The organism is Enterobacter sp. K16B, assembly GCF_020216105.1.
Classification (GTDB): Bacteria; Pseudomonadota; Gammaproteobacteria; order Enterobacterales; family Enterobacteriaceae; genus Enterobacter; species Enterobacter sichuanensis.
Genome location: NZ_JAIWJZ010000023.1, coordinates 1 through 44,061 on the forward strand (window position 1 = coordinate 1; position 44,061 = coordinate 44,061).

37 protein-coding genes and 1 pseudogene are annotated in these 44,061 nt (G+C 55.9%); 12 read left to right on the forward strand and 26 right to left on the reverse strand.

All coding sequences use genetic code 11. The annotated features are described in order from the left end of the window. The 12 genes and pseudogenes from recD to rppH all read right to left on the reverse strand — a co-directional run. A pseudogene (gene recD, locus LDK53_RS05575) lies at window positions 1–315 on the reverse strand (exodeoxyribonuclease V subunit alpha); the annotation flags it as partial. Then, a complete protein-coding gene (gene recB, locus LDK53_RS05580) occupies window positions 312–3,854 on the reverse strand; it encodes an exodeoxyribonuclease V subunit beta (RefSeq protein ID WP_225284875.1) in 3,543 nt (1,180 codons plus the stop codon). The gene recB and the pseudogene recD, both read right to left, overlap by 4 nt. Further along, entirely contained in the window at window positions 3,851–6,733 is a 2,883-nt protein-coding gene (ptrA, locus tag LDK53_RS05585) for a pitrilysin (RefSeq protein ID WP_225284880.1), read from the reverse strand. Before ptrA ends, recB begins: the two co-directional genes overlap by 4 nt. Before the next feature lie 139 nt (window positions 6,734–6,872). Further along, a complete protein-coding gene (gene recC, locus LDK53_RS05590) occupies window positions 6,873–10,247 on the reverse strand; it encodes an exodeoxyribonuclease V subunit gamma (protein WP_225284881.1) in 3,375 nt (1,124 codons plus the stop codon). Window positions 10,248–10,259: 12 nt separating this feature from the next. Further along, window positions 10,260–10,583 (reverse strand): prepilin-type N-terminal cleavage/methylation domain-containing protein, encoded by a 324-nt coding sequence (locus LDK53_RS05595; protein ID WP_225284883.1) that lies wholly within the window; start codon window positions 10,581–10,583, stop codon window positions 10,260–10,262. Then, window positions 10,568–10,969 (reverse strand): DUF2509 family protein, encoded by a 402-nt coding sequence (locus LDK53_RS05600; RefSeq protein ID WP_095452444.1) that lies wholly within the window; start codon window positions 10,967–10,969, stop codon window positions 10,568–10,570. Before LDK53_RS05600 ends, LDK53_RS05595 begins: the two co-directional genes overlap by 16 nt. Then, the gene (locus tag LDK53_RS05605; protein ID WP_225284886.1) at window positions 10,966–11,526 is read right to left on the reverse strand and encodes a prepilin peptidase-dependent protein; all 561 of its coding nucleotides are present in this window, start codon (window positions 11,524–11,526) and stop codon (window positions 10,966–10,968) included. The genes LDK53_RS05600 and LDK53_RS05605 overlap by 4 nt, the downstream gene beginning before the upstream one ends. Further along, entirely contained in the window at window positions 11,517–11,981 is a 465-nt protein-coding gene (locus LDK53_RS05610; RefSeq protein ID WP_225284898.1) for a prepilin peptidase-dependent protein, read from the reverse strand. Before LDK53_RS05610 ends, LDK53_RS05605 begins: the two co-directional genes overlap by 10 nt. Before the next feature lie 184 nt (window positions 11,982–12,165). Next, window positions 12,166–12,960 carry a thymidylate synthase gene (thyA, locus tag LDK53_RS05615; protein ID WP_047959396.1) on the reverse strand — a complete coding sequence of 265 codons (795 nt, stop codon included), beginning with the start codon at window positions 12,958–12,960 and terminating at the stop codon, window positions 12,166–12,168. A gap of 6 nt (window positions 12,961–12,966) precedes the next feature. Next, the gene (gene lgt / locus LDK53_RS05620) at window positions 12,967–13,842 is read right to left on the reverse strand and encodes a prolipoprotein diacylglyceryl transferase (protein WP_025760096.1); all 876 of its coding nucleotides are present in this window, start codon (window positions 13,840–13,842) and stop codon (window positions 12,967–12,969) included. A 193-nt stretch (window positions 13,843–14,035) separates the two neighbouring features. Then, window positions 14,036–16,282: a phosphoenolpyruvate--protein phosphotransferase gene (gene ptsP, locus LDK53_RS05625; protein ID WP_045285824.1), complete on the reverse strand. Its 2,247-nt coding sequence runs from the start codon at window positions 16,280–16,282 to the stop codon at window positions 14,036–14,038. Between the two features lie 12 nt (window positions 16,283–16,294). Further along, window positions 16,295–16,825 carry an RNA pyrophosphohydrolase gene (gene rppH / locus LDK53_RS05630; protein WP_013098553.1) on the reverse strand — a complete coding sequence of 177 codons (531 nt, stop codon included), beginning with the start codon at window positions 16,823–16,825 and terminating at the stop codon, window positions 16,295–16,297. 683 nt (window positions 16,826–17,508) lie between these two features. Between rppH and mutH the strand changes: the two genes are divergently transcribed. The 3 genes from mutH (at window position 17,509) to LDK53_RS05645 (ending at window position 19,720) form a co-directional block, all read left to right on the forward strand. After that, entirely contained in the window at window positions 17,509–18,201 is a 693-nt protein-coding gene (gene mutH, locus LDK53_RS05635; protein ID WP_025760098.1) for a DNA mismatch repair endonuclease MutH, read from the forward strand. Window positions 18,202–18,329: 128 nt separating this feature from the next. After that, window positions 18,330–18,548, forward strand: a complete 219-nt coding sequence (locus tag LDK53_RS05640; RefSeq protein WP_008499668.1) for a YgdI/YgdR family lipoprotein — start codon at window positions 18,330–18,332, stop codon at window positions 18,546–18,548. A gap of 131 nt (window positions 18,549–18,679) precedes the next feature. Continuing rightward, window positions 18,680–19,720, forward strand: a complete 1,041-nt coding sequence (locus LDK53_RS05645) for an NADP(H)-dependent aldo-keto reductase (protein WP_094919657.1) — start codon at window positions 18,680–18,682, stop codon at window positions 19,718–19,720. 93 nt (window positions 19,721–19,813) lie between these two features. Here LDK53_RS05645 and lplT read toward each other — a convergent pair whose 3' ends face one another. Both lplT and aas read right to left on the reverse strand, forming a co-directional pair. Next, the gene (gene lplT, locus LDK53_RS05650) at window positions 19,814–21,007 is read right to left on the reverse strand and encodes a lysophospholipid transporter LplT (RefSeq protein ID WP_025757803.1); all 1,194 of its coding nucleotides are present in this window, start codon (window positions 21,005–21,007) and stop codon (window positions 19,814–19,816) included. Continuing rightward, complete coding sequence (gene aas / locus LDK53_RS05655; RefSeq protein WP_225284887.1) at window positions 21,000–23,159, reverse strand: bifunctional acyl-ACP--phospholipid O-acyltransferase/long-chain-fatty-acid--ACP ligase; 2,160 nt, start codon at window positions 23,157–23,159, stop codon at window positions 21,000–21,002. The genes lplT and aas overlap by 8 nt, the downstream gene beginning before the upstream one ends. Window positions 23,160–23,584: 425 nt before the next feature. Here aas and galR point away from each other — a divergent pair, with 425 nt between their 5' ends. Further along, window positions 23,585–24,601 (forward strand): HTH-type transcriptional regulator GalR, encoded by a 1,017-nt coding sequence (gene galR, locus LDK53_RS05660; RefSeq protein WP_025757800.1) that lies wholly within the window; start codon window positions 23,585–23,587, stop codon window positions 24,599–24,601. On the opposite strand, the gene LDK53_RS05665 is transcribed toward galR, so the two are convergent. Further along, entirely contained in the window at window positions 24,562–25,047 is a 486-nt protein-coding gene (locus LDK53_RS05665; RefSeq protein WP_059384967.1) for a GNAT family N-acetyltransferase, read from the reverse strand. The genes galR and LDK53_RS05665 overlap by 40 nt on opposite strands. Window positions 25,048–25,269: 222 nt before the next feature. On the opposite strand from LDK53_RS05665, the gene LDK53_RS05670 reads away from it, so the two are divergent. Continuing rightward, window positions 25,270–26,307: a LacI family DNA-binding transcriptional regulator gene (locus LDK53_RS05670; protein ID WP_025757797.1), complete on the forward strand. Its 1,038-nt coding sequence runs from the start codon at window positions 25,270–25,272 to the stop codon at window positions 26,305–26,307. Here LDK53_RS05670 and lysA read toward each other — a convergent pair. Then, window positions 26,277–27,539: a diaminopimelate decarboxylase gene (lysA, locus tag LDK53_RS05675; protein ID WP_045285829.1), complete on the reverse strand. Its 1,263-nt coding sequence runs from the start codon at window positions 27,537–27,539 to the stop codon at window positions 26,277–26,279. The two genes, LDK53_RS05670 and lysA, sit on opposite strands and share 31 nt — an antisense overlap. A 122-nt stretch (window positions 27,540–27,661) precedes the next feature. Between lysA and LDK53_RS05680 the strand changes: the two genes are divergently transcribed. Beyond that, entirely contained in the window at window positions 27,662–28,588 is a 927-nt protein-coding gene (locus LDK53_RS05680; RefSeq protein ID WP_025757795.1) for a LysR family transcriptional regulator, read from the forward strand. Here the strand turns inward: LDK53_RS05680 and LDK53_RS05685 are convergent. The 7 genes from LDK53_RS05685 to LDK53_RS05715 form a co-directional block, all read right to left on the reverse strand. After that, window positions 28,583–29,275 carry an aspartate/glutamate racemase gene (locus tag LDK53_RS05685; RefSeq protein WP_095441233.1) on the reverse strand — a complete coding sequence of 231 codons (693 nt, stop codon included), beginning with the start codon at window positions 29,273–29,275 and terminating at the stop codon, window positions 28,583–28,585. The two genes, LDK53_RS05680 and LDK53_RS05685, sit on opposite strands and share 6 nt — an antisense overlap. Window positions 29,276–29,365: 90 nt before the next feature. Beyond that, window positions 29,366–30,490, reverse strand: a complete 1,125-nt coding sequence (gene wzz(fepE), locus LDK53_RS05690; RefSeq protein ID WP_025757793.1) for an LPS O-antigen length regulator Wzz(fepE) — start codon at window positions 30,488–30,490, stop codon at window positions 29,366–29,368. 210 nt (window positions 30,491–30,700) lie between these two features. After that, on the reverse strand, window positions 30,701–32,116 hold the full coding sequence (locus LDK53_RS05695; protein WP_025757791.1) for a sugar porter family MFS transporter: 1,416 nt from the start codon (window positions 32,114–32,116) through the stop codon (window positions 30,701–30,703). A 310-nt stretch (window positions 32,117–32,426) separates the two neighbouring features. Then, the gene (gene kduD / locus LDK53_RS05700; RefSeq protein ID WP_095452434.1) at window positions 32,427–33,188 is read right to left on the reverse strand and encodes a 2-dehydro-3-deoxy-D-gluconate 5-dehydrogenase KduD; all 762 of its coding nucleotides are present in this window, start codon (window positions 33,186–33,188) and stop codon (window positions 32,427–32,429) included. A 63-nt stretch (window positions 33,189–33,251) separates the two neighbouring features. Beyond that, window positions 33,252–34,088, reverse strand: a complete 837-nt coding sequence (gene kduI / locus LDK53_RS05705) for a 5-dehydro-4-deoxy-D-glucuronate isomerase (RefSeq protein WP_225284889.1) — start codon at window positions 34,086–34,088, stop codon at window positions 33,252–33,254. Between the two features lie 237 nt (window positions 34,089–34,325). Continuing rightward, the gene (locus tag LDK53_RS05710) at window positions 34,326–35,504 is read right to left on the reverse strand and encodes an acetyl-CoA C-acetyltransferase (protein ID WP_025757788.1); all 1,179 of its coding nucleotides are present in this window, start codon (window positions 35,502–35,504) and stop codon (window positions 34,326–34,328) included. Between the two features lie 93 nt (window positions 35,505–35,597). Then, window positions 35,598–36,464 carry a LysR family transcriptional regulator gene (locus LDK53_RS05715; protein WP_225284891.1) on the reverse strand — a complete coding sequence of 289 codons (867 nt, stop codon included), beginning with the start codon at window positions 36,462–36,464 and terminating at the stop codon, window positions 35,598–35,600. Between the two features lie 105 nt (window positions 36,465–36,569). On the opposite strand from LDK53_RS05715, the gene LDK53_RS05720 reads away from it, so the two are divergent. After that, on the forward strand, window positions 36,570–37,031 hold the full coding sequence (locus LDK53_RS05720) for a multidrug/biocide efflux PACE transporter (RefSeq protein ID WP_047959408.1): 462 nt from the start codon (window positions 36,570–36,572) through the stop codon (window positions 37,029–37,031). Window positions 37,032–37,150: 119 nt separating this feature from the next. Beyond that, complete coding sequence (locus LDK53_RS05725) at window positions 37,151–38,380, forward strand: amino acid permease (protein WP_025757784.1); 1,230 nt, start codon at window positions 37,151–37,153, stop codon at window positions 38,378–38,380. A gap of 55 nt (window positions 38,381–38,435) precedes the next feature. On the opposite strand, the gene LDK53_RS05730 is transcribed toward LDK53_RS05725, so the two are convergent. After that, on the reverse strand, window positions 38,436–38,888 hold the full coding sequence (locus tag LDK53_RS05730; RefSeq protein ID WP_021242030.1) for an Lrp/AsnC family transcriptional regulator: 453 nt from the start codon (window positions 38,886–38,888) through the stop codon (window positions 38,436–38,438). Window positions 38,889–39,004: 116 nt separating this feature from the next. Between LDK53_RS05730 and LDK53_RS05735 the strand changes: the two genes are divergently transcribed. Continuing rightward, window positions 39,005–39,616, forward strand: a complete 612-nt coding sequence (locus LDK53_RS05735; RefSeq protein ID WP_225284892.1) for a LysE family translocator — start codon at window positions 39,005–39,007, stop codon at window positions 39,614–39,616. Window positions 39,617–39,785: 169 nt separating this feature from the next. On the opposite strand, the gene LDK53_RS05740 is transcribed toward LDK53_RS05735, so the two are convergent. Further along, complete coding sequence (locus LDK53_RS05740; RefSeq protein WP_008499687.1) at window positions 39,786–40,058, reverse strand: GNAT family N-acetyltransferase; 273 nt, start codon at window positions 40,056–40,058, stop codon at window positions 39,786–39,788. A gap of 10 nt (window positions 40,059–40,068) precedes the next feature. Continuing rightward, the gene (gene yjdI / locus LDK53_RS05745) at window positions 40,069–40,299 is read right to left on the reverse strand and encodes a 4Fe-4S mono-cluster protein YjdI (protein ID WP_014071635.1); all 231 of its coding nucleotides are present in this window, start codon (window positions 40,297–40,299) and stop codon (window positions 40,069–40,071) included. Between the two features lie 176 nt (window positions 40,300–40,475). Here yjdI and LDK53_RS05750 point away from each other — a divergent pair, with 176 nt between their 5' ends. The 3 genes from LDK53_RS05750 (at window position 40,476) to LDK53_RS05760 (ending at window position 44,052) form a co-directional block, all read left to right on the forward strand. Beyond that, the gene (locus LDK53_RS05750) at window positions 40,476–42,116 is read left to right on the forward strand and encodes a sensor histidine kinase (protein WP_225284894.1); all 1,641 of its coding nucleotides are present in this window, start codon (window positions 40,476–40,478) and stop codon (window positions 42,114–42,116) included. After that, a complete protein-coding gene (locus LDK53_RS05755) occupies window positions 42,100–42,795 on the forward strand; it encodes a response regulator (RefSeq protein ID WP_225284896.1) in 696 nt (231 codons plus the stop codon). Before LDK53_RS05750 ends, LDK53_RS05755 begins: the two co-directional genes overlap by 17 nt. A gap of 168 nt (window positions 42,796–42,963) precedes the next feature. Then, the gene (locus LDK53_RS05760) at window positions 42,964–44,052 is read left to right on the forward strand and encodes an ABC transporter substrate-binding protein (RefSeq protein ID WP_045285838.1); all 1,089 of its coding nucleotides are present in this window, start codon (window positions 42,964–42,966) and stop codon (window positions 44,050–44,052) included. The last annotated feature ends 9 nt before the right edge of the window (window positions 44,053–44,061 follow it).

Genomic DNA, 44,061 nt, shown 5'->3' on the forward strand with positions numbered 1-44,061 from the left:
ACGCTCGCCGGTGAGGATCATCGGCGTACCGGTATCGGTTCCGCTCACGGCAGGCGAACTGAGTAATATCGCTTCCCAGTCCACGGTGTCACCCAGCAGAGCGAAACAGGCCTGTAAAGCCGGGGGCATTTTCTCGTCTACCACCAGACGCGACAGCGGCAGACAGACGTGCCCTTCCCCCGCGTCTTTGCTCAGAATGGCGGCGGCGAGCATTACGGCAGGCTCTTCGCCCGCCACCATCATGGCAAACTGCACATCAAGGTGGCGCAGTAATCGTTGTTCAACCGCGTCCAGCAGTAGCGCCTGCATTGTCATGCCACCTCCTCCGTGCCTGCAGCAAACAGGTTATCCATTTTTTCAATCAGTTCCGCAGCCGGACGCGTGCTAAAGACACCGGAACGCGGGTCGTTAGGATCCACGCCACGCAGGAAAAGGTAAATCACGCCGCCAAAATGGTCTTCGTAGCGATAATCGGCAATGCGATGGCGCAGATAACGATGCAGCGCCAGGGTATAAAGCTGGTACTGCAGATCGTAGCGATGCATTTGCATGGCCGACGCCATCGCCTGTTGGGTATAGGCTTCGCTGTTTTCACCCAGCCAGTTCGACTTGTAATCCAGCAGGTAATAGCGCCCCTGATGGCGGAAAACCAGGTCGATAAAACCTTTTAACATCCCCTGCACCTGGCGGAAGTTCAGCGACGGACATCCGGCGGAAAGCGGATCGTACTCGCGGATCAGCCCATCGAGCGCTTCGGCCCTGAGCGGGCCAGCGATGGGGAGATAAAACTCCATCTCGACCTGCTTATCTCTGGCAGTCAGCTGGCTGAGCGAGACCCCCTGCGCGGTGAGCGGCGCGTGTAAAACCGCGTGGATCCAGTCACGCAGAACCGGCTTCCATTGTGCGTCGTAGCCGCCGCTCTGTAACATCTTCAGCACCCACTCTTCGGAAACCGGCTGTGTGAAATCGAGCTCTTCAAACAGGCTGTGCAAAAACGTGCCTGGAGAGGCGCCACGCGGGAACTGGTGCGGCGTAAGCACCGGCTCAACGGGTACACTTCCGGTCCCCGCTGCATCCACGTCCAGTTTTGGCATCAGATCCAGCGCAACACTCTGTCCGTGCTGCTGTAAACCGGAGTAGCTGGTGACGCGCCAGTCGTCAGCAATCGGGCGTACCACCTGGCGGGCATGCAGATCTGACTCACGCGGCTCCGGCATTTGCCAGCGGTCATTATCCGGTTGCGCCGGAATATGCAGGGCAACATGCTCCCCGCAAAGTGATTCGAGACACTGCCGTAACCCCGCAGCGTCTTTGGGCTCGCCATGCTGAATTAAGCGCCCCAGCGCGCTCAGGTGAAAATCGCTCTCCCCGGTCTTTTCACCGCGACGACGGAACAGAGGGGCAACGCCCAGACTGCAGTGCCAGACCGAACGGGTCAGTGCCACGTACAGCAGGCGTAAATCTTCCGCAAGACGTTCGGCTTCTGCCAGCTCAACGCTGGACTCCGCGTTGCTGAGATCGAGCACCGCCTCGAACGACTCGCGATCGTGATAAAAGGCCTGATCCTGCACACGGTAATTGGCGATAAACGGCAGCCAGACCAGCGGATACTCAAGCCCTTTCGATTTGTGAATGGTGACGATCTGCACCAGGTGTTTATCACTCTCAAGACGCATCTGCTGGCTGGACGAATTGCTGTTCGGGTCGGCAATCTGCTGTGCCAGCCAGCGCACCAGAGCATGCTCGCTCTCCAGCTGCGTGCCCGCCTCCTGCAGGAGTTCGCTGATATGTAAAATATCGGTCAACCGGCGCTCGCCGCCCGCGGTTGCCAGCATATTCTCCGCAATGTGACGCTGTGCCATCAGCTCACGCACCATGGCCATCACGCCGCGCTTCTGCCATTTCTCCCGGTAGCGAACAAACTCTTCCACCACCGCATCCCATGCGGACTCGTCATTGTTGAGCGCATCGATATCACGGGCATTCAGCCCGAGCATCGCACTGGCTAATGCGCTGCGCAGCGTGCTTTCCCGCTCCGGGGCCAGCACGGCCTGCAGCAGCCATAGCATCTCCTGCGCTTCCAGCGTTTCAAAGACGCTGTCACGGTTTGAGAGGTAGACGGACGGAATACTCAGCAGGGTCAGGGCATCCCGAATAAGCGCGGCCTCCTGACGGCTCCGCACCAGCACCGTGATATCCGATGCCTTTACGGGGAGTGCATCCTGGCCTTTCCAGAGCATCGCCTCGCCGCGAGCCCCCGCACTGAGCCAGTCACGGATCTGCGCGGCACAGTGCTGGGCCATGGCGTTTTGATAGTCGGCGACGCCACACCCTTCACCGTCCAGCAGCCAGAAGCGCATGGCAGGCTGCGTCTCGCCGTTGAACTCAAAGCGCAACGAGGCATTTTTCTCGGCAAATTTTACCGGCTGGAACGGGATCTCCCGGAACATAAACGCCGTATCCATGCGGCTGAACAGCGCATTCACGCTTTCCACCATCCCAGGAGACGAACGCCAGTTGGTATCCAGGGTGTAGTGCGCCTCAACTTCGCTGCGGGCCTTCATGTAGGTGAAAATGTCCGCACCGCGGAAGGCGTAGATAGCCTGTTTAGGATCGCCGATTAACAACAGCGCGGTGCCGGGCTGCTGGCGCCAGATACGGCGGAATATGCGGTATTGTTGAGGGTCGGTATCCTGAAATTCGTCAATCATCGCCACCGGGAAACGGGTGCGGATCGCGGCGGCAAGCGCTTCGCCATTCTCACTGCACAAGGCCGCATCGAGGCGGCTCAGCATATCGTCAAATCCCAGTTCCCCCCGGCGGCGTTTCTCACGGGCGACGGCTTCGCGAATTTCCGTCATGGCGCGGGTGATCATCAGATCGTTGAGCGTCAAGGGTTCAGACAGCAGGGTTTCAATCGCCACAAACAGGGGATGTTCAGGCACAATACCGTCGGGTTTGGTGCGCTCAACGAGGAAACGCCGGGAGAATTTCTCCAGCGCGTCCGGGAGCTGGTAGCCCCGCGTCTCTTCCTGCGCCCAGGCGTTGATCTTGTCGATCCATTTCCCCTGGTTGCCACGGTTGAATTTGCGTCGGTCGATCCCGGAGTTTTCGATAATGGCGTCAATCTCGCCGACTGACTCAATCCATTTTTGCTTAATGTCGACAATTCGCGCGATGATTTTTTCATGGCGTGACGCCAGGGTTTCATCCGCCGGCGGCGGAGATTTGATCACCGGCGCTTCCCCCTGAAGATAGCGATCGATCGCGCGCAGCAGCGCCTCAGGGCCCTTCCACAACGCATGTACCGCTTCGGCGATATCGCGCTGTAGCGGGTAGCAGTGGCGACGCCAGAAGTCCGCGCAGGCCTGATAGCGAAGCACGGTTTCATCTTCAATGAGCTGTTGTTCAAACAGCATGCCGGATTCAAACGCATTCAGGCTCAGCATCCGCTGGCAAAAACCGTGAATGGTAAAGACGGAGGCTTCATCCATCTGCCGTTCGGCCAGTAGCAGCCACTCTGCGGCCTGTTGCCTGTCGGCAATCTCTTCCAGAAGACTGGCATAAAGGGGGTTATCCGTGCTCTGACGCAGGCAGGCAATGCGCAGCTCGTGGATATTGGCGCGAATACGGCCACGCAGCTCGGCGGTGGCGGCTTCGGTGAAGGTCACTACCAGCAGCTCTTCCACGCTCAGCGGGCGGGGAAAAGCGGCGTTGCCGCCGAGCCCTAACAGCAGACGCAAATAGAGCGCGGCGATGGTGAAGGTTTTTCCCGTTCCCGCTGAGGCTTCAATCAATCGTTCACCCTGAAGAGGTAAACGTAAGGGATTAAGGGGCTCAGCGGTGTCGGTCATTCTTTCTTACTCCAGGGCATAGATTGCTGCAGCGCGCTGACGCTCTTCCAGACTTTCCAGCCTTGCGGGTTCACGTACTCCGTTTTCCCGTTCTGGCTACCGGAAACCTGAGACAGGATGGTCATTCCCTGCGGTTTAATCACCGCCTGATGGAAGAAATCGGCAACCTTTTGCGGCGTCAGCTGTTTTATCTCGGCCACTACTTTATCACGCGAATCAAATTTCAGATTACCGCGATCAAAATCTTTGCTCAGCTGTGAGGCTTCTTCACCCAACGTCTGCGGCGGCTGCATCACCTGCGCAATGACGGCCTGCTGGATCTGCGCGAACTCTTCCGGCTTCATGGCGCGCAGTTTTGCTTCCACCTGCGGGAAGAAAGCCTGGTAACGCTGCCAGAGATATGCTGGCTGCTTATCGCTGCTCTGCAGCAGGAAACCCAGCCCCCACTGGCGGCCTACGTTCATGGAGAAGGCAAACACCGCGTAGCCGAGCTGCTCTTCCGTGCGTAACTGGGTATAGAACCACGGCTGAATAATTTGGCCCAGCACGGCACTCTGCGCTGAACTGGCGAATTCATCATAACCCGTTGGCACAAATACCGCGGCCAGCGCGGAATCCGTGCTGTTCCCCGCCTTTTCAAAGATTACATTCTGCTTTTTCTCAACCAGCACGTCCTGGTTGCGGCACCACTCATCGCCTTTAGAGCCGAGCTGAGTGCGAACATTCTGCGCCAGGGTTTTGGCCTGTTCTTCGCTCATATTGCCGACAATCAGGAACTCCGGGCGCGTGTTGGTTTTCAGCGCGTCACGGTAAGCCAGCACGTCTTTTAAGGTGATCGAAGGCAACAGCGCGCGGCGATCCTCCCGCTGGAAATAAGGAACCTGCGATAACATTTGCGCTGGCATAAGCGCCAGATCGTAAGCTTTGCCCTTCTCCGCAGAATCCATCATCTGCGCATACCACGATTTGGCCTGCTCAAATTGTTCTTCCGTAGGCGTATAGCTGAAATAGCCCTCCAGCAGCGCCTGGAACAGCTGCGGCAAGCGCTGGGTATAGCCGTTTGCATTGAGCATCAAACCGTTGTTGGCGTTGGTGGAGAAGCTGATGCCGCCCACGGCCGCCTGGTTACTCAGCTGGTCAAGTGCAATACCGGCAAGATAGTCATTGAGCGCGAACATCACCTGATTTTTGGCGCTGTTCATCGCCTTCGGGTTACGCAGCACCACGCTGACGTCGGCCTTTGGCTCGCTTGCAAAATAGCGGCTTGGGCTATACACCACGCGAAGCGTCGGCTCATCAATGATAAGTGCCGGATGCGGATAGTCCTTCTCGGTTTTGATCAACGAGAAATCATCCGGGATATAGGGGTTCAGTTCCGGCAGTTTTAACGCGATCTCTCCCGCCTTCTTTTGCCAGTCGGCAAAGGTCTGGGCGCTGATTTTATCCACCTGATAAGGGGCATCGACAAAGTAAGCCGTTTTGTTATGCGGCTCATCCGGGCTGATGTACCAGATGCGGGCATTCTCCGGGGTCATCATCGCCAGACGGGCTTTGACCGCCTCAGGGTTGTACTGGTCGGCAATGTTCACCGCGTCGAGGGTGTGTTCCACCGGCACGCGGATCATGGTATCGGCCAGCCACTCCACATAATCCATGTCGCGGGTTATCGATGGATAACGGAAATCAAGATCCAGCACGTGCGCCAGTTCATCAAAGTAGCGCTTGTCGACGCCTTTTTCACGCAGCAGAGAGAGGTAGCTGAAGATTGCAGCCACCACTTCATCGCGGTGTGCCTGACCTTTGTCGGTCAGGGTTGCGGATATCGCCAGCACGCCGCTGTTCCCGTTTACCACCGGATCGGAGTCGGCGCGGATACCTTCCGCCAGCCCCTGTTTCTGCAGCCAGTCAGACAGCGTATCCGGGCTACGGTTACCGATGAGATAGGTCACCAGCTCGTCGGTTTTACTGCGAAACTGTGCCGTGTTGTTATCAATGCGAAATTCAACGCGTAACACTTTGCGCGGCAGCGCAGGCACGTAGTGGATCACGATGCCTTTTTGCGCGTCCGTGACCACCGGTACATCTATTTGCGGCCGGTCGATATTTTTATTCGGCACCCGACCAAACGTTTTGGCCGCCATGCCCGCCAGCTCTGGCAACGGTTTATTGCTGTAGATAACCGCTTTCATCAGATTGGCGGAGTAGTATTTATCGCGAAACGCGTGCAGCGCATCCAGAACCGGGCTGTTCGGTTTGTCGCTCAAGGTCTCCAGGTTACCGCCGGAGAAACGAGACCCCGGATGCGCAGGGTTGATGGTTTCGGCGCTCACCTGGGCCATGCGCATACCGTCTCGCGTGCGGGCCAGAGTCAGTTCGGCATTCACCGCATTGCGTTCACGATCGGCGTATTTTTTATCCAGCAACGGGGCGGCGATGGCATCAGCAAGGCGATCGACCGCGCCTTCCAGCGCATCGTTCTCGACTTCGAGATAGAAGGCCGTGCGGTACGGGGCGGTACTGGCATTATGGCTGCCGCCATGCATTTTCAGAAATTCGGACAGGCTATCTGGCTGCGGGTATTTTTTTGACCCCATCAGCGTCATATGTTCCAGATAGTGTGCAAGCCCGGGATGGGATTCAGGATCTTCCAGCGACCCAACCGGCACCACCAGTGCCGAGAGGGATTTTACCGCCTGCGGGTCGGAAACCAGCAGCACGGTCATGCCGTTATCAAGGCGGATAGCCTGATACTGCCGGGTATCTTTTTCACTCTTACGGATAGTTTCCTGAACGGGTTGCCAACCGGAGTCTGCCTGAGTGACAGGTGCCCAAAGGGCGACAAACAAAACCAACGCTTTAAACAAGGTGCTGCCAGGCATTACGACCTCTTTATCACGGCTACATCATTAACAAACTGCGTGCTGGACACGCCAACATCTCTTTCTTTGGGTACATCAGTCCGTGATAAGAAGTGCATCATAAATGAACACCCCTGACTGCGCAATTTTTATACAGCACTCAGGACTGATTAAATCTGAACAACGGTAACAAATAGCGTTGCGCTTCTTCCTTGATCGCCTCAAAGTACTCGGGTTCAAGCGCGCGCCATAAGCGCTGATACCAGACATCTTCTCCTTCGCCCCGCACCATCATGTTTCCTTCGTAGGCCTGCATAAATTTACTGCGCGCCTTCTGCAGTGACGCCTCATCCGTTAACATCGCATCATTCTGCGCGTCATAACAGGCTTTTATCCAGGCCCCGCCACTTTCCGGCAGGAGCAGGAGCGGTTTGTTCATTCCCTGACGGTAGCCCTCAATGTACAAAGACAGGTATTGTAAGGCCTGCTCCGCCTCCATCGGCGGGAAGCGCCATTCGCCCTCTTTGCGCACAAAAATGCGGCTTTCGCCTTGATGGCCACCCGCACTGTAGACAAGATGTTCCAGCCAGAGTTGCAATCCCTGCGAAACGCTCAGCATTGAGGGCCGCCAGCGCAGCAGACCATCTGGCTGAACCTGGGTTAACCAGCCCGTAAGCTGCACACCATTACAATTGAGATCGATTTCAATACTCTTCCCGGGCTGTCGACACGCTCTGACGCGCTCTGCCAGAGCAGTCATCTCCTGACACTGTGCCTCCCAGACGATCTCCCCGAACGCACCATAAGGCAGTTGCCCTGCCGCACGGTAGCGGCGGTAAAGTTTGTCCGCATCTTCCTCTTCAACCAGCGCATTCAGCAGTTGCAGGTTTAACTGATAGCGCTCCAGCCCTTCCAGGGTAAAGGGTTCTGCATCAGGAATTTCGCTCTCTTCAGAGCGGAAGTTGACCTGTAATCGTTGCTGGAAGAAAGCGCGTACCGGATGCGCCCAAAACCGCTGAAGCTGTTCGACGGTCAGGGTATCAATCGGTAGCGGGTCAAGTTCCTGAATGAAATCGGTATGCGCGCTCCCCTCTTTTTTGGCCGCCGGCAGCCACTCCTGGGCATAGCTCTGGCGCTCGCTGGCAACGTAATTCACCGGATCAAACGGCATGCGGCTGTGGTGACAGGTGATATGCGCTTTCACCCGCTGCTCGCTCTCATCACAGTTGCGCTCTTCATCCCCCGGCAGGTAGTGGCTCTGGCCGATATAATCCACCAGCTCCTGCACCAGAACCGAAGGGAAACGCTCGCTGTTGTCCTGAATGGAACGGCCGATATAGCTGATATAGAGCTTACTCTGGGCGGAAATGAGTGCTTCCAGGAAGAGATAGCGGTCATCATCACGGCGGCTACGGTCGCCCCGTTTTGGGTCTGCGCTCATCAAATCGAACCCCAGCGGCGCCAGCGCGCGCGGATAGACGCCGTCATTCATGCCAAGCAGGCAAACCACTTTAAACGGGATAGAACGCATTGGCATCAGGGTACAGATATTGATCGGACCCGCCAGGAAACGCTGACTAATTCGCTCCTGATCAAGCCGCTGCGTCAACTCATCCCGCAGTAGCGACAACGGAATCGCCTCGTGATAGTGGGAATTTACCCCCTCGTCGACGATAGCCTGCCACTGCGTTTCAATGAGGGCCATCGCCGCTTCGGTATCGCTGTCTGGCAGGAAGAAATCATTGAGCAGTGCCCGGCAAACCGGGAGCCACTCTTCAAGCGGGCGCGGCTGCATCAGTGCGTGTCGCCAGCGGTTAAGCTGCATCAGTAGTGACGCCAAATGTCCCACCAGTTCCGCAATCAAGCCGCTGGACTCATCGTAAGGCAGAACCTCGTTCCACTCGCCCTGGCTGCTTTCCATGGCGTAGCCCAACAGCATACGCGTCAGGCCAAATCGCCACGTGTGCTGCCCGGTTGGGGGAAGTTCAAACTCCTGGACGTTATCATCGTCAATCCCCCAGCGCACGCCAGACTCGTTAACCCACTGGCGAAGGTAACGTAACCCCTCTTCATTGATGTTGAAGCGTGCAGCCAGCACGGGCACATCCAGTAAGGCCAGGACATCTTCGGAGATAAACCGACTATCCGGCAGCGACAGCAACGTGATAAATGCCTGTAACGCCGGATGAGATTGACGGGCGCGACGGTCCGAGATGGCGTAAGGCAGGTACCGCTCGCCCGTCGCACTGCCAAACACGGCCTGAATGAAGGGACTGTAGCTGTCGATATCCGCCACCATCACCACGATATCGCGCGGCGTCAGCTCGGGATCCGCCTGCAGCATCGCCAGCAGTTGGTCGTGAAGCACTTCGACTTCACGCTGCGGGCTATGACAAACGTGGATCGTCATGCTGCGATCGTCAGGATCCAGCTTTCGTTTCCTGTCGCTGCGTTCAAACTCGTCCGCCGTCACGCCCATAACGGCGCGGTTTTCCAGATCCAGAATATCTGACTGAATATGATGCAGCAGGCTGTCCGGAGAGATTTCAACGAAGGCATCCACATCGCCTTCGCCTGATGACGTGATGTCGGAGAGCATATGGATGTAATCACGCCCCAGCTTCCCCCAGGAGGCAAGAAGCGGATTGGGCAGGTTCTGAATACCGTGTTCATCGAAAAGCTGCGCGGCGGAGGCACTGTCCTTAAACAGGGGGACGGTACGCTCTTCAAAAAGGCGTCGCCTCTGGCGGCTCACCAGTCGAGAAAGCCAGCGACCATCCTGAATATCGCCCCAGTACTGGCGACAGGGGTTAGTAAAGAGAATATGAATGTCGATATGTTTGCCCAGCGCATTTAGCGCCTGCAGGTAAACCGGTGGCAACGCCGAAATACCGCAGATAAACACACGGGAAGGCAGTCGCGGCGGTCGTTCATTGCTGTTTTGCAGAACAGAGATAAACCGCTGATAGAGGTTGGCACGGTGCCACTTAGGCTGGCCAAGTTTCTCCGTATGTTCCACCAGCGCTTTCCACAAGGGAGCCTGCCAGACCTGCGCCTCCGGCAACCCCTCTACCAGCTCACCCGCTTCCCAGCGGGCCAGCCACTCCGGACGGTAGACCAGATACTGGTCATAAAGGTCGGCGGTGCGCGACGCCAGCTGGAACAGCTTGCGTTTATCGGTATCGTCATTGAGGTAGTGGCGCAGCATGGCAAATTCATCGTGCTGCAGCATTTCTGGCAGCAGCGCCATCAGTTTCCAGCTCATGCCTTGCTTGTTGAAGGCGCTTTGCTCCGGAATGTCCGGCAATACGCGGACAAACATCTCCCAGATAAAACTCGCGGGCAGCGGGAAATCAATATTGGCGGCAATGCCAAACTTACGCGAAAGCGACATTTGCAGCCACTGTGCCATACCGGTGCTCTGCACCAGCACCATTTCAGGCTCAAAAGGATCGTCAAGCCGCTCGCGCTCAACGATAAATTCCATCAGTGCTTCCAGCACATCCAGACGATTTGAGTGGTAGACCCTTAACATAGACGCTCCCGACTACTGGCTAACCGGGCAATGCAGACGCGTTAACTCACCGCGCCGCCCCAGAGGAGAAATTAGTGTAACCGTGATGCTGACACATCCGGCGAGCGTTGTCTGCCCCCGACTGGCCTGCCAGCCTGCGGGGAGACTCTTTGGTGAGAGCTGTGTCTGATTCCAGGCATGGTGCCAAAGCTGGCGATACTGGTTAAACACGACAAACCGCGCCGCCAGCGCCCGATGATAACCCGCCAGTGCCGTCACGATCATCACCAGCAACATCATCGCCAACAGAACCTCCACCATGCTAAACGCTCTTTCTCTGTTCACGGCAGCTGACATAACGCACTCTCCTGTAGGGGACAAAAATCACTCCAGCCATGCGGCGAAAAGTGAATTTTACCGTCGATAACTTCCCCTGCACGCCAGAGCAGCAGGTCATTGCCGCCGGCAATCAGTAGCACATGCGCCTCACCCAGCGGACGCAAACACACCTGCGAGGAGAATACCTTTTTGCACTGAACCTGTGGCGCTGATGACCAACGCTGAACGCGTCCCCACTCAAGCGCGGACTGCACAGACGCCTGTTGCTGGAGCGACCGGCTCTCACCCGCGACGAGCGCACTAAAGGTCACGAGCTGCTGGTTAAGGCCGGTAAGGATCAGAGTACCGAGCACCAGCAACAGCAGTACCAGAGCCAGCGAAGAGATTCCGCGTTGTCGCCTCACAGGTTGTACCCCGTGACCGTATACAGCGCCTGCCAGGGTTCCCCCTGCTCGCCCTGACGAAGAGCAGCCAGTTCAATATTCAGCTCTGGCGCAAAACCGGCGCGATCGGCTTTACTCACCTTAAAGTGCGTGATCGCCAGACTTTCCGGGTCCGTGAGCTTTTCCCATCCCTTTCCTTCGCACGACGTTGCCCCACGCAGGGTTTCCAGCGCCCCCGATTCCAGGCGAAAACCGGTGCTGTCGTTTTCTGATGCTGTGCTATCCCATTTGCCGTTACTGTTGGCATCCCACCGCACAATGACACAGCTCCCTTGCCTGCCGATTAACAGCCCTTGTCCCTGACAGTTTCCCGCGCAGTATCCCGCACGCTGAAGCTGTTTGCCGAGCGCAAACAGGTGCTGCCAGACCTCTTCCTCCCGCTCTCGCTGCCCGGATTGCAGTAGTACCGCCCGCTGCAGGCCGGGTAAGAAACGCGATGCGCTTATCAGCAAAAGGCTGCTTACCGCCGTGGCAATCAGCACTTCAGTCAGTGAAAAACCGCGCTGCCTCATCGACATAGACTTCCCTCTGAGACCTTACACATCCTGATGCGCCCTCCATTTGAGACAATGATCAGCCATTCTCCAGCCTGGCTTTGAACGCGTATCCGCCCTGCCCACGCTGTATTCCGTAATCCATAGAACCCTAGCGAGGGCGTTACCTCACTCACCTTCACGTCAGGCCAGAGTGGAATCAGTACAAAGGGGCTGCCTTTCTCGCAGGCCTGCATGACAGAACTCATCAGACAGCTTTTTTCGCCCACCCGCTGAAGAGTAATCTGGTGGTCGCGGTTATGCCGGTTGGCATGGTTGCGCAGAAACAGCAGGTAATCTCGCACCTGACTGGCGGTCTGCCACAGACGCTGCTGCCGTTGCCAGCTGTCCCAGCCGTACAGACCTGAAGCGCTGAGAACAACCACAAGCGAAATGGCGACCAGCGTTTCGATAAGCGTAAAACCGTTCTCTTTGTTCATAGCGGGAGTGTGGCGAAGCGCCGTTGACATGACGAGCAACGAATGATCGTTTTACGAGGCGTTATCCGCAGAATCAGGAGAGTTGCAGCGTGTTGCACGCTTTCTGGATAGCACGTCGGGAAAGGGGATCATGGCGAAAAAAAACCGGCGCTCTAAAGCACCGGTTGTGTCACGCTTTAACCCATCAGATAGCGACGGGCGCTTTGATGCCTGGGTGCGGGTCGTAACCTTCAATCTCAAAATCTTCAAAGCGGTAATCGAAGATTGACGCCGGTTTGCGTTTGATAATCAGCTTCGGCAGCGCACGCGGTTCGCGCGTCAGCTGAAGATGCGTCTGTTCCATATGGTTGCTGTAGAGATGGGTGTCACCACCGGTCCAGACAAAATCACCCACTTCCAGGTCACACTGCTGGGCCATCATGTGAACGAGTAGCGCATAGCTGGCGATGTTAAACGGCAGGCCGAGGAACACATCACAGGAGCGCTGGTAGAGCTGGCAGGAAAGCTTGCCGTCTGCGACATAGAACTGGAAGAACGCGTGGCACGGTGCCAGCGCCATTTTATCCAGCTCGCCCACGTTCCAGGCGGAAACGATGATGCGGCGCGAGTCCGGGTCGTTCTTCAGCTGGTTCATCACGGTGGTGATCTGGTCAATATGGCGGCCATCAGGCGTTGGCCATGCGCGCCATTGCTTGCCGTAAACCGGGCCCAGGTTGCCGTTCTCATCTGCCCATTCGTCCCAGATGGTGACGTTATTTTCGTGCAGATACGCAACGTTGGTATCGCCTTGCAGGAACCAGAGCAGTTCATGAATGATCGAGCGCAGGTGGCAGCGCTTCGTCGTCACCAGGGGGAAGCCTTCCTGCAGATTGAAGCGCATCTGGTGGCCAAAAATGGAGAGCGTACCGGTACCGGTGCGGTCGTTTTTCGGCGTGCCCTCGTCGAGCACTTTTTTCATCAATTCAAGATACTGTTTCATGGTTCCTCAGGAAAGTTGTTGCTGTGGACGACGACGATACGCCCAAATCATCATAATGGCACCCGCGACAATCATCGGAATGGAGAGGATTTGCCCCATGCTGATGTACTGTACCCACTCGCCGGTAAACTGCGCATCCGGCTGACGGAAGAACTCGACGATGATACGGAATGCGCCATAGCCAATCAGGAACAGACCGGACACGGCCCCCATTGGACGTGGCTTGCGGATAAACAGGTTCAGGATGATAAACAGCACCACGCCTTCCAGCGCCAGCTCGTACAGCTGAGACATATGGCGCGGCAGAACGCCGTAGGTATCGAAAATGGACTGCCACTCCGGGTGTGATGGCAGCAGGGCGATATCTTCCGCACGCGAGCCCGGGAACAGCATGGTAAAGGACACGCTCGGATCGACACGTCCCCACAGCTCACCGTTGATGAAGTTACCCAGACGGCCAGCGCCCAGCCCAAACGGGATCAGCGGTGCGATAAAATCGGAAACCTGGAAGAAGTTGCGTTTGGTGCGTTTGGCAAAAATCACCATCACCAGGATCACCCCAATCAGACCGCCATGGAAGGACATGCCGCCGTCCCAGACGCGGAACAGATAGAGCGGATCGTTCAGGAATACCGGGAAGTTATAGAACAGCACATACCCAATACGGCCGCCGAGGAACACGCCGAGGAAGCCCGCATACAGCAGGTTTTCAACTTCGTTTTTGGTCCAGCCGCTGCCAGGACGGCTGGCGCGACGGCCAGCGAGCCACATGGCAAAAATGAAGCCCACCAGGTACATCAGACCGTACCAGTGAAGCGAAACAGGTCCTATTGAGAAAATGACCGGATCAAATTCCGGAAAATGCAGATAACCACTGTTCATCTGTCACCACAAGATGTTGTTATTCCGCTGAAAGTGGACAGCGGTAGAAATGCGATTCTGCCGTAAGCAGAGGCTCCAAAGTTGCGAATCATAGCATAAGGCGGGCGCGGAGGATGCGCCAGAGATGTAAAAGATGTGTATAGGATTTTATGCGCGCTGGTGCCCTCTCCTACAGAGAGAGGGCGAAAGGCGATTAGCGACCGCCGCGGATCAGACCGCCCATGCCGCGTCGTTCCATAAACGCGGCGACCTGGTGGCGAACCTCGGTTGCCAGTTGCGCTTCAAGACTGCGTTCAGCCAGCTCGCGGGCATCGTTGATATCGATATGGCGCAACAGATACTTCACGCGTGCGACGGCCCGGCCGTTCATCGACAGATGGCGGTATCCCAGACCAATCAGGATCGCGACGCACATCGAATCCCCTGCCATTTCACCACACAAGCGTAAATCAATACCGTACTGCTCCGCTTCCCGGGCGATCATCGCCAGCGCACGAATGATCGCCGGATGCAGGCTATCGTAGATACTGGCGACGCGGGTATTGTTACGGTCGACGGCCAGAATATATTGCGTCAGGTCGTTCGTGCCGACGGAGATAAAATCAACCCGGTTTGCCAGCTGCGGCAGCATAAAGACCATGGAAGGCACTTCGAGCATCACCCCAATCCGCGGTTTGGGGATCGCATAGCCAATCATCTCTTCCACTTCACGGCCTGCGCGTTCAATCAGCCGCCGCGCTTCGTCGATCTCATCAATGCTGGTGACCATTGGCAACAGAATGCTGAGGTTACCCGTCGCCGCATTGGCGCGCAGCATCGCGCGCACCTGGATCAGGAAGATCTCAGGCTGATCGAGCGTAATGCGGATCCCACGCCAGCCCAGGCACGGGTTTTCCTCACTGATCGGCATATAAGGCAGCTGTTTATCCGCCCCGACATCCAGCGTACGCAGGGTGACCGGTTTGTCGTTAAACATCTGCAGCATGCCCTGATACTGCGCCACCTGCTCTTCTTCGGAGGGGAAACCGCTCTGCAGCATGAACGGGATCTCAGTGCGGTACAGGCCAATACCGTCGATGCGGCTGCCAAGCTTTTCTTCGTGCTCAGGGCTTAAACCAGCATTGAGCATCACTTTGATCCGCTCACCGCTTTTAAGCTGTGCGGGCAGGTTAACGTCATCTTCTGCCAGCTTGCTTAATTCATTCTCTTCGCTGATAAGACGCTGGTATTCCTGGAGCAGAACCGGCTCAGGATCGACCAGCAGCTCTCCGCGATAGCCGTCCACCACCAGCGTCCGTCGATGCAGAACCGACGGCTGAATATCCGCCCCCATAACGGTCGGAATACCCAGCGCGCGCACCATAATAGCGGCATGGGAGTTAGCGGCCCCATCGCGCACCACGACACCGGCCAGCCTGTCCTGGGGCAGTTCAGCCAGCGTCGTTGCCGAGAGTTCATCGGCGACCAGAATAAACCGTTTTGGCCAGGCATTCGGCCCCTGAATGGTGTCATCAAGGTGGAACAGCAGCCGTTGTCCGAGGGCCCGTAGATCCCCGGCCCGCTCTTTCAGGTAACCGTCGGTCAGCGCCGCAAATTGCTCGGCAAATTTTTCGATAACCTTCTTAACTGCCCACTCCGCGACCGAGCCTTTATCCACCTCCGCAAAAAGCTCACGGCGCAGACGCGCATCGGAGAGAAGGTGCGAATAGAGGTCAAAAATGGCCGCCGTCTCTTTTTGCGCGCCTGCGGCAAAACGTTTGCTGTAGCGGCGAAATTCATTCGCCGCCTCTTCCAGCGCGGCGGTAAGGCGCTCGCGCTCAAGCGCTTCATCAAGCGTTGAGGCTTCGTAAACCTGCTCCATCAACGGCAGCGTGGCGTCCATCCAGCCTTCAGCAATCGCCACCCCTGGCGAGGCCGGAAGGGCACGAATGCGCGTATGACGGTACTGACCAAAGAGCGCGGCAAGCTGAGACTGAGAGAGGATGGCCGCCATCTGCGTAGCCAGCGTCACGAGGAAAGACTCTTCGCTTTCATCGTACTGACGTAGCTCGCGCTGCTGGACAACCAGCACGCCGAGCAGCTGACGACGCTGGATAATCGGCACACCGAGGAAAGCGCGGAAGCGCTCTTCTTTTACGGAAGGAATGTATTTGAAGCTGGGGTGTTTTTGCGCATCAGCAAGGTTGATGGGTTCAGCCAGCCGCCCAACCAGACCCACAATACCTTCATCAAATGCGAGGGTTACAGTGCGCCCACGTGGTTTTTTCAAACCACGGGTTGCCATCAGGTAATAGCAGCGTCGATCGTGGTCGGCCAGATACACCGAACAGACCTCGGTCTCCATCGCAAGACAGATGTCAGTGACCAGAATATTCAGCGCCTCGTTCAGACGCGGCGCACTGGCCACCTTCTCGACTATTTCTCGCAAGCGGGTGAGCATGATTTGCGTAGCTTAACCTCTTTTACGTCGCCAGGCAGGTGCGCTCTGCGGCTTAGGCGGGATCTCCTGAAGCTGCATCACCACACTTGCAAACTCTTTCATCACCCTACGGTAAACATCGCGTTTAAATGACACGACCTGACGAACAGGATACCAATAGCTCACCCAGCGCCAGCCATCAAACTCCGGCGTACTGCTGGTCTGCATATTGATGTCTGAATCGTTACCCACCAACTGCAACAGAAACCATTTCTGTTTCTGGCCGATACAAACCGGCTTTGTGTCCCAACGCACCAAACGTTTCGGTAACTTGTAACGCAACCAGTTGCGGGTCGAAGCCAGAATACGAACATCTTTCCGGCTTAAACCGACCTCTTCAAAAAGCTCCCGGTACATCGCTTGTTCTGGGGACTCTCCCGGATTGATCCCGCCTTGCGGGAACTGCCAGGAGTGCTGACCATACCGGCGGGCCCACATTACCTGGCCCTGACGATTACAAATTACTATTCCTACGTTCGGGCGGTAGCCATCGTCATCAATCACCGGACTACCCCAAACTAAACCTTATATATGAATGATTGTTTCACACTACAGGGAGGCGGTAAACCACTCTCTTACAGGCCTGCAACCTAATAACATTTGAATAACTCACAAATAAGTGCTGAGTTATAAACAGATGTGAGGCAGCGAGGGGAATTTTATTCACCTTTTCTGTGGATATAGTTGTGAAGAAGTGTCTGATTACCGATGAACAACCTTTATCACCGCCGTTCCCCCTCTTATGCCAACTGAATATAATTTCTTTATTTACAGTCAGTTAAATACAGTTCGGTAAACAAAAAGCAGAATAGCGTGACGATCATCACATCAGAGATCGTTGTGCTGATGAAAGATCGAACAGCGTCGGTTTTATCCACAGATTGTGCCAATAAGTTAGTCACAATTTGTGTGAAAATTCGATTTTCATCGCACGTCAAGGCTGTAAATTGAAACAGTAGTCAGGGTTATGCCCAGTTATCCCATTTTTCTGTGGATAACATGGTGTAAGATCCTGTTCATTGTCAGTGACCAGATTTGAACAACCGCTTTTCCGCCCACGGTGAAACGATTTCAACGTGACAAAATATCCAATAAATCATAGACATGTCATATTGGTACAGAAAAAGTTAAACTCTATCCACAGGGGACAATTTCTTCGTTTATTTTTTAATCAAAAGGTTACCATCATGCATCCGCTTACACCCTTGCTTTCACCGCCCTCCAGCGAGAGCCAGTTGCTACAACAGGCCCAGCGCCTGGCAGGCTTTTCGCTTGGCGAGCTGGCCGCCATGGCAGGGCTGCCGATCCCGAAGGATCTGAAACGGGATAAAGGCTGGATCGGCATGCTGCTCGAGCTCTGGCTGGGTGCCAGCGCTGGGAGTAAACCTGAGCAAGATTTTGCCGCCCTTGGCGTGGAGTTAAAAACCATTCCCATAGACCGTCAGGGGAAGCCGCTTGAAACCACGTTTGTCTGCGTGGCGCCATTAACCGGCAATACCGGCGTAACGTGGGAAACCAGCCATGTTCGCCATAAGCTGAAGCGCGTCCTGTGGGTACCGGTTGAAGGCGAGCGGGCGATCCCGCTGGCCGATCGTCGCATTGGCGCCCCGCTGCTCTGGAGCCCAACCGATGATGAGGAGCACCAGCTGCGTCTGGACTGGGAGGAGCTGATGGACATGATTGTGCTTGGGCAGGTAGAGCGCATTACAGCCCGACACGGAGAAGTGTTACAGCTGCGTCCGAAAGCGGCGAACAGTAAAGCGCTCACTGAGGCCATCGGCGCACAGGGTGAACCCATACTGACTCTGCCACGCGGTTTTTATCTCAAAAAGAATTTTACCGGCGCGCTGCTGGCACGCCATTTCCTGCTTAACACATAGTTTTTTACTTATTTTGAGAGCTCTCAAACATAATCACCTGGTTTTTAAGATTTTACCGCTTTCTCCATTCGCCATATCGGGTTAATACTAGACTATGATTTGATACGAGCCAGATGAGGACAATAACGATGAAAAAATGGGCAGTGTTAGTTTCAGCAGTCGGTTTAGCCTTTGCCGTATCGGGTTGTAGCAGCGATTACGTCATGGCAACAAAAGACGGTCGAATGATCCTGACTGACGGCAAACCCGAAGTCGATGATGATACCGGTCTGGTCAGCTACCGCGACCAGGAAGGCAATAAAATGCAGATCAATCGCGACGAAGTCTCGCAAATTATCGAGCGATAAACAGAGAGAGGTCAGTAGCTTGCTGGCCTTTTTGATTTTTTTCTTCCCCTTTTGCTTCCCCTCTGCCATGTTTATATTCCTTTGTCGGGAACACCCTGACGCGGTCTATATGTCTCATGAGGAAGCCGGCTATGCATTATCACCGTATCCCCCACAGCGCTCTCGAAATTAGCCAACTGGGGTTGGGCACGATGACATTTGGTGAACAAAACAGCGAAGCCGATGCCCATGCACAACTCGATTATGCCGTCAGCCAGGGCATTAACCTGATTGATGTCGCAGAGATGTACCCTGTTCCCCCCCGTCCGGAAACGCAGGGACTTACCGAAACGTATGTAGGTAACTGGCTGGCAAAACACGGTAACCGTGAAAAGCTGGTGATCGCCTCAAAAGTCAGTGGCCCGGCGCGCAACAACGATACCGGGATCCGCCCGAATCAGATCCTCGATCGCAAAAATATCCGCGCCGCGCTGGATGCCAGCCTGAAGCGTCTGCAGACCGACTACCTCGATCTGTACCAGGTTCACTGGCCACAGCGCCCCACGAACTGCTTTGGTAAGCTTGGCTACAGCTGGAATGAAAGCGCCCCTGCCGTGACGCTGCTGGAAACACTGGAAGCGCTGGCCGAGTGCCAGCGTGCGGGAAAAATCCGCTACATTGGCGTCTCTAACGAAACGGCCTTTGGGGTGATGCGCTATCTGCATCTGGCGGATAAACACGATCTGCCGCGCATCGTCACCATCCAGAACCCGTACAGCCTGCTTAACCGCAGCTATGAAGTGGGTCTGGCCGAAGTGACACAGTACGAAGAGGTGGAACTTCTCGCCTATTCCTGCCTCGGTTTCGGCACGCTGACGGGGAAATACCTGAACGGGGCGAAACCGGCCGGGGCGCGTAACACTCTCTTTAGCCGCTTTACCCGCTACAGCGGCGAGCAGACGCAGAAAGCCGTTGCCGCCTACGTGGATATCGCAAAGCGTCACGGTCTTGACCCTGCGCAGATGGCGCTTGCCTTCGTGCGTCGTCAGCCGTTTGTTGCCAGCACCCTGCTGGGCGCGACCACCCTGGAGCAGTTGAAAACCAACATTGAGAGTTTCCATCTGAACCTGAGTGAAGAGGTGTTAGCGGAGATTGAAGCGGTGCATCAGGTATACACATACCCGGCACCGTAATAAAAGCAAAACGGCAACGCACGTTGCCGTTTTTAGGGTTTGCTCCCTCTCCCTGTGGGAGAGGGCCGGGATGAGGACATCAGGCCGCACTGATCAACGGCGACGCTGCCAAAGCCATAATGCGGCAATCGCAATCGCAAACAGCCCGCCAAACCCGACGCCAATCCCCACCACCGGCACGCCCACTTTTACTGCCAGTGAATAAAGCCCCAGCATCAACAGCATCGCCAGGTTTTCACCCAGGTTTTGTACCGCGATGGCATTTCCCGCCCCGACGGTCTGCTTGCCCCGTTCCTGCAGTAACGCATTGAGCGGCACCACGAAGAAGCCCCCGAGAATACCAATCAGGATCAGGAGCGCATAAGCAGGCAATAACGCATGCTGCAGCGAGAAAATAAGCACCACCACGCCAATCAGGATCCCTGCCGGCATGCAGCGTGCTACCGTCTCAAGCGTGACCAGCTTCGCCGCCGCGCCTGCCCCAACCACAATCCCGATAGCCACCATCGCATTCAGATAGGTTGGCGTCGCGTTGTCGGTGATCCCCAGCGCCACCGGCACCCACAGTACCAGCAGGAAGCGCAGCGTAACGCCTGCGCCCCAGAACATACTGGTGCCCATCAGGGAGAAACGCGTTTCACCGTTACGCCACAGCACACGACAGGCAGTAAAGAAGCTGCCGGTCATTGGCTTAAAGCGCCAGGACTGGCCCGGGCGAGCCACCGGCAGCTTCGGAATAAACAGGTTAGCAACGACCGCCCCGCCATACACCACTGCACACACGCCCAGGGCCGCCAGAACATGCCAGTCGGCCAGGACGCCGCCCGCGACGGAGCCGAGCAGGATAGCGGCAATCGTTGAGGACTCCATCAGGCCATTGGCTTTGACCAGCTTATCCCCCGTGGTCAGCTCTCCGAGGATGCCATACTTCGCCGGGGAGTAGGCGGCAGCACCGATGCCCACCAGCGTATAGCCAACAAACGGATTGAAACCAAAACAGATACTGGCTGCGCCCAGCAGCTTGAGTCCGTTGGCAAACATCATCACCCGACCTTTGGGGAAGCTGTCCGCCACCTGTCCGACGAAGGGAGCAAATATAATGTAAGCGCCCACAAACACCATCTGCAGGATCGGCTGGCTCCAGTCGGGGTAAAACTCGGCCTTCAGCAGCGCCAGCGTGGCAAACAACAGCGCGTTATCGCCAAACGCAGAGAGAAACTGCGCGGCAATGACCGCCAGCATGCCTTTCGATCTGAGCGAGGTGTTAGTGTGTACTGACTCACGCATTTTGCTGTTCCGCCTCTTCAACCATGCCTTTCAGGGTCACGAAATCGGGCTTCCCGCTTCCCAGCACCGGGAGCAGCTTCAGGTAGCGAATATCGCGCGGTACCGCCAGCTCAGGAATACCATGTTCACGCGCATAGCTGAGTAACCTGTCGCGCTTAAGCTCACTGTCGGTTGTAAACAGCACCAGCGCCTCACCTTTGCTGGCATCGCTCTTCACGACTGTAGCGTGCATCTTCTCGGCGGACACGGCGGTCGCCAGTTGCTCAACCATTTCCAGAGAGACCATTTCACCGGCAATTTTGGCGAAGCGTTTTGCACGTCCCTGGATCTGTACAAAGCCTTGTTCATCAAAGCGGACAATATCACCGGTGTCGTACCAGCCGATTTCTACCTCGCCGTTGACATTCTCCGCCGTCGGCGCTTCCAGCACGCCTGGGTTTTCCACGCGCAGATACCCGTTCATCACGTTTGGCCCTTTGAGCTGCAGACGGCCGCCGTCCTCTATGCCCGGCACCGCCAGCAGACGCGCGTCCATCCCCGGCAGAATGCGGCCAACCGTTCCCGGTTTCGCCGCCATCGGCACGTTAATCGAGACCACGGGCGCACACTCGGTCACGCCATAGCCTTCGAGAATGCGCAGACCAAACTTGTCCTGCCAGATCTGACGCGTGCTCTCCTGCAGTTTTTCTGCGCCAGCCACCACATACCGCACGCGATAGAAGTCATACGGATTGGCAAAACGCGCATAGTTACCCAGGAAGGTTGAAGTCCCGAACAGCACGGTGCAGTTACGGTCATACACCAACTCCGGCACAATGCGGTAATGCAGCGGGCTGGGATAGAGGAACACTTCAGCGCCGGTCAGCAGCGGCGTAAACAGCCCGACCGTCAGGCCAAAGGAGTGGAACAGCGGCAGCGCCGACATGAACCGGTCGTTCGCGGTAAAGTCGGCAATGCTTTTGATCTGCTCAACGTTTGCCAGAATGCTCTTGTGGCTGTGGACAACGCCTTTTGGGTTACCTTCAGAACCCGATGTGAAGAGGATAATCGCGTCATCTTCCGGCTGCTGTTTGACCTGGGCCAGACGCGGCATCAGAAGATGCGCAAAAATCCACAGCTTGTCGCCGGTGGTCACGTCCGCTTTCAGATCTTCCAGGAAGACCCAGCGCACCTGAGTGAGCTGCTCGGGAAGATGCCAGAGCTTGCCTTTGTCCAGGAACTGACGGGAGGTAAAGACGGTGTTAATCTGAGCGGCGGTGATGGCGCTGGTAAGCCCCTTCACACCCGCCGTGTAGTTCATCATCGCCGGAATACGGCCCCGTGAAACCGCGCCAAAAATCACCGCCGCGCTGATGCCCGCGTTAGGCAGCATCAGGCCAATCTTTTCGCCCTTTTTGCTGTACTTCTCCAGTATGCGGCCCACAAACAGGGTCTTGGTCAGCAGTTTGCGATAGGTATCCGGGGTAAAGTTGATGTCTTCGATACAGTTTTTCTTCGCGCCATAGCGGTACTGCGCAGAGAGCAGGGATTCGTACAGCGTTTCGCGCGGACGAACGGCCATACGCGCTTCCATCATGACCTGATGCAGCATCTCCCCGGCGATCTTACGGCGATCGCGGGCACGCGGCGCGTCGGGCATCGGGAGCGACGTTGGCGGCAGAATATGCAGCGTGATGGTGGGGAACAGACGCTGCTTGACCAGCCCTTTCAGACGACTGAAATGGGTTAGCTCCGCCCCTTCAATACGCAGCGGCACCACGGTCGCTTTTGACTTCGCCGCGACAAACCCCGCACCGTCGTAGATCTTCATCAGCGATCCGGTCACTGAGATTCGCCCTTCCGGGAAAATGACCACCGGGCGCCCCTGCTCTACCAGACGGACCAGATGTTTAATCATCATCGGCTTTGTCGGGTCGAGCGGCACAAAATCAATCAACGGCGTGAGCCAGCGCATGTACCACTGCTGGCTAATGGATGTATAGACCGCAAACACCGGACGCACGGGCAAAAACAGTGCCAGCAGAATGCCATCGATAAAGGAAACGTGATTTGGTGTGATTAAAACGCGTTCACCGCGAAGCGCCTGGGCATCGCCCGTGACGCGGATGCGAAAGAGAATACGGAAAAGTGTACGGAAGAACCCAAATAGCATCTCAACTCCCTTTGCCAGCCAGTGTGGAGGGTTGATAGTAAATGGTGGCAGATTACACGAGAAGTGATACGGGAGCGACAGCAAAAATGGAGGCGAAAAAAAACCTGCGCATCCGCGCAGGTTGGTGCAAGAGATGAGTACGAAACCGTACTAAGAATTCTCACCAATCAATACCTCTGGGATCTCGACTTTAGCAATCTCTTTCACGTCCTCGCTATCTGACAATCGCAACAGCCTGAGGCAAAGTGTAACTAAAGGTTCAGAATGACATTCTTCAGACATGACTGCGCGTGTAACGATTACACCGCCAGGGTTGTTCTGCGTCACGTTTGTAGAGAGCGGGGATCCGCTCCCCTTGAATGCGCGGCGCTTTTCCGCAACACTATTTGGTGTGTAAACGCTTACCCCCACTAAGAAGGTATTGAATGGCGACAATAAAGGATGTGGCCCGTCTGGCAGGTGTCTCGGTAGCCACCGTCTCGCGTGTGATTAACGACTCCCCAAAAGCCAGTGACGCATCGCGCCAGGCGGTACAAAACGCCATGGAATCTCTGAACTATCATCCCAATGCCAATGCCCGCGCGCTCGCCCAGCAGGCCACAGAAACCATTGGTCTGGTAGTGGGAGATGTTTCTGACCCCTTTTTCGGTGCCATGGTAAAAGCGGTGGAACAGGTTTCTTATCAGACAGGCAATTTTTTACTGATCGGCAATGGCTATCATAATGAGCAAAAAGAACGCCAGGCCATCGAGCAGCTGATCCGCCACCGCTGCGCGGCGCTGGTGGTTCACGCCAAAATGATCCCGGATGCCGAACTGATTCATCTGATGAAGCAGATCCCCGGGATGGTGATCATCAACCGTATTATTCCCGGTTTTGAAAAACGCTGCGTGGCGCTCGACGACCGCTACGGTGCCTGGCTTGCTACCCGTCATCTGATCCAACAGGGCCACACCCGGATTGGCTATCTCTGCTCAAATCACCCGATTTCTGATGCTGAAGATCGTCTGCAGGGCTACTACGATGCCCTGCGCGAAAACGGTCTGCCGTGTAATGACCGGCTGGTAGCCTACGGTGAACCGGATGAGAGCGGCGGCGAACAGGCGATGACCGAACTGCTGGGTCGCGGCCGAAACTTTACGGCAGTGGCCAGCTATAACGACTCCATGGCCGCAGGGGCGATGGGGGTATTGAATGACAACGGGATTGAGGTGCCGGCAGAAATCTCACTGATTGGCTTTGATGATGTGCTGGTCTCCCGCTACGTCCGCCCGCGCCTGACCACCGTACGTTACCCGATCATCACGATGGCAACGCAGGCCGCGGAGCTGGCGTTAGCGCTGGCCGAGCAACGCCAGCCGCCGGATATTACCCATCTCTTCAGCCCAACCTTAGTGCGCCGTCACTCCGTTGCGTCGCCTGCGGAAGCGCAGAGCGAATAACGGTAAAGGTGTACCGTCTTATCCGGGTACTCCAGCGCATCGCCCATGTACTGCCAGCCGTAACGTTCATAGAAGTCACGGCAGGCAGACCACAGATGGAGCGTCTCATACCCCGCCTGCGCGGCGCAGGAAATAACATGTTGCTGAAGCTGCCCCGCCAGCCCTTTGCCGCGCGCCGCATCGTCAACGTACAGCGCCGCCAGCCACGGAAAGAGATCCTGTCGGGTGATGAGATCGCAGCGCCAGAGCCCCACCGTGCCCACAAGCCGTTCGTCTTCCAGTGCAATAAAGGTCAGCGGTAATGCCCCCGGCGTCTGGCTATGCTCCACGATGCTGTGGAAAAATTCCCGTGGAAGCCCCTCGCCAAAGGCCTGCCAGATCCAGTCGGTCACCTGCTGCGCATACTGCGGCGCATGATAAAGCGGAAGGATGGCACTCTTTTTCACGTTTCACCTGAGTTTTTCAATGAATATGCAGGCCTGACGGCTCCCGCTCGGTTTGTCGATTATCTTATCAGAATCGTTTTACTGCCGGCAGGCAAGGATGTCGGCTGACGAATCGTTACCGAAAAGCGTGATCGTGGCGGAGTTTTTGCCCTTTCCGCATCGCTTATACGCCGTGAGGTCTGTGTTAAACTGCAGACCAATACGTGGAATCAGGAATGTAGAATGGCAACAATGCTGGATGTCTCACTGCGTGCGGGCGTGTCGAAGGCCACGGTATCGCGCGTGCTGAACGGCACAGGTCAGGTTAAAGAGAGTACGCGCCAGCAGGTGTTTGCGGCGATGGAAGAGCTGGGCTATCGCCCGAACTTTCTCGCGCGTTCCCTGGCAAACCAGACCAGCAACAGCATTGGTCTGGTGGTCTCGACCTTCGATGGCTTTTACTTTGGCCGCCTTCTGCAACAGGCGTCACGGCAGACCGAAACCCACGGGAAACAGCTGATCGTCACCGATGGCCACGACGCGCCGGAACAGGAAGAACAGGCGGTGCAGATGCTGGCCGATCGCCAGTGTGATGCCATCGTGCTTTACACGCGCTATATGAGCGAAAAAGCGATCATCAAGCTGATGAATACCGTGCAAACGCCGCTGGTGGTCATTAACCGTGAAGTGAGCCAGGCGCCGGATCGCTGCGTCTTCTTCGAACAGCAGGATGCCGCGTTTAAGGCCGTGGATTACCTGATCAATCAGGGCCACCGGGAGATCGCCTGTATCACCGTCCCAATCCACACCCCCACCGGGAAAGCGAGGCTGATGGGCTACCGCAAGGCGCTGGAAAAGCACGGTATTCGTCTGGACGAGCGTCGGATTAAATACGGCGATGCGGGCATGACGCGGGGATATGAGCTGTGCAAAGAGCTGATTGCCGAAGGTGTGTCGTTCAGCGCCCTGTTTGCCTGTAACGATGATATGGCGCTGGGTGCGTCCAAAGCGCTGCATCAGGCGGGACTGAAGATCCCGCAGGATATTTCCCTGTTCGGCTTTGACGATGCCCCCTGCGCGAAATGGCTGGAGCCTGCGCTGTCATCGGTCTATCTGCCCATCGACAGTATGATTATCACCGCCATCGATCAGGCGATCCGGCTGGCAAAAAACCAGCCGGTCGATGCGATCCCGCCGTTTACCGGCACGCTGGTCTTACGCGATTCGGTCACCACCGGGCCCTACTTTACTCAGACGAGCTCCAGCGCCAGCAGTTCCTGAATAGTCTGGCGGCGGCGGATCAGCCGCGCCTTGCCGTTATCAAACAGCACTTCCGGCAGCAGCGGGCGGCTGTTGTAGTTAGAGGACATCGACGCCCCGTAGGCACCGGTATCATGCAGCACCAGATAATCACCCGGTTTAACCTCTGGCAGCGCGCGGGTTTCCACTTTTCCTCCCTCCTGCTGAGTAAATACGTCACCCGATTCGCACAGCGGCCCCGCAACGACGGTCTCAACGCGCGGCGCCTGCGTTAAATCGCGGCCGTCGGCAGCCAGTGCGGTAATGTGATGATAGCTGCCGTACATGGACGGACGCATCAGATCGTTAAAGCCCGCGTCAATCAACACAAAGTGACGAGAGCCCATCTCTTTCACGCTGCGCACCTGCGACACCAGCACGCCAGCTTCCGCCACCAGGAAACGACCCGGCTCAATTTCCAGTTTCACCGCGTGGCCCAGATGCGCGGCGATTTGGTCACGCGCGGCGCTCCACAGGCCGTAATAGTGATCGGTATCGATCGCCTCTTCGCCTTCACGGTAAGGAATGGAGAGACCACCACCGGCGGAGATCGCCTCCAGATCCTGCCCGAAGTCCACCACCTGGCGCACCATTGCGCCGCACACCTGCTCCAGATGACCATAATCCACACCAGAGCCAATGTGCATATGAATGCCCACCAGCTTCAGGTTGTAACGCTGCAGCACCTCCAGCGCAGCAGGCATATCGGCATACCAGATCCCGTGTTTGCTGTTTTCACCGCCGGTGTTGGTTTTTTGGCTGTGACCATGGCCAAAGCCCGGGTTCACGCGCAGCCAGACGCGATGGCCGGGAGAAACCTGCCCCAGCTGCTCCAGCATATCCACAGACCCGGCATTCACCGGGATCTGCAGTTCGTGCACGCGCGCCAGGGTGGCATCGTCGATGACATCGGCAGTAAAGACGATCGCATCGCTGTCAGCTTTTGGATCAAAACCCGCCGCCAGCGCGCGCTCGATTTCCCCCAGTGACACGGAGTCAACTTTTACCCCCTGCTCGCGCATCAGACGCAGGATATGAATATTGGAACAGGCCTTCTGGGCAAAACGCACCACGTCAAACTGATGCAGGGCGGCGATCTTTTCGCGAACGATCTGTGCGTCATAAACCCACACCGGGCAGCCAAACTCGGCAGGCAGGCGTAGCAGGTTGTCAGCATTCAAATCGGTATCAGTCTGGTTGAGCGGGCGTGGCATGGTCTTCTCCGGGTCATCAAATTTTTTATGATTACGCCACAGCGCAAAGAGAATAAAAAATATCGTTTTATCCCGAGTCTATGCAAAAATGATATGGATGACCCTCAGCCTTCAGGTGCCCTATGCCCGCCGTCAACTTACGCCAGATTGAGATTTTTCACGCCGTGATGACCACCGGTAATCTCACCGAAGCCGCGCAGATGCTGCATACCTCACAGCCGACAGTCAGCCGCGAGCTGGCGCGCTTCGAGAAAGTGCTGGGGCTAAAGCTGTTTGAACGCACCCGCGGAAGGCTGCACCCAACGGTGCAGGGGTTACGTTTGTTCGAAGAAGTGCAGCGTTCCTGGTACGGGCTGGACAGAATCGTGAGTGCGGCAGAAAGCCTGCGCGAGTTTCGTCAGGGCGAGCTGTCGATTGTTTGCCTGCCGGTCTTTTCGCAATCCTTTTTGCCGATGCTGCTACAGCCTTTTCTGGCCCGCTATCCTGAAGTCAGCCTCACTATCGTGCCGCAGGAATCCCCGCTGCTGGAAGAGTGGCTTTCGGCGCAGCGCCATGATTTAGGACTCACCGAGACCCTCTCCACCCCCGCCGGAACGGAACGCATGGAATTACTCTCTTTAGATGAAGTGTGCGTTCTCCCGGCCGGACATCCGCTTGCCGGAAAAAGCGTGCTCACACCCGAGGATTTTCACGGGGAAAACTACATTAGTCTGTCGCAGACCGACAGTTACCGACAGCTCCTGGATACGCTGTTTGCCGAGCATCAGGTAAAACGGCGAATGGTCGTGGAGACGCACAGCGCAGCCTCAATCTGTGCAATGGTGCGGGCAGGCGTCGGCGTCGCGGTCGTTAACCCGCTGACGGCGCTGGACTATGCCGGAAGCGGGATCGTCATCCGCCGTTTCAGCGTTTCCGTTCCGTTCACCGTGAGCCTGATCCGTCCGCTTCACCGCCCGTCTTCCGCACTGGTAGATGCGTTCACCGAACACTTAGTGGCGCACGCGCGCCAGCTAGCGCTTCGCTTACCAGATCGACAAGCGCCATTATGAGAGCATAAAGGCTACGGCATCCGCTGCGTGAATGGCGGCGGTATCAAATACCGGTACAGGGCTTCGCTCAACCGGAACCAGCAGGCCGATCTCCGTGCAGCCGAAGATCACCCCTTCAGCCCCCTGCTGCGCCAGCTTTTCAATCACGCTGACGTAATATGCCCGGGATGACTCGCTGAAGGTACCGAGGCAGAGTTCGTCAAAGATGATCTGGTTGATGCGCGCCCGGTCATGCTCATCAGGGATCAGGCTTTCGATGCCGAACTCACTGTGCAAACGCCCACGATAAAAATCCTGTTCCATGGTGTAGCGCGTACCCAGCAGCGCCACGCGGCGTATACCGGATGCCGCAATCGCACGCCCGGTGGCATCAGCGATATGCAGGAACGGCAGCGGGCAACGCTCCTCAATGTGCGACGCCACTTTGTGCATGGTGTTGGTACAGAGCAAAATCCCTTCGGCGCCGGCACGCTCCAGCCCCAGCGCCGCCTGGGCCAGTATCTCCCCGGCTTTATCCCATTCTCCGCTCGACTGGCAGGCTTCTATTTCATGAAAATCCACGCTGTGCAGCAGCAGACTCGCGGAATGCAGACCACCCAGACGTTGCTTTATTCCTTCGTTAATCAGGCGGTAATAAGGGATTGTCGATTCCCAGCTCATTCCACCTATCAGGCCGATCGTTTTCATCATCCCTCCTTATTATCCAGGATCTTTTTTAACACAACCGGCAGCCATAAAAAAAGGCGCTGAAGTCAGCGCCTTTTTAATCTGCAGAGGTTATTCCGTCACCGGCTCTGGCAGAGGATTGCGGGTGAGCATCGCCTCACGCAGTAAAACGCTACCGCAGGCAAACAGCCCTCCCAGGATCGCCGACAGAAGGACAATCAGGGCTTTACCCGGGCCATCTTTTTTCACCGGCATGGACGGTGAAAGCTGGTACCTGAAGGGCTCAAGTTTGACGTCGGCAAAGGAGAGTTTTTTCAGCTGTGCCAGGTAGTATTCCCGGTTCTGGAAATCCGCATTCAGCTCGGTCACGTCCTTCAGATTTTTTTCAATCTGCAGTTTTTGCGCAATGCCGTCAGCGCCGAGCGCAACGGAGTAATCCGGGTCATCTTTTACGGCCTGCCCGTTACTGTAGACCGGCTTTTTAATACCTGCGGCATTCGCCACGGCCAGCGAATAATTCAGTCGCTGCAGGTTGGTATTATGAATATTGGTCAGACGAACACGGTCAAGTTCCAGCTGCTGCTCAACAGCTTTCGTTTTCAGGGTTATCTGGCTACGGATATTCTGAATCGTCTCTTTTTCGACAATCGCGGTAATGTAATTGATATAGCCTTCCAGCACGGTTTGCGCATCGCCTGCTGTCGGTGCCGTGAAGCTCAATGTCCAGGAGACATACGGCATTTTATCCGCATCTTTAACCTGAGTGTCATTCACTGCTTTCATTCGTTCTGAGATATTGACTATTGCACGATGCAGCTCAAGCGCATCCACCTCAGTGCCTTCCAGCTGCGACGTCACGTAAGGAGAAGTTTTCATGTACTCTTCGAGCAATGACTGCGACTGAAACTTTTTAATAAACAGATCAAAGACTTCCGGGCGGGAAATTTTCGCATCCACGTCAAGGACCTGTAACGTAACCAGCATCTGGCGCAACGGGTTCCACTGCGACTGTTCTGCCTGCGTGATCACGGCTTTACTGGTCCATTTCTGCGGCAGTAAAAATGAAACGGCCAGACCTACCAGCGTGAAAGCAAGCGTCACGGCGATAATGCGTTTTTTCGCCGCCAGCAGCACTTCAACCAGGCCCAAAAGATCTATCTCTTTAGCGTGTACAACCGGGGTGGCATAACGGGGAAAATCAAGATCTGTGCTTTTTTTGATATCCATCTCAGACATAGGCATTTTTCTTTTTAGGATTCGGCTTAATTTGCGCAAATAACAGCGGTGGTCGGATGATACATTATCCTAAGAATTATCTTAAGCTCAAATCCCTTAATTTATCCCCCCCTGCCAGAGTTGGTAGTGAGTTTCATTACGTTATTATTGTCATAACGCAGAATCATTCCAACTCCGGCATCGTCTGAAGCGTTTATACAGGCAATACGATCACACCCCGATATTGCGCAATTTCTCCCCTGCCATCAGCTTGCGCTCGATATGTTCCAGCGTTACGCCTTTCGTTTCCGGGATCAGCCAGAACGTGACGCCGATAAACACTACGTTCAGCACGGTATAGAGCCAGAATGTTCCCGCGGCGCCAATGGCGTCCAGCAGCGTCAGGAACGTCGCGCCGATGATCATGTTGGACACCCAGTTGGTGGTCGTCGAGCAGGTGATGCCAAAGTCACGGCATTTGAGCGGCTGGATTTCGGAGCACAGGATCCAGACCACGGGCGCGGCGCTCATCGCGTATCCTGCAATACACATCATCGTCATGCCGACAGAAAGCCAGGAAAGGCCACTTGAGGCGGTGCCGTTATCAAACTGCATCAGACAGTAGCCGAGGATCAGCGTACCGAGCGCCATCACGCTGAAGCCAATTTTCAACGCCGGTTTACGTCCGGCTTTATCCACGGTGAATACGGCAATAAAGGTGGCGAACATAAAGGTCAGCCCGACCACCAGGGTGGCGATCATCTGCTGTTCCGTGGTGGTGAACCCGGCCATTTTGAAAATGCGTGGCGCGTAGTACATGATGATGTTCATGCCGGTGAATTGCTGCATCGCCTGCAGCAGCATGCCGAGGAAGACCGCGCGGCGCACGTTGCGGTTGATCTTAAACAACGCCCAGCCTCCCTGCTTCAGCTTCAGGCTTTCGCGGATTTCATTGAGCTCTTCGCGCGCTTTTTCTGAGGTGTCGCGCAGCATACGCAACACCTCTTCCGCCTCCACGTGGCGCCCTTTTTGCGCCAGCCAGCGCGGACTATTTGGCAGGAAAATCACCAGCACGATCAGCACCAGCGCCGGCAAGGCCAGCACGCCAAGCATTGCGCGCCAGTTGCCGCTGTAGCTGAAGTAAGTGTCAGAGAGGAACGCCAGCACAATACCCAGGGTGACCATCAGCTGGTACATGCTGATCATCTTCCCGCGCACGTTCTCACTCGCCATTTCGGAGAGATAAAGTGGGGCCGTGTAGGAGGCAATCCCCACCGCCACCCCCAGCAGCACGCGGGAGAGCAGCAACACCTCCACGTGCGTGGCAAATGCGGAGCCAATGGAGCCCGCGACAAACAGAACCGCCCCGACCATCAGGCTGTATTTGCGCCCCAGACGAAACGAGAGCCAGCCGTTGAACAACGCGCCGATAGCCGCGCCAAGCATCATGCTGCTCACCACCCACTCCTGCAGACGGCTGCTCAGGGTAAAGTGATCGGTAATAAACGGTAAGGCGCCGGCAATCACGCCGATATCCAGCCCGAATAATAAGCCCGCCACGGCGGCGGCCACAGAGACAAACTGGTTCATGCGACGTGTATCCCGCAGCGCAGCGGGCATAAGGGTAGAGTCATTTATTGATGTCATAGTTTCCTGCCTGAACAGTAAATGCGTTAAGTGAAATTACGAGATAGCGAGAAAAAGTGTCAGGTGGGAAAAGGTGAAGATATGGATTATTTCGCTACGACATAGCGATCTGTGATGGACATTACAATTTCAATTAATGCTGAATAATCGCATTCATTTACTAATACCTTAATTTTGCAGCAATAAAAGTGTGATGATGGTCATTCATGACTTTTTAGTATGGATTTTTCGTGTTTAACGATATGGACGTTGACAATTTTTGAGCAAAAAAAACCTCCGCCCGAAGGCAGAGGTGTTTGCCAGAAGCGGCTTATCGCGCCAGCCAGCCGCCATCCACCGCCACGGTGTAGCCGTTGATATAGTCCGACGCCGACGAGGCCAGAAACACGACCGGCCCCATCAGATCGCCCGGAAGCCCCCAGCGCCCCGCCGGAATGCGGTCGAGAATTTCCGCGCTACGCTGCTCGTCGGCGCGCAGCTGCTGCGTGTTGTTGGTTGCCATGTAACCCGGTGCAATCGCATTCACATTGATATTATGCTTCGCCCATTCGTTTGCCAGCAGGCGGGTCACGCCCATCACGGCACTTTTGGACGCGGTGTATGACGGTACGCGAATGCCGCCCTGGAACGAGAGCATAGAGGCGATATTAACGATCTTGCCGCCGTTCCCCTGCGCAATAAAATGTTTTGCCGCCGCCTGGGACATGAAAAATACGCTCTTGATGTTCAAATCCATCACGTCGTCCCAGTCGCGCTCGCTGAAGTTAATCGCATCTTCGCGGCGAATCAGCCCGGCATTGTTCACCAGGATGTCGATATGACCGAATTCCGCCACCGCGCGCGCCAGCAGTTCAGGAATGGCGTCAATTTTACGCAGGTCAGCGGTCAGGCTCAGGAAACGGCGACCCAGGGCCGTCACGCGCTCGATGGTTTCCGTCGGCTCAACGAGATTAATCCCGACGATATCGCAGCCCGCTTCCGCCAGCCCTAACGCCATCCCCTGACCCAGACCGGTGTCACACCCGGAGACCACGGCCACTTTACCCTGCAGAGAAAATGCATCCAGAATCATGTTTGTTCCTTACTCGTTCAGAGCCTGTCACGCACAGGCAGGTTGATACTTCACTGCCCGCGACTAGCGCAGATCGCTGACCGCAACATGGTCCATATCATCAAAGACCTGGTTTTCACCCACCATTCCCCAGATAAAGGTATAGGCTTTCGTCCCGACGCCGGAGTGAATGGACCAGCTCGGCGAAATGACCGCCTGCTCGTTGTGCATCACGATATGGCGCGTTTCCTGGGGTTGTCCCATCATATGGAACACGCAGGCGTCCTCCTCCATATTGAAATAGAAGTAGACCTCCATCCGGCGCTCGTGGGTATGGCACGGCATGGTGTTCCACAGGTTGCCCGGCGCCAGCTCGGTCAACCCCATGCTGAGCTGGCAGGTCTCCAGCACGTCCGGCACGAAGTATTTATTGATGGTGCGGCGGTTGCTGGTGATGTTGTCGCCAAGCGTTACCGGGGCGACATCCGCCGGAGTCACTTTTTTGGTTGGACAGGTGTAATGTGCCGGCGCGCAGTTATAGTAAAACTTCGCCGGTTTGCTGCCGTCGATGCTGGCAAAGAGCACCTCTTTTGCCCCTTTCCCCACGTACAGCGCCTCGCGATGGCCAATCTCATAGCACTGGCCGTCGACGGTGATGGTGCCCGGCCCGCCGATATTAATGACCCCCAGCTCGCGACGCTCCAGAAAATAGCTTACGCCCAGCTGTTTACCAACCTCACCGCCCACGGAGACGGTTTGCGTGACGGGCATAATCCCGCCCACAATAATGCGGTCGATATGGCTGTAAACCATGGTGTAGTTATCAGCCTCGAACACCTGCCCGACTAAAAACGCATTGCGCAGCCCCTCTGTATCCAGCGTTTTGGCGTGCGCACTGTGGATGCTTTCTCTGACGTCCACGGTAACCTCCAGATGTGGTCATGCCCGAAGGCGGAAAATAAACGAAACAATGTTTCGTTTTTCATCATGAGCACATACTATCGGCATAAAGTGGGCTTTTCAATTACAATTAAAACAGCGTTTCATTTTTTATTTTGTTTATAACGAAAATGACGCCCGGATCACGATACGCAGCCAGGCAACAAGCAGCAGGATAAAAAAAACCTCCCGCAGGAGGTTTTATTCGATGAACCAGGATTAGCGTTCGATGGCCAGGGCCACCCCTTGCCCACCGCCGATACAGAGGGTGGCAATCCCTTTACGGGCGTTGCGCTTTTTCATTTCGTGGACCAGCGAAACCAGGATCCGGCACCCGGAAGCGCCGATAGGATGCCCCAGCGCGATCGCCCCACCGTTAACGTTAACCCGCAGTGGATCCCACTCCAGCATTTTGCCAACCGAGATGGCCTGCGCGGCAAAAGCTTCGTTCACCTCAATCAGATCAACGTCAGAAAGCTGCCACCCTGCACGATCGAGACAGCGACGAGTCGCATAGACCGGCGCGATCCCCATTAACGCAGGATCAACCCCCACGCTGGCGAAGGCTTTAATGCGGGCCAGCACAGGGAGATCGAGCTCAAGGGCTTTGCTTTCGCTCATCATCATGACAGCGGCAGCGCCGTCGTTAATGGAAGAGGCATTCCCCGCCGTCACCGAGCCCTGCGTTTCAAAAGCAGGATTCAGTCTCGCCAGGCCTTCGGCACTGGCGTCGGTGCGCGGCTGTTCATCGGTATCCACGACGATAACGTCGCCATTCTGGCGCCGGGTGCTGACCGGCACAATTTCGTCGCGAAAACGCCCGGAGTCGATCGCCGCGCGCGCTTTTTGCTGCGAGCTGAGCGCATACGCATCCTGCAATTCACGGCTGATGCCGTACTCGCGCGCCAGGTTTTCCGCCGTCACGCCCATATGGTAATCATTAAAGGCATCCCATAGCCCGTCATGCACCAGGCTGTCGAGCAGCTGGCTATTGCCCAACTGTGCGCCAGTACGGCTGTCGGTCAGTACATGCGGCGCGCGGCTCATGTTCTCTTGCCCGCCAGCAATAACCACATCCGCTTCACCACACTGAATGGCCTGCGTCGCGAGATGCAGCGCTTTTAATCCTGATCCACAGACGTCGTTGATGGTAATGGCAGAGACGGTATTGGGCAGCCCGCCTTTCAGCGCCGCCTGCCGTGCAGGGTTTTGTCCGGCGCCGGCCGTGAGCACCTGACCGAGGATCACCTCGTCCACTTCATGTGCTGCGATCCCGCTGCGTTCCACCAGCGCTTTCACCACCACGCTCCCCAGGTCAACCGCCGAATGACGCGCCAGCGCTCCCTGAAAACAGCCGATAGCTGTACGCAACGCACCCACTATTACGACATCTTTCATCACGACCTCTGTGTTAAATGACATGACGATAGTAGAGGATTGTTACTGGCAATTATCTTAATTGTTTAAAAATAGTGAGTTTAATCACAAGGATCAGCGCGCATCCTGCAGATACTGCCGCAGCCAGCGTCCGGCCACGCCGGGAGGGGATCGTTTATTCCACAGCAGATCGATGCCGATCGCCCGCGGCCAGCCTGGCACGTTGAGCTGTACCAGGGATTTCGCGGCGGCAAACTCATCCACCAGCGCGCAGGGCAACACGCACCAGCCAAATCCCTGTACCGCCATACTCAAGAGTAACAGGTAATTCGGTGCTGACCAGACGGGCCCGCGGGCGATCTCAGCCTCGCGTTCAAGATAGGTGCTCAGCCGCAGCTCCCGCCAGCCGTGCAGCTCGTCATGCTGAACGTCATCCTGCCCCGCCAGCGGGTGTGTGGTGGCAACATAGATCGCCATCCGGGTCTGTATCGGCAGGCGGGTAGCGCCGATATCGGTGGGGTAGCTGTCCCGGGCTTCCGTCAGTCCCACCTGGGCTCGCTCCTTTTGCAGCAGGTCGATCACGTCCTCCTCCTCGCCAATCAGACATTCGAATTCCGTATGGGGAAAGCGGGCGTCAAACTGCTTCATCATCTCTTCCAGCACGTCCGGGTTGAGGGTATCGGAAAGGACAAACGTCAGACGCGCCTCGGTTTGCGCCGTTAGCGACACCGCCAGCTCATCCAGCCGCGTGCTGGCGGCGAGAATGGCCTGCACATAGCCCAGCACCTGTTCCCCCTGGGCCGTTAACACCGGCTGGCGCGCCGAGCGGTCAAACAGCTCGAATCCCAGATCGGCTTCAAGATTGGCAATGGACGTGCTGATCGTCGACTGGCTTTTACGCAGCCGGCGAGCGGCAGCCGAAAAAGAGCCCGCCGCAACGGTCTCGACAAAGGCGGTAAGGGCTTCAGGTGAATAGCGCATAAACTATCTACTTTTACGATGGATACCATCTTTAATATATCAGCTTTAGCGATAAAAATAGGCAGCATCAACGCCCATACCGGCGAATTAATGAGGTCTATAACTATGCAACATCAGGATGCACTCCAACGTAAACTGCCGGAGCGGATCTTTCATGCTGTCTGTTTCGAAGGGATCGCGACGGCGATCCTCGCCCCCACCGCGGCCTGGCTTATGCAGCGTTCCGTGGTGGAGATGGGTGGGTTGACCATTATTCTGGCCACCACGGCTATGCTCTGGAACATTATCTATAACGTCGGCTTCGACCGTTTCTGGCCGGTTCAGCGTGTCACACGTACGGCAAAAGTGCGTACGCTGCATGCGCTGGGCTTCGAATGCGGGTTTATTGTGATTGGCGTATCGATTGTCGCCGCCGTGCTGGGGGTCACGCTGCTTCAGGCATTCACACTGGAAATAGGTTTCTTCCTGTTCTTCCTGCCGTACACCGTGTTCTATAACTGGGCGTACGATTGCCTTCGCGAAAAATTTCTTAAGCGCCGCCAGCAGCGACGCGCCCTGGCAGGCTAAATCTCCTCTGGCCGGACGTCCGTTCCGGCCTGACCACTTCGAAGCAACTGCGCTCTCCAGGCATAACTATGGTAAATTGCACTCCATTCCGATGGTTTGATAGTTGATACGTTGCTCTAATGTCGAAAATTTGGTCAAAAGATGAGACTCTCTGGAGTTTCGCTCTCTACGGCACAGCCGTGGGCGCAGGAACGCTATTCCTGCCCATTCAGCTGGGCTCCGCAGGCGCTATTGTCCTGTTTATTACCGCCCTCGTGGCCTACCCCTTAACCTACTGGCCACACCGGGCGCTGGCGCAATTTATCCTGTCGTCAAAAACAAAAGGCAATGAAGGGATCACCGGCGCCGTCTCGCACTACTACGGCAGGAAGATTGGCAATCTGATCACCACGCTCTATTTCATCGCCTTCTTTGTAGTGGTGCAGATTTATGCGGTGGCCATCACCAACTCGCTGACGGAACAGCTGGCGAAACACCTGACGGTAGACACCACCGTTCGCGTGCTGGTCAGCCTGGGCGTGGTGCTGGTGCTTAATCTGATCTTCCTGATGGGACGGCATATCACGATAAAAGTGATGGGCTTCCTCGTGTTTCCGCTGATTGCCTATTTCCTGTTTGTCTCACTCTATCTGATCGGCAGCTGGCAGCCCTCGCTGCTCACCAGCCAGATGACCGTCGATCGCCATACGCTGCATCAGGTATGGATTTCGATTCCGGTGATGGTGTTTGCGTTCAGCCATACCCCGATTATCTCGACGTTTGCCGTTGATCGTCGCGAGAAGTTTGCCGATGGCGCGATGGATAAATGCAAGAAGATCATGAAGGTGGCATATCTGATTATCTGCCTGAGCGTGCTGTTCTTTGTCTTCAGCTGCCTGCTCTCTATCCCACCGTCGTACATTGTGACCGCCAAAGCGCAAGGGGTGACTATCCTGTCAGCGCTGTCGATGATGCCCTCGTCACCGGCATGGCTCGGTATTTCCGGGATTATTGTGGCGATTATTGCGATGTCGAAATCGTTCCTCGGCACCTATTTTGGGGTGATAGAAGGGGCGACGGAGATCGTGAGGTCGTCGCTCAACCAGGTGGGTGTGAAAAAGAGCCGCGCCTTTAACCGCGCAGTTTCTATTATGGGGGTGTCGTTCATCACCTTTGCCGTCTGCTGCATTAACCCGAACGCCATTTCGATGATTTACGCCATCAGCGGCCCGCTAATCGCCATGATCCTGTTTATCATGCCGACGCTGTCGACGTATCTGATCCCCTCCCTGAAACAGTACCGTTCCATGGGCAACCTGCTGACGCTTATCGTCGGCGTGCTGTGCGTGTCGGTGATGTTTGTGGGCTAATCCCCTTTCCTGCCCGGCGCGATGCCGGGCAGGCCATTCAGTCCCGGCCTGCTGCTTACAGCGGAAAAGGCCTGTCCTGCACCACCGTTTTCATAACAAGCGTTGAGCGAAGATGCTGCACGCCGGGCATGGCGGAGAGCTTCTCGTCGTAGAGCTTCTGGAAAGCGGAAAGGTCGCGGGTCACGACGTGCATCAGATAATCAGGATCGCCAAACAGGCGCTGGGCCAGCACGATCTGCGGGATCTCCTCTACCGCCTCTTCAAACGCGCTAACCGCCTTGCGGTCACCCTCTTTCAGCGTCGCAAACACTATCGCCAGGAAGTTAAACCCCATTTTGGCGGGGTCGAGGCTTGCCCGGTATCCCGTTATGGCCCCGCTTTGCTCCAGCGCCCGCACGCGACGATGGCACGGCGAGAGGCTCAGATTCACCCGCTCAGCCAGCTCGGTAAGCGACAGGCGGCCGTCAGACTGCAGCTCAGCAAGAATTTTTCGATCAATGCTATCCATGTGGAAGATTTTCTCATTTTCACCGTGTTATGAGCATAACATTGAAAGCCTATTTCGCAGTATTAGCGATATTCTTTTTCGCAACGTATAACGCACTGCGGGAGTATTTCAGGACAATGGAAATGAGTATTGTGGCCGGCTTTTGGGTGGTTTCTTTTCTGCTCATCATGACCCCGGGGGCCGACTGGGCCTACGCTATCAGCGCCGGGATCAACGGCCGCCGCGTGGTCCCGGCGGTGATGGGGTTAATGGCCGGGCATCTGCTAGCCACATTGGTTGTGGTGGCTGGCGTGGGGGTATTGATTGCTCAACATCCGCTGGCGTTAGCCGGGCTGACCGTGGCGGGAGCCCTGTATCTGCTGTGGCTTGGCATAACGCTATGGCGTCACCCTGCCGCACCGGAAAAGGCCACCCAACATGCGGGTAACTGGACGCAGTGGGCGGTGAAAGGACTCTGCATTAGCGGCCTAAATCCGAAGGTTTTTTTGCTGTTCCTGGCCCTGCTTCCGCAATTTACAGACCCAACCGGAAGCTGGTCGATAGCGTTGCAGATGTCTGCGCTTGGGATGATGCATCTTATCACCTGTACCCTGGTCTACCTGCTGGTGGGGTATGGTTCGAAAGCGGTGCTGGCGACCCGGCCACAGGCGGCGCGTCTGGTGAGCAGGGCATCGGGAGGGTTGATGGTGCTGATAGCGCTGGTATTGCTGTTTGAGCAGGTGAGATAACTGTCTTTTTTGCCGGGTGGCGCTGCGCTTACCCGGCCTACATTTCACAACGATATCAATTAATTGCACAATTCATTGTAGGCCCGTGCAAGCGTAGCGCCGCCGGGCGAAACTCACGAATCGCACGTTGTCAGCAGTCTGAAATAACACCAGCCATCGCCGGTGTTATTTACGCCCGAATATCGTCATATTCCCGCGTTTTATCAAACTCATGTTTCGCGAACGGGCACAGCGGAATAATTTTGCGGTTCTCACCGCGCATCTTCTCCACCACTTTCGCCACCAGCTGTTTACCGACGCCCTGCCCTTTCAGGCTCTCATCCACATCGGTATGCTCGATAATGCTCAGGTGCTCGCCGGTCGGCACGAAGACAATCTCTGCGACCTGATTGCCGTTCGCATCGTTCACGTAAAACTTGTTATGGCCTTCAAGAATATCCATGGTTCCTCGCTTATTTCTGGCGATACTTCAGCGCACCGCTCGGGCAGGTATCAATCACGCGTATAACCGTTTCAACGTCAACTTCATCGGGAATGATCCACGGCTTACGTTTCAGATTAAACAGCTTTGCGCTCCCACGCACGCAGTTACCGGAGTGTTTGCAGATCCCGGTGTTGAAGTAGACGTCAATTTTCTCGCCGGTATAGGCCCGGTAGCCCGCATCCAGTAGTTCTTTATCCATGACATTGCCTCTGTAATTATTATCGTGCTGAATGAAGAATAGCCTGACGAGATCCTTGTGGCTATAACGCCGAAAACGAAAAGCCAGGTCACAACTCTTTTCTCGCCAGATTGCGTCCGCTATTTGCACATGTCAGGCTCGGCAAATGTCACTTTTACAACACTGTCGCAGGTTGAATGAAACGCAGACTCTCATTTCAGGTAAAGCTGTTTTTAGCGCTGGTGTGCTTCTCCTGCCTGCTGTTAGTTCTGCTGGGAACCATCCTGTTTCATTTTATTGACCGGCAGCTTCATCACGATCTCGGCCAGCGCGCCCGGGTTCAGGCCAGCCAGATTGCGCTGATGCCGGGTCTGGCTGACAAGGTGGTCGCCAGAGATATTCCGGGCATCGCCCGGCTGATTCAGCCGCTGCGTGCCGAAAGCGATGCCAGCTATATTGTGATTGGCGATACCCGCGAGCAGCACCTCTACCATTCGGAATCTCCGGAGCGCATTAATTTACCGATGATCGGAGGGGATAACGCGGAGGTATTAAAGGGTAAAACCATCATTTCCGTGCGTCAGGGTGGGATTGGCGTGTCGCTGCGCAGCAAAGCGCCCATCTTCAACGCCCAGCATCAGGTCATCGGCATTGTCTCGGTCGGCTATCTGACGTCGTATATTGCCAACATTAATGCCCGTATTCTGTGGCAGTCCGGGTTATACGGCGTTGCGCTTCTGCTGTTGCTGTTTATGTTCTCCTGGCTGTTTACCCGGAATTTAAAAAAACAGATGTTCCGGCTGGAGCCGAAAGATATCGCTCAGCTGGTTTTGCAGCAGCGGGCGCTATTAGAAGCCATGTATGAAGGGGTATTTGCCGTCAATGAAGAGAAGCAGCTGATTTTAATTAACCGCGCCGCCCGCGAAATGCTGGATATTCGTCAAAGTGAGAAAGACCTTATCGGCAAACCGCTGGAAGACGTTCTGCAGACATCTCCGGGCTTTTTATCCCAGCGTTACGCCTCGGTGAGCAGCGGCAGCCATGACCAGATTGCCGTGCTGAACCAGCGAGAGGTGATCGTCAACCGCGTCGCCATTGAGGTCGAACCCGGCGTTGAAAGCGGTTGGGTGTATAGCTTTCGCGACAAAAACGACATCAACACCCTCAGCAGCCAGCTTAGTCAGATCAAACGCTATGCGGATAACCTGCGCATTATGCGTCACGAACAGCTGAACTGGACCGCCACGCTGGTGGGCTTGCTGCAGATGAAACACTATGATGAGGCGATCCGATACATCCAGGTGCAGTCAGAAGGCGCGCAGCGCGTGCTGGACTTTGTCTCTGCCCGTTTTGTCTCCCCGGCGCTGTGCGGGCTGCTGCTGGGTAAATATGTCAGCGCGCGCGAAAAAGGCATCGAACTGCAGTTTGATCCCGCCTGCCAGCTCACCCGCATGCCTGCCGCGCTCAGTGAAACGGAGCTGATGTCCATTATTGGTAATCTACTGGATAACGCCGTGGATGCGACCCTCAACGCCCAGGTCCACGCCCCGGTAGAACTCTACATCTCTGACCGTAACCAGGAGCTGCTGATCGAGGTGGCCGACAGAGGCTGCGGCGTGGACGATGCGCTGAAGCCGCATATTTTCCGCCAGGGGTTCAGCAGCAAACCGGAACGTGAAAACGACATTGTGGGCACCGAGCATGGTATTGGCCTGTTCCTGGTGGCAGGCTATATCGATAAGGCGGGCGGCAGTATTGAGATTGCCGATAACACGCCGCAGGGCACGATTTTTTCTGTGTTTATTCCGAATGGACAACAGCATGACCCGACCACTTGATGTTGTGATAGTTGAAGATGAGCCGCACCTGGCGGAGCTGCATCGCGAGTATATTGAGCAGAATTTTCATTTGCGCGTGGTGGGCATCGCCGCGTCAATCGAACAGGCGCACAGCCTGATCCGTCAGCATCAGCCGCGCCTTATCCTGCTGGATAACTATCTTCCGGACGGTAAAGGGGTGGAGTTAATCGATAACCCGCTGCTAAAAAGCTATGAATGCTCGGTGATCTTCATCACCGCCGCCAGCGATATGCAAACCTGCAGCCACGCCATGCGCAGCGGCGCGTTTGACTACCTGATAAAGCCCGTATTTTTCCAGCGTCTGCACGCTTCGCTGGAGCGGTTTATGCGCTTCATCCACACCGTGCAGCAGGTGAAGGTGGTCGACCAGCATGCGCTGGATCGCCTGTTTAACCTGCCGGCCGCGGAGTCCTCACCTGCGCCGTCCACGAAGGGCATTGAACCCCAGACGCTGGAGCGGATTAAACGCCTGTTCGCCGACCATCCCGACAGTGCGATGTCGGTTGAAGAGGTGGTGGAAAACGTAGGGATCAGCAAAACCACGGGGCGTCGCTACCTTGAATACTGCGTGGAGAGCGGGTTGATCAACATCGAAATGCTGTATGGCAATATTGGTCATCCGCGCAGGTTATACCGCAAAGCTCCCGACAAACCGTAATCCGCAACCGTTCGTTGGCTAACGTTCGCGGATTTTATGGTGTTAATTGCTGAAACGACGGCGACAATCACACTTCGGAATCATTATCCGCTCCCCCCTATTGTGGGGAGAGCCCGATACGCTATGTTGACAATTAGTTCCTCAAATGTAACTAAAAGGTTAACTATAATGTCGAACACGTTCCGAATTTCTCTGCTTACCGCTACTGTACTGTTCTCTGCTTCTGCACTGTCCGCCCTGCCGCAGGGCTATCCTGCTGAGTATCAAAAAGTGGTCGATGCCGCCACGAAAGAGGGCAAGGTTGTCATTTATTCCACCACCGACATCAAAGCCGCCGGACCGCTTATCCAGGGCTTCGAACAAACCTACCCGGGCATCAAAGTCGAATACAACGACATGAACAGCACCGAGTTGTACAACCGTTTCATCAGCGAACAGGCCTCGGGCGGCGTGAGCGGCGACGTGGTCTGGAGCTCCTCGATGGACACCGGGCTGAAGCTCGCCACCGACTACGCCATGGAGTACAAATCCCCGGAACAGAGCCAACTGCCGAAATGGGCGGTCTGGAAAGATAAGGCCTACGGCACCACCTATGAGCCGGTGGTCTTTATCTACAACAAGCGCCTGATCCCGGCGGGCGACGTGCCGGATTCGCACGCCGCACTGGCGAAGCTTATCGCCAGCCAGACGGACAAATTCAAGAACAAAGTCACCACCTATGACATCGAAAAATCGGGTCTGGGCTTTATGCTCTCGGTGCAGGATCACAACGCCGATCCAAACTACTTTAAGACCCTGGCCGACGTCGCCAAAGGGGGCTTATCGGTGCAGTCGTCTACCGGCACCATGATGGAGCGTGTCTCCTCCGGTGAAAACCTGATCGGCTTTAATATCCTTGGATCCTATGCTGAAGCGCGTGCGAAGAACGATCCGTCGCTCGGCATCGCCTATCCGAAGGATTACACCCTGGTGCTGTCGCGCGTGTCGTTCATCAGCCAGCAGTCGCAAAACAGCAATGCGGCCAAATTGTGGCTCGACTACGTGCTCTCTGAAAAAGGGCAAAGCATTCTGGCCAATCAGGCGGACATTCCGTCCATTCGTAACGATATCGAAGGGAAAAATGATATCGACGGCCTGACCAAAATCCTCGGCAACGCGCTGAAGCCGATCCCGGTTGATGAAACGCTGCTGGAATACCTGCAGCCGAAAAAACGCCTGGAGTACATCAAAGAGTGGCGTACCGCCGCCGGCAAATAAGCGTCTGAG

Excerpts from the sequence above, each read along its gene's own strand:
- LDK53_RS05710 (WP_025757788.1), bottom strand. The coding sequence starts at position 35,504 with ATGAAAGATGTCGTAATAGTGGGTGCGTTGCGTACAGCTATCGGCTGT.
- lgt (WP_025760096.1), bottom strand. The coding sequence starts at position 13,842 with ATGAACAGTGGTTATCTGCATTTTCCGGAATTTGATCCGGTCATTTTC.
- ptsP (WP_045285824.1), bottom strand. The coding sequence starts at position 16,282 with ATGCTCACCCGCTTGCGAGAAATAGTCGAGAAGGTGGCCAGTGCGCCG.
- LDK53_RS05715 (WP_225284891.1), bottom strand. The coding sequence starts at position 36,464 with ATGCGCTATTCACCTGAAGCCCTTACCGCCTTTGTCGAGACCGTTGCG.
- LDK53_RS05720 (WP_047959408.1), top strand. The coding sequence starts at position 36,570 with ATGCAACATCAGGATGCACTCCAACGTAAACTGCCGGAGCGGATCTTT.
- LDK53_RS05760 (WP_045285838.1), top strand. The coding sequence starts at position 42,964 with ATGTCGAACACGTTCCGAATTTCTCTGCTTACCGCTACTGTACTGTTC.
- LDK53_RS05755 (WP_225284896.1), top strand. The coding sequence starts at position 42,100 with ATGACCCGACCACTTGATGTTGTGATAGTTGAAGATGAGCCGCACCTG.
- aas (WP_225284887.1), bottom strand. The coding sequence starts at position 23,159 with ATGCTATTTGGGTTCTTCCGTACACTTTTCCGTATTCTCTTTCGCATC.
- yjdI (WP_014071635.1), bottom strand. The coding sequence starts at position 40,299 with ATGGATAAAGAACTACTGGATGCGGGCTACCGGGCCTATACCGGCGAG.
- recC (WP_225284881.1), bottom strand. The coding sequence starts at position 10,247 with ATGTTAAGGGTCTACCACTCAAATCGTCTGGATGTGCTGGAAGCACTG.
- LDK53_RS05595 (WP_225284883.1), bottom strand. The coding sequence starts at position 10,583 with ATGTCAGCTGCCGTGAACAGAGAAAGAGCGTTTAGCATGGTGGAGGTT.
- LDK53_RS05695 (WP_025757791.1), bottom strand. The coding sequence starts at position 32,116 with ATGACATCAATAAATGACTCTACCCTTATGCCCGCTGCGCTGCGGGAT.
- lysA (WP_045285829.1), bottom strand. The coding sequence starts at position 27,539 with ATGCCACGCCCGCTCAACCAGACTGATACCGATTTGAATGCTGACAAC.
- LDK53_RS05670 (WP_025757797.1), top strand. The coding sequence starts at position 25,270 with ATGGCAACAATGCTGGATGTCTCACTGCGTGCGGGCGTGTCGAAGGCC.
- LDK53_RS05740 (WP_008499687.1), bottom strand. The coding sequence starts at position 40,058 with ATGGATATTCTTGAAGGCCATAACAAGTTTTACGTGAACGATGCGAAC.
- thyA (WP_047959396.1), bottom strand. The coding sequence starts at position 12,960 with ATGAAACAGTATCTTGAATTGATGAAAAAAGTGCTCGACGAGGGCACG.
- lplT (WP_025757803.1), bottom strand. The coding sequence starts at position 21,007 with ATGCGTGAGTCAGTACACACTAACACCTCGCTCAGATCGAAAGGCATG.
- recB (WP_225284875.1), bottom strand. The coding sequence starts at position 3,854 with ATGACCGACACCGCTGAGCCCCTTAATCCCTTACGTTTACCTCTTCAG.
- LDK53_RS05685 (WP_095441233.1), bottom strand. The coding sequence starts at position 29,275 with ATGAAAACGATCGGCCTGATAGGTGGAATGAGCTGGGAATCGACAATC.
- LDK53_RS05680 (WP_025757795.1), top strand. The coding sequence starts at position 27,662 with ATGCCCGCCGTCAACTTACGCCAGATTGAGATTTTTCACGCCGTGATG.
- kduD (WP_095452434.1), bottom strand. The coding sequence starts at position 33,188 with ATGATTCTGGATGCATTTTCTCTGCAGGGTAAAGTGGCCGTGGTCTCC.
- LDK53_RS05735 (WP_225284892.1), top strand. The coding sequence starts at position 39,005 with ATGGAAATGAGTATTGTGGCCGGCTTTTGGGTGGTTTCTTTTCTGCTC.
- mutH (WP_025760098.1), top strand. The coding sequence starts at position 17,509 with ATGCATCCGCTTACACCCTTGCTTTCACCGCCCTCCAGCGAGAGCCAG.
- LDK53_RS05610 (WP_225284898.1), bottom strand. The coding sequence starts at position 11,981 with ATGAACAAAGAGAACGGTTTTACGCTTATCGAAACGCTGGTCGCCATT.
- galR (WP_025757800.1), top strand. The coding sequence starts at position 23,585 with ATGGCGACAATAAAGGATGTGGCCCGTCTGGCAGGTGTCTCGGTAGCC.
- LDK53_RS05730 (WP_021242030.1), bottom strand. The coding sequence starts at position 38,888 with ATGGATAGCATTGATCGAAAAATTCTTGCTGAGCTGCAGTCTGACGGC.
- LDK53_RS05645 (WP_094919657.1), top strand. The coding sequence starts at position 18,680 with ATGCATTATCACCGTATCCCCCACAGCGCTCTCGAAATTAGCCAACTG.
- LDK53_RS05725 (WP_025757784.1), top strand. The coding sequence starts at position 37,151 with ATGTCGAAAATTTGGTCAAAAGATGAGACTCTCTGGAGTTTCGCTCTC.
- ptrA (WP_225284880.1), bottom strand. The coding sequence starts at position 6,733 with ATGCCTGGCAGCACCTTGTTTAAAGCGTTGGTTTTGTTTGTCGCCCTT.
- LDK53_RS05750 (WP_225284894.1), top strand. The coding sequence starts at position 40,476 with ATGAAACGCAGACTCTCATTTCAGGTAAAGCTGTTTTTAGCGCTGGTG.
- LDK53_RS05640 (WP_008499668.1), top strand. The coding sequence starts at position 18,330 with ATGAAAAAATGGGCAGTGTTAGTTTCAGCAGTCGGTTTAGCCTTTGCC.
- LDK53_RS05605 (WP_225284886.1), bottom strand. The coding sequence starts at position 11,526 with ATGTCGATGAGGCAGCGCGGTTTTTCACTGACTGAAGTGCTGATTGCC.